Source organism: Salmonella sp. SA15303 (assembly GCF_029962125.1).
Classification (GTDB): Bacteria; Pseudomonadota; Gammaproteobacteria; order Enterobacterales; family Enterobacteriaceae; genus Salmonella; species Salmonella enterica.
This window is the reverse complement of sequence record NZ_CP123924.1, coordinates 3,280,496-3,337,335: the sequence shown is the minus strand read 5'-3', so window position 1 is coordinate 3,337,335 and position 56,840 is coordinate 3,280,496. Positions and strand designations below refer to the sequence as shown.

General features: G+C 52.3%; 57 protein-coding genes (2 of these 57 running past the window's edge). 25 read left to right on the top strand and 32 right to left on the bottom strand.

Annotation, left to right across the window (positions count from 1 at the left end; all coding sequences use genetic code 11):
• Positions 1-1,120, top strand: partial view of a pyridoxal phosphate-dependent aminotransferase gene (locus QEN31_RS16465; protein WP_001245592.1) — the 3' portion only. 41 nt of this gene lie to the left of the window's left edge; only the last 1,120 of its 1,161 coding nucleotides appear in the window; its start codon lies off the left edge, out of view; the stop codon is at positions 1,118-1,120.
• Here the strand turns inward: QEN31_RS16465 and QEN31_RS16460 are convergent, their stop codons facing one another.
• From QEN31_RS16460 to dsbG, 4 genes are all read right to left on the bottom strand, one after another.
• A complete protein-coding gene (locus tag QEN31_RS16460) occupies positions 1,121-1,738 on the bottom strand; it encodes an IbrB-like domain-containing protein (RefSeq protein ID WP_001164756.1) in 618 nt (205 codons plus the stop codon).
• Positions 1,711-2,946: a phosphoadenosine phosphosulfate reductase gene (locus tag QEN31_RS16455; protein WP_000118144.1), complete on the bottom strand. Its 1,236-nt coding sequence runs from the start codon at positions 2,944-2,946 to the stop codon at positions 1,711-1,713. Before QEN31_RS16455 ends, QEN31_RS16460 begins: the two co-directional genes overlap by 28 nt.
• Before the next feature lie 165 nt (positions 2,947-3,111).
• On the bottom strand, positions 3,112-4,014 hold the full coding sequence (gene citR / locus QEN31_RS16450; RefSeq protein WP_000002497.1) for a DNA-binding transcriptional repressor CitR: 903 nt from the start codon (positions 4,012-4,014) through the stop codon (positions 3,112-3,114).
• 316 nt (positions 4,015-4,330) lie between these two features.
• Positions 4,331-5,077, bottom strand: a complete 747-nt coding sequence (gene dsbG, locus QEN31_RS16445) for a thiol:disulfide interchange protein DsbG (RefSeq protein WP_000597122.1) — start codon at positions 5,075-5,077, stop codon at positions 4,331-4,333.
• Positions 5,078-5,517: 440 nt separating this feature from the next.
• Between dsbG and ahpC the strand changes: the two genes are divergently transcribed.
• The 6 genes from ahpC to QEN31_RS16415 all read left to right on the top strand — a co-directional run bounded on the left by ahpC (position 5,518) and on the right by QEN31_RS16415 (position 12,373).
• On the top strand, positions 5,518-6,081 hold the full coding sequence (ahpC, locus tag QEN31_RS16440) for an alkyl hydroperoxide reductase subunit C (protein WP_000052802.1): 564 nt from the start codon (positions 5,518-5,520) through the stop codon (positions 6,079-6,081).
• Between the two features lie 241 nt (positions 6,082-6,322).
• Positions 6,323-7,888: an alkyl hydroperoxide reductase subunit F gene (gene ahpF / locus QEN31_RS16435; protein ID WP_000887644.1), complete on the top strand. Its 1,566-nt coding sequence runs from the start codon at positions 6,323-6,325 to the stop codon at positions 7,886-7,888.
• Positions 7,889-8,219: 331 nt separating this feature from the next.
• Positions 8,220-8,780 (top strand): TorD/DmsD family molecular chaperone, encoded by a 561-nt coding sequence (locus tag QEN31_RS16430; RefSeq protein ID WP_000377438.1) that lies wholly within the window; start codon positions 8,220-8,222, stop codon positions 8,778-8,780.
• Positions 8,773-11,052 carry a molybdopterin-dependent oxidoreductase gene (locus tag QEN31_RS16425; protein ID WP_000064328.1) on the top strand — a complete coding sequence of 760 codons (2,280 nt, stop codon included), beginning with the start codon at positions 8,773-8,775 and terminating at the stop codon, positions 11,050-11,052. The genes QEN31_RS16430 and QEN31_RS16425 overlap by 8 nt, the downstream gene beginning before the upstream one ends.
• Positions 11,049-11,606 carry a 4Fe-4S dicluster domain-containing protein gene (locus QEN31_RS16420; RefSeq protein WP_001250381.1) on the top strand — a complete coding sequence of 186 codons (558 nt, stop codon included), beginning with the start codon at positions 11,049-11,051 and terminating at the stop codon, positions 11,604-11,606. The genes QEN31_RS16425 and QEN31_RS16420 overlap by 4 nt, the downstream gene beginning before the upstream one ends.
• Positions 11,606-12,373 (top strand): dimethyl sulfoxide reductase anchor subunit family protein, encoded by a 768-nt coding sequence (locus QEN31_RS16415; RefSeq protein WP_000417097.1) that lies wholly within the window; start codon positions 11,606-11,608, stop codon positions 12,371-12,373. Before QEN31_RS16420 ends, QEN31_RS16415 begins: the two co-directional genes overlap by 1 nt.
• A gap of 67 nt (positions 12,374-12,440) precedes the next feature.
• On the opposite strand, the gene uspG is transcribed toward QEN31_RS16415, so the two are convergent.
• Positions 12,441-12,869 (bottom strand): universal stress protein UspG, encoded by a 429-nt coding sequence (uspG, locus tag QEN31_RS16410; protein WP_000278499.1) that lies wholly within the window; start codon positions 12,867-12,869, stop codon positions 12,441-12,443.
• A 222-nt stretch (positions 12,870-13,091) separates the two neighbouring features.
• Between uspG and QEN31_RS16405 the strand changes: the two genes are divergently transcribed.
• Positions 13,092-14,330 carry a zinc-dependent alcohol dehydrogenase gene (locus QEN31_RS16405; RefSeq protein ID WP_000646113.1) on the top strand — a complete coding sequence of 413 codons (1,239 nt, stop codon included), beginning with the start codon at positions 13,092-13,094 and terminating at the stop codon, positions 14,328-14,330.
• 82 nt (positions 14,331-14,412) lie between these two features.
• Here the strand turns inward: QEN31_RS16405 and rnk are convergent, their stop codons facing one another.
• From rnk to citC, 9 genes are all read right to left on the bottom strand, one after another.
• Positions 14,413-14,823: a nucleoside diphosphate kinase regulator gene (gene rnk, locus QEN31_RS16400; RefSeq protein WP_000089748.1), complete on the bottom strand. Its 411-nt coding sequence runs from the start codon at positions 14,821-14,823 to the stop codon at positions 14,413-14,415.
• A 234-nt stretch (positions 14,824-15,057) separates the two neighbouring features.
• A complete protein-coding gene (gene rna, locus QEN31_RS16395; RefSeq protein ID WP_001092580.1) occupies positions 15,058-15,864 on the bottom strand; it encodes a ribonuclease I in 807 nt (268 codons plus the stop codon).
• Between the two features lie 109 nt (positions 15,865-15,973).
• Positions 15,974-17,437: a citrate/succinate antiporter CitT gene (citT, locus tag QEN31_RS16390; RefSeq protein ID WP_000059029.1), complete on the bottom strand. Its 1,464-nt coding sequence runs from the start codon at positions 17,435-17,437 to the stop codon at positions 15,974-15,976.
• A 37-nt stretch (positions 17,438-17,474) separates the two neighbouring features.
• Entirely contained in the window at positions 17,475-18,371 is an 897-nt protein-coding gene (gene citG, locus QEN31_RS16385; protein WP_000982663.1) for a triphosphoribosyl-dephospho-CoA synthase CitG, read from the bottom strand.
• Complete coding sequence (gene citX / locus QEN31_RS16380) at positions 18,343-18,894, bottom strand: citrate lyase holo-[acyl-carrier protein] synthase (protein ID WP_001236063.1); 552 nt, start codon at positions 18,892-18,894, stop codon at positions 18,343-18,345. Before citX ends, citG begins: the two co-directional genes overlap by 29 nt.
• A 3-nt stretch (positions 18,895-18,897) precedes the next feature.
• Positions 18,898-20,427, bottom strand: a complete 1,530-nt coding sequence (gene citF, locus QEN31_RS16375; RefSeq protein ID WP_099949697.1) for a citrate lyase subunit alpha — start codon at positions 20,425-20,427, stop codon at positions 18,898-18,900.
• Positions 20,428-20,436: 9 nt separating this feature from the next.
• On the bottom strand, positions 20,437-21,345 hold the full coding sequence (gene citE / locus QEN31_RS16370) for a citrate (pro-3S)-lyase subunit beta (RefSeq protein ID WP_023209530.1): 909 nt from the start codon (positions 21,343-21,345) through the stop codon (positions 20,437-20,439).
• On the bottom strand, positions 21,342-21,638 hold the full coding sequence (gene citD, locus QEN31_RS16365; RefSeq protein ID WP_000700679.1) for a citrate lyase acyl carrier protein: 297 nt from the start codon (positions 21,636-21,638) through the stop codon (positions 21,342-21,344). The genes citE and citD overlap by 4 nt, the downstream gene beginning before the upstream one ends.
• Positions 21,635-22,711, bottom strand: a complete 1,077-nt coding sequence (gene citC / locus QEN31_RS16360) for a [citrate (pro-3S)-lyase] ligase (RefSeq protein WP_099949696.1) — start codon at positions 22,709-22,711, stop codon at positions 21,635-21,637. Before citC ends, citD begins: the two co-directional genes overlap by 4 nt.
• Before the next feature lie 384 nt (positions 22,712-23,095).
• Between citC and dpiB the strand changes: the two genes are divergently transcribed.
• Both dpiB and dpiA read left to right on the top strand, forming a co-directional pair.
• Positions 23,096-24,757: a sensor histidine kinase DpiB gene (gene dpiB, locus QEN31_RS16355; RefSeq protein ID WP_001277836.1), complete on the top strand. Its 1,662-nt coding sequence runs from the start codon at positions 23,096-23,098 to the stop codon at positions 24,755-24,757.
• Complete coding sequence (gene dpiA / locus QEN31_RS16350) at positions 24,726-25,406, top strand: two-component response regulator DpiA (RefSeq protein WP_000138788.1); 681 nt, start codon at positions 24,726-24,728, stop codon at positions 25,404-25,406. Before dpiB ends, dpiA begins: the two co-directional genes overlap by 32 nt.
• 53 nt (positions 25,407-25,459) lie before the next feature.
• On the opposite strand, the gene dcuC is transcribed toward dpiA, so the two are convergent.
• Positions 25,460-26,845 carry an anaerobic C4-dicarboxylate transporter DcuC gene (gene dcuC, locus QEN31_RS16345; protein WP_000958610.1) on the bottom strand — a complete coding sequence of 462 codons (1,386 nt, stop codon included), beginning with the start codon at positions 26,843-26,845 and terminating at the stop codon, positions 25,460-25,462.
• A gap of 378 nt (positions 26,846-27,223) precedes the next feature.
• Here dcuC and pagP point away from each other — a divergent pair, with 378 nt between their 5' ends.
• The 3 genes from pagP (at position 27,224) to tnpA (ending at position 28,848) form a co-directional block, all read left to right on the top strand.
• Positions 27,224-27,796, top strand: a complete 573-nt coding sequence (gene pagP / locus QEN31_RS16340; protein WP_001637197.1) for a lipid IV(A) palmitoyltransferase PagP — start codon at positions 27,224-27,226, stop codon at positions 27,794-27,796.
• A gap of 187 nt (positions 27,797-27,983) precedes the next feature.
• Positions 27,984-28,193, top strand: a complete 210-nt coding sequence (gene cspE / locus QEN31_RS16335; RefSeq protein WP_000034826.1) for a transcription antiterminator/RNA stability regulator CspE — start codon at positions 27,984-27,986, stop codon at positions 28,191-28,193.
• Positions 28,194-28,389: 196 nt separating this feature from the next.
• The gene (gene tnpA / locus QEN31_RS16330; protein WP_000502119.1) at positions 28,390-28,848 is read left to right on the top strand and encodes an IS200/IS605-like element IS200F family transposase; all 459 of its coding nucleotides are present in this window, start codon (positions 28,390-28,392) and stop codon (positions 28,846-28,848) included.
• Positions 28,849-28,962: 114 nt separating this feature from the next.
• On the opposite strand, the gene crcB is transcribed toward tnpA, so the two are convergent.
• Complete coding sequence (crcB, locus tag QEN31_RS16325) at positions 28,963-29,346, bottom strand: fluoride efflux transporter CrcB (RefSeq protein ID WP_000939753.1); 384 nt, start codon at positions 29,344-29,346, stop codon at positions 28,963-28,965.
• Between the two features lie 90 nt (positions 29,347-29,436).
• On the opposite strand from crcB, the gene QEN31_RS16320 reads away from it, so the two are divergent.
• Positions 29,437-30,225 (top strand): deaminated glutathione amidase, encoded by a 789-nt coding sequence (locus tag QEN31_RS16320; protein ID WP_000495780.1) that lies wholly within the window; start codon positions 29,437-29,439, stop codon positions 30,223-30,225.
• A gap of 128 nt (positions 30,226-30,353) precedes the next feature.
• On the top strand, positions 30,354-30,557 hold the full coding sequence (tatE, locus tag QEN31_RS16315; RefSeq protein ID WP_000503938.1) for a twin-arginine translocase subunit TatE: 204 nt from the start codon (positions 30,354-30,356) through the stop codon (positions 30,555-30,557).
• Positions 30,558-30,642: 85 nt separating this feature from the next.
• On the opposite strand, the gene lipA is transcribed toward tatE, so the two are convergent.
• From lipA to QEN31_RS16260, 11 genes are all read right to left on the bottom strand, one after another.
• Positions 30,643-31,608 (bottom strand): lipoyl synthase, encoded by a 966-nt coding sequence (gene lipA, locus QEN31_RS16310; protein ID WP_000042640.1) that lies wholly within the window; start codon positions 31,606-31,608, stop codon positions 30,643-30,645.
• A 205-nt stretch (positions 31,609-31,813) separates the two neighbouring features.
• Complete coding sequence (locus QEN31_RS16305; protein WP_001282817.1) at positions 31,814-32,767, bottom strand: YbeF family transcriptional regulator; 954 nt, start codon at positions 32,765-32,767, stop codon at positions 31,814-31,816.
• 301 nt (positions 32,768-33,068) lie between these two features.
• Positions 33,069-33,710 (bottom strand): lipoyl(octanoyl) transferase LipB, encoded by a 642-nt coding sequence (gene lipB, locus QEN31_RS16300; protein ID WP_000284009.1) that lies wholly within the window; start codon positions 33,708-33,710, stop codon positions 33,069-33,071.
• Positions 33,711-33,809: 99 nt separating this feature from the next.
• A complete protein-coding gene (gene ybeD, locus QEN31_RS16295) occupies positions 33,810-34,073 on the bottom strand; it encodes a DUF493 family protein YbeD (RefSeq protein WP_000850547.1) in 264 nt (87 codons plus the stop codon).
• Positions 34,074-34,181: 108 nt separating this feature from the next.
• The gene (gene dacA, locus QEN31_RS16290) at positions 34,182-35,393 is read right to left on the bottom strand and encodes a D-alanyl-D-alanine carboxypeptidase DacA (protein WP_000858711.1); all 1,212 of its coding nucleotides are present in this window, start codon (positions 35,391-35,393) and stop codon (positions 34,182-34,184) included.
• Positions 35,394-35,532: 139 nt separating this feature from the next.
• A complete protein-coding gene (gene rlpA, locus QEN31_RS16285; protein WP_001231300.1) occupies positions 35,533-36,678 on the bottom strand; it encodes an endolytic peptidoglycan transglycosylase RlpA in 1,146 nt (381 codons plus the stop codon).
• 10 nt (positions 36,679-36,688) lie between these two features.
• On the bottom strand, positions 36,689-37,801 hold the full coding sequence (gene mrdB / locus QEN31_RS16280) for a peptidoglycan glycosyltransferase MrdB (RefSeq protein WP_000131713.1): 1,113 nt from the start codon (positions 37,799-37,801) through the stop codon (positions 36,689-36,691).
• Between the two features lie 2 nt (positions 37,802-37,803).
• Complete coding sequence (gene mrdA / locus QEN31_RS16275; protein ID WP_000828700.1) at positions 37,804-39,705, bottom strand: peptidoglycan DD-transpeptidase MrdA; 1,902 nt, start codon at positions 39,703-39,705, stop codon at positions 37,804-37,806.
• A gap of 30 nt (positions 39,706-39,735) precedes the next feature.
• A complete protein-coding gene (gene rlmH / locus QEN31_RS16270) occupies positions 39,736-40,203 on the bottom strand; it encodes a 23S rRNA (pseudouridine(1915)-N(3))-methyltransferase RlmH (RefSeq protein ID WP_000776107.1) in 468 nt (155 codons plus the stop codon).
• Positions 40,204-40,206: 3 nt separating this feature from the next.
• Entirely contained in the window at positions 40,207-40,524 is a 318-nt protein-coding gene (gene rsfS / locus QEN31_RS16265) for a ribosome silencing factor (RefSeq protein ID WP_001161670.1), read from the bottom strand.
• Positions 40,525-40,852: 328 nt separating this feature from the next.
• Positions 40,853-41,461, bottom strand: a complete 609-nt coding sequence (locus QEN31_RS16260) for an adenosylcobalamin/alpha-ribazole phosphatase (RefSeq protein ID WP_001241924.1) — start codon at positions 41,459-41,461, stop codon at positions 40,853-40,855.
• A 96-nt stretch (positions 41,462-41,557) separates the two neighbouring features.
• Between QEN31_RS16260 and cobD the strand changes: the two genes are divergently transcribed.
• A complete protein-coding gene (gene cobD, locus QEN31_RS16255) occupies positions 41,558-42,652 on the top strand; it encodes a threonine-phosphate decarboxylase CobD (protein ID WP_001173255.1) in 1,095 nt (364 codons plus the stop codon).
• Here cobD and nadD read toward each other — a convergent pair.
• The 4 genes from nadD to leuS are packed head-to-tail and all read right to left on the bottom strand — an operon-like array spanning position 42,627 to position 47,488.
• A complete protein-coding gene (nadD, locus tag QEN31_RS16250) occupies positions 42,627-43,268 on the bottom strand; it encodes a nicotinate-nucleotide adenylyltransferase (RefSeq protein WP_001518902.1) in 642 nt (213 codons plus the stop codon). The genes cobD and nadD overlap by 26 nt on opposite strands.
• A gap of 1 nt (position 43,269) precedes the next feature.
• Positions 43,270-44,301, bottom strand: a complete 1,032-nt coding sequence (holA, locus tag QEN31_RS16245; protein WP_000620491.1) for a DNA polymerase III subunit delta — start codon at positions 44,299-44,301, stop codon at positions 43,270-43,272.
• Entirely contained in the window at positions 44,301-44,891 is a 591-nt protein-coding gene (lptE, locus tag QEN31_RS16240) for an LPS assembly lipoprotein LptE (protein WP_001269947.1), read from the bottom strand. The genes holA and lptE overlap by 1 nt, the downstream gene beginning before the upstream one ends.
• 14 nt (positions 44,892-44,905) lie before the next feature.
• Positions 44,906-47,488 (bottom strand): leucine--tRNA ligase, encoded by a 2,583-nt coding sequence (gene leuS, locus QEN31_RS16235; protein ID WP_001157918.1) that lies wholly within the window; start codon positions 47,486-47,488, stop codon positions 44,906-44,908.
• 236 nt (positions 47,489-47,724) lie between these two features.
• On the opposite strand from leuS, the gene QEN31_RS16230 reads away from it, so the two are divergent.
• The 5 genes from QEN31_RS16230 to QEN31_RS16210 all read left to right on the top strand — a co-directional run bounded on the left by QEN31_RS16230 (position 47,725) and on the right by QEN31_RS16210 (position 52,820).
• Positions 47,725-48,066: a UxaA family hydrolase gene (locus QEN31_RS16230; RefSeq protein WP_001574029.1), complete on the top strand. Its 342-nt coding sequence runs from the start codon at positions 47,725-47,727 to the stop codon at positions 48,064-48,066.
• A 16-nt stretch (positions 48,067-48,082) separates the two neighbouring features.
• Complete coding sequence (locus tag QEN31_RS16225) at positions 48,083-49,255, top strand: UxaA family hydrolase (RefSeq protein WP_001670689.1); 1,173 nt, start codon at positions 48,083-48,085, stop codon at positions 49,253-49,255.
• A gap of 49 nt (positions 49,256-49,304) precedes the next feature.
• Positions 49,305-50,258, top strand: a complete 954-nt coding sequence (locus QEN31_RS16220) for a 2-keto-3-deoxygluconate permease (protein WP_000694477.1) — start codon at positions 49,305-49,307, stop codon at positions 50,256-50,258.
• A gap of 67 nt (positions 50,259-50,325) precedes the next feature.
• Complete coding sequence (locus tag QEN31_RS16215; protein ID WP_001044182.1) at positions 50,326-52,254, top strand: sigma-54 interaction domain-containing protein; 1,929 nt, start codon at positions 50,326-50,328, stop codon at positions 52,252-52,254.
• 92 nt (positions 52,255-52,346) lie between these two features.
• A complete protein-coding gene (locus QEN31_RS16210) occupies positions 52,347-52,820 on the top strand; it encodes a zinc ribbon-containing protein (protein WP_001044884.1) in 474 nt (157 codons plus the stop codon).
• 38 nt (positions 52,821-52,858) lie between these two features.
• Here QEN31_RS16210 and QEN31_RS16205 read toward each other — a convergent pair whose 3' ends face one another.
• Complete coding sequence (locus tag QEN31_RS16205; RefSeq protein WP_099949695.1) at positions 52,859-53,854, bottom strand: tetratricopeptide repeat protein; 996 nt, start codon at positions 53,852-53,854, stop codon at positions 52,859-52,861.
• Between the two features lie 124 nt (positions 53,855-53,978).
• On the opposite strand from QEN31_RS16205, the gene QEN31_RS16200 reads away from it, so the two are divergent.
• The 4 genes in view from QEN31_RS16200 to QEN31_RS16185 are tightly spaced (at most 11 nt apart) and all read left to right on the top strand, a layout consistent with a single transcriptional unit that may run on beyond the window.
• The gene (locus tag QEN31_RS16200; RefSeq protein WP_001669181.1) at positions 53,979-54,686 is read left to right on the top strand and encodes a DUF1266 domain-containing protein; all 708 of its coding nucleotides are present in this window, start codon (positions 53,979-53,981) and stop codon (positions 54,684-54,686) included.
• Positions 54,683-56,116 (top strand): J domain-containing protein, encoded by a 1,434-nt coding sequence (locus QEN31_RS16195; RefSeq protein ID WP_000845203.1) that lies wholly within the window; start codon positions 54,683-54,685, stop codon positions 56,114-56,116. Before QEN31_RS16200 ends, QEN31_RS16195 begins: the two co-directional genes overlap by 4 nt.
• 11 nt (positions 56,117-56,127) lie before the next feature.
• Entirely contained in the window at positions 56,128-56,823 is a 696-nt protein-coding gene (locus QEN31_RS16190; protein ID WP_099949694.1) for a DUF1266 domain-containing protein, read from the top strand.
• Positions 56,820-56,840, top strand: the beginning of a protein-coding gene (locus tag QEN31_RS16185) for a J domain-containing protein (RefSeq protein ID WP_001017750.1). Its footprint extends 1,452 nt past the window's final position; the window shows 21 of its 1,473 coding nt (coding positions 1-21); the start codon lies at positions 56,820-56,822; its stop codon lies beyond the right edge, outside the window. The genes QEN31_RS16190 and QEN31_RS16185 overlap by 4 nt, the downstream gene beginning before the upstream one ends.

Sequence of the window (56,840 nt, the reverse complement as noted above, 5' to 3'; positions counted from 1 at the left end):
TCTTGGTACCACGATTTTTACGCAAATGAGCGCGCTGGCGCAGAAACATCAGGCAATAAATTTATCGCAAGGCTTCCCTGATTTTGATGGTCCTCGTTATTTGCACGAGCGGTTGGCTTATCATGTCGCGCAGGGCGCGAATCAATATGCGCCGATGACGGGGGCGCAGGCGCTGCGGGAGGCCATTGCCGATAAAACGGCGGAAATATATGGTTATCGACCCGATGACGTCAGTGATATCACCGTCACAGCGGGCGCGACAGAAGCGCTGTATGCGGCGATTACCGCGCTGGTGCGGGCAGGGGATGAGGTTATCTGTTTCGATCCCAGTTACGACAGCTATGCCCCAGCCGTGGCGCTCTCCGGCGGCGTGTTAAAACGCATAGCGCTTACGCCGCCGCATTTTCGCGTCGACTGGCAGGCGTTTTCGGCGTTGCTTAGCGAGCGCACGCGACTGGTGATCCTCAATACGCCGCATAATCCCACCGCTACCGTCTGGCGTCAGGCGGATATCGAGGCGCTGTGGCAGGCTATCGGCGAGCGGGAAATTTATGTGTTAAGCGATGAAGTGTACGAACATATTTGTTTTGCCGCCGAAGGTCATGCCAGCGTATTGGCGCACCCTCAGTTACGAGAGCGGGCGGTTGCCGTTTCATCGTTTGGTAAAACCTTTCATATGACAGGATGGAAGATTGGTTACTGCGTTGCGCCTGCGGCCATTAGCGCCGAAATACGCAAAGTTCATCAGTACCTGACGTTTTGCGTCAATACGCCGGCGCAACTGGCGCTGGCGGATATGCTGCGCGCCGCGCCGGAACACTATCGCGCGTTACCCGATTTTTACCGGAAAAAACGCGATGTGCTGGTTAACGCGCTGGCGCAAAGCCGATTAAAAGTGCTGCCCTGTGAAGGTACCTATTTTCTGTTAATCGATTACAGCGCAGTGTCGACGCTAAATGACGTTGAGTTTTGTCAGTGGCTAACCGAAGAAGTCGGTGTCGCCGCTATTCCGCTCTCTGTCTTTTGCGCCGCCCCTTTCCCGCATCAGCTTATACGTTTATGTTTCGCTAAACAGGAATCAACGCTGCTGGCCGCCGCAGAGCGCCTGTGTAAACTGTAGTTATTTAACCGTCCACGCTCTGGAGAATCGACGGTCTGCAAAAAGCTCCTGCAGGCCGTTGATCTGTTTCAGGCGCAGGACTTCATCGGCGTCCATACCTAACTCCTGGCCGATTTTGCTCTCGTCCCAGCCTAGCAGAGAAAGTTCGCGCACGATTTCTGACATGGCGTGGATCTGGTGGCGCCCGCGCGCGCGGTTATGCCGAATGGTTGCCGCCATGCGTTCGTGACGTTCTCTGTCCAGACACGTTATCGGCAGGTAGCCTTTCAGACGCCTTTTCAGGGCCGCTTTTCCTTTGCCCAGCTCATGACGGTGAAAACCGTCTACAATCTCGTACTCCTCCGTATTGGCCTTTACCACCACGATCGGCTGAGTAAACCCATCTTGTTCAATCGATTTAAGCAGCAGTTTTTTCTCCGGCGGCGCAACGTTATTCGGGTTGTAGTCATTAGGTGAAATATGATCGTTTTTCACCCACAGGACACAATCGACAGGCTCATCGCGAAAAGGACTAACGCTATGTATCGCCATTCTAAATTCATTAATGGCGGCGATCCTCTCCTCTTCAGGCAGTTCAGAGAGAAAGTGAGTTATTTCGGTTGTGAGTCGGTGTTGCATAAGATCCCCCATTCCTGGCGTTTAGCTTTCATACGTTCGTTATAACGCTGGTAATTCTTAGGTTTTGTCGGACTGAATGACAGCGCCCGGCACCAGTAATCATTGTTCAGTAATACTTTGCAGATCCGTCGCCACGACGGAATATCGCGCGATCCGATATCGCCATGCTGCGTTTGTGGAATGGTGTGCATGCCTTTTTTCTTATACCACTGCAAATAAACGGCGATTTTATTACGGTAATGTTCGGCAGTGACTTCAGGCATACTGTGTAGCAGGAGCAGCGCGTACTCTTCCCAGTTAAGGTGATCGGGTTTTAAAATTTTCCGGTGGCCGTAAAAATGGCTGTCTTGTCCGGCGTATATTCCTCCGCTGAGTGCGCCGCTGACTCTGGCGCACATGGCCGCCCAGCGCTCAGGTTCGATAACATGATACAGCCATAACCCCTGTCGTTGTTCCGGGCCGAACGGTTCGCAAATACGCATGTAACGGGGCGGTACTCCAGCCTGATACATCAAATTATACAAAGGGTTACATGGTTTACCTGTTTTGGCGAACCAGGTCCAGATATCTGCGGTTTTCCAGTCATAGATGGGATAGATATACCAGGTGTGCCCCTTAGGGGCTAACGTGGTCCAGGGCTTATCGTCGGCAAAGCGCAGCTTATGCGAGTTAGCGATAGCGGCAAATCGGTTATAGGATTCGTCGGAACGAATACCGACCAGCATAGCGGCAGGACGTTTTTCTGAAAACCAGTCGGCAAAATCGCGAACGAACTGTTCAAAGGTCATGCCGTGTTGATAAAAGGAAAAAAAGGCCGGATCGGTAATCGCATCTTCTGGCGGTTGTCGTACCCAGTCGGTACCCGGCTGCCAACACTGCCACTCCGGCTGGTATTGTGAAAGGGAATTTTGTGTGGTTAAGGGTAATGCGACCCAATAAAAACGCTCAATAACGTCCGCGTAGTATTCACGTAACGATTCAATATAGGTGATGGTACAGGAGAATTGCGCTTCCCAGTCAATGAAGAGAACATGGATCTTTTTATTCATTTTGCGCGCCAACGTTGCCGTCAGGTGCAACATAAGTCCTGAATCTTTACCACCAGAAAATGAGACGCAGACCCGGGGTAAGGTTTCCAGGGTCCACATTATACGCTCTTGAGCCGCTTCCAGAACATTTTGCTCGAGCGGAACTTTATAAACCGACATCTCTGGATAGTCTCCGATGTGTTAACTACAGTATATTCGAAATAATTAACATAAAGGATAAGCAGATTAGATGAACTTGCAATGCTTTATTATATTTGTAAAATAAATATATTCCATAAACATATACATTAAATTTATATTAATATCCGTTATCTGACCTTCTTATTAATGTTTTTTTGTGATGTGCTCAATGAGCTCAGCAAATCCGCTATTATTCAGCGAAGCCCTATTATACATAAGATAGAATTGTATGGGAGCAATGGTAAAAGGTATGGTGACTTTTTTAAGTTTGATAGAGGAAGAGTAATAGTCAAAAAATGTTTGTGGTAAAAAACCAATAAGCTCCGTGGAGCTGATAGAGTTGGCGATGGTCATCAGCGATTTGCTTCTGAAACCAATTATTCTTTCCCCCAGCACATCATCCATAAGTGAATGATATTCTTTCATACCGGTTGCCCGGGAGACGAGTTGCGTAAATGACTCTTGTAGAATTTCGTCGATAGTGGCGGTGTCGCCTAGTCGGGGATGGTTTTCACTGCAAACCAGGATGCATTCTAGCCTATTAAAGTGAGTACAAACAATAGAACGATTATTCAGTGGGGCCATTGAAACCACAATATCTGCTTTGCGGTAGGCAAGCAGATCTTCAGGCAGTTCGTCAGTGGTCAAAATGTCGTGATGTTCAATTTCAACCTGTGGATCTTTGCGGATATATTTAACTAATTTCATCACATATTGGGTGATCAACAGCTGTGGGCTGTAGATAATAAATTTTTTCTTCAGGCTGGACTGATTCATTATATTAATAGTTTGTTCCAGGCTGTTAAGATTATTTTCTAAATGATAATGTAAATTAATGCCTGTTACGGTAGGCGTAATTCCTTTGCCTGAACGAATAAATAGAGGGTCGTTGAATTGCGTGCGCAGGCGTTGCAATGACTGGCTTACGGCAGAAGGTGTAATATAGAGTGTTTCTGCTGCTTTGCTAATGCTTAAATGTTGATAGATACATTCAAATATAACCAACAGGTTAAGATCAAATTTTTTAAGGTCGTAAAGGTTAGCCATAGTATGTTCCCGGCATTATCATGGTATCTTCCATGATTATGACTTAATCTCAATAATTTACCAGAGTTATGTTTATTAAACTTAATGTAGAGTTTATTTAAACTAAAATACCACAGTTATGAATATTTTAGCGAGTAAATAATTACAGTAAAGGCGGACATAACGTACACTTTTATAACCACGCCGTTAGTCTAAAAAGGCTGTGTCGGATGACATGCTGGTCTGGCGTCGCGTTAATGCCAGTCAGAGGTTGGCCCGACAAACGTAGCGCTATCGGGCGTGGTACGGTTAAGCTCCAGCTTTGCTAATTTCTGCGTTAAGGCTGCCCCATCATGGCGTCCAGTTGCGCTTTTTCCGGTAAACCCACAACCTGTTGCAAAATCTTATCTTTATTCATGTAATAAATTGCTGGCGTCGCGTTAGCGCCAAGATCGTCCATTAGCTGCTGATTCTGATTAATGACTTTCATCTGCGCCGGGGGGATGGACGCCGGAACTTCCAGCTTCATCTTTCCTGCGGAGGCTTCATAGTCATGCCAGGTTTTCGCCGGGTCTTTCGCGGCTAAAATCGCTGCGGCTGTGGCCGGGCTTTCCGGTTTAATCACGCCGACCAGTAATGTGCGTAATTGTACCTTGCCGGATTCGACCCACGGACGAGCTTGTTGCCAAAACTGCTTACAATAGGGGCAGAAAGGGTCGGCGAAGACATACAGCACCACCGGCGCGTCTTTTTTACCGTCGAGTATCCATGACGCTTTTTCCATTTTCTGCCACATTTCACGTCCGGCCGGTGCATAGATCTCTTTTTCTATCAGGGCGTTGCTAAGATTTTCGCCTTTTTCATTATACATATAGCCGGAAATCGCGTGTTTACCGTCCGGCGTCAGGTAAATCGTGACGCCCATATCCTGATACTTTCCGAGATAGCCCTTCATGCCCCCCGGCGCCTCGAAGGATTTCAGGATAGTTATACCCTGTTTTTCAATGGCTTTAACCGGCGCAGGCAGTTCTTCCGCGTGGGCGAGAATGGGCAGCATAGCAAGCAGCAATGTACGTTTAATCATATTTTTTCCTTTTAATATCAAAGCGAAAAGAGTATTAATGATGATGCCTATCACAGACATAGGTAAGAGCTGGCGTGCCAGGATTGCCCTTTCTGTGCTGGGGTGATGTAATCCTTTTCGCTGTTACAGCCTTTGTTAAGGTAATGTAGAGCGCAACACTTAGCCAGCATATACGCTATGGATTTCGAGTTGCAGACAATACGTCTGTAATTTGCAAGACGAGTCGTACTGGCTCTGAAGTTACCTACGGGTAGTTCAGGTAATGGGGCCGCCTGTCAGGCGGCCTTTTTACTTTAGATGGCTGACAGGGCGCAGTGTTCACAATGTCGCCCGAATCGGGTTGTTAGTTAACGCTTATTGATTTGATAATGGAAACGCATTAGCCGAATCAGCAAAATTTCGTTAACTTACTCCTCAACGAAAACACGGAGGAAGTATAGATGTCCTTAATTAACACCAAAATCAAACCTTTCAAAAACCAGGCGTTCAAAAACGGTGAATTCATTGAAGTCACCGAGAAAGATACCGAAGGCCGCTGGAGCGTCTTCTTCTTCTACCCGGCCGATTTTACCTTTGTTTGCCCGACTGAACTGGGTGACGTTGCCGACCATTACGAAGAACTGCAGAAGCTGGGCGTAGACGTTTATTCCGTCTCAACCGATACTCACTTCACGCACAAAGCATGGCACAGCAGCTCTGAAACTATCGCAAAAATCAAATATGCGATGATCGGCGACCCGACTGGCGCCCTGACCCGTAACTTCGACAACATGCGTGAAGATGAAGGTCTGGCAGACCGTGCGACCTTTGTTGTTGACCCGCAGGGTATCATCCAGGCGATCGAAGTTACCGCTGAAGGTATCGGCCGTGACGCGTCTGACCTGCTGCGTAAAATTAAAGCAGCACAGTACGTTGCCGCTCACCCAGGCGAAGTATGCCCGGCGAAATGGAAAGAAGGCGAAGCGACTCTGGCTCCATCCTTAGACCTGGTCGGTAAAATCTAAATTTCCGTCGTCTTTCACGCCATAGCTGCGTTGGCGTCGCCTGCTCACCCCGGTCACTTACTTCAGTAAGCTCCCGGGGATTCTCAGGCTAGCCGCCTTACTCTGACGTGAAATACTTTGGAAATTGTTTCAGTCATGGGCGCACCCGCGCCCATTTCATTTCAGCACCATGACGCAAGTTGCATTAATGCAGTCCCGCGAAGTCGGCTTGCATGATGATGTTTTCAGAGAGGGAAGAAGAATGCTCGACACAAATATGAAAACCCAGCTCAGGGCTTACCTTGAGAAACTGACCAAACCTGTTGAGCTGATTGCCACGCTGGATGACAGCGCTAAATCGGCGGAAATCAAGGAACTGCTGGCTGAAATCGCCGAGCTGTCCGACAAAGTCACGTTTAAAGAAGACAATACTCTGCCGGTGCGCAAGCCGTCTTTCCTGATTACGAATCCAGGTTCTCAGCAAGGGCCGCGCTTTGCCGGTTCTCCGCTGGGCCACGAATTTACCTCGCTGGTTTTGGCGCTGCTGTGGACCGGCGGTCATCCGTCAAAAGAAGCGCAGTCGCTGCTGGAGCAGATTCGCGATATTGACGGCGATTTTGAATTCGAAACTTATTATTCACTCTCCTGCCATAACTGCCCGGACGTAGTGCAGGCGCTGAACCTGATGGCGGTGCTGAACCCGCGTATTAAACATACGGCAATTGATGGCGGCACCTTCCAGAACGAAATCACCGAACGTAACGTGATGGGCGTTCCGGCGGTATTTGTTAACGGTAAAGAGTTCGGCCAGGGACGTATGACTCTGACCGAGATTGTCGCTAAAGTGGATACTGGCGCAGAAAAACGCGCGGCGGAAGCGCTGAACAAACGCGATGCGTATGACGTACTGATTGTCGGCTCCGGCCCGGCGGGCGCGGCGGCGGCGGTCTACTCGGCGCGCAAAGGCATCCGTACCGGTCTGATGGGCGAGCGCTTCGGCGGTCAGGTGCTGGATACCGTGGATATCGAAAACTATATCTCGGTGCCGAAAACCGAAGGCCAGAAACTGGCGGGCGCGCTGAAAGCGCATGTCAGCGATTACGACGTTGACGTTATCGACAGCCAGAGCGCAAGTAAACTGGTTCCGGCCGCAACAGAAGGCGGCTTGCATCAGATTGAAACGGCGTCCGGCGCAGTATTGAAAGCGCGTAGTATCATCATCGCCACCGGCGCGAAATGGCGCAATATGAATGTGCCGGGCGAGGATCAGTATCGCACCAAAGGCGTCACCTATTGTCCGCACTGCGACGGTCCGTTATTTAAAGGGAAGCGTGTGGCGGTCATCGGCGGCGGCAACTCTGGCGTTGAAGCGGCTATCGATCTGGCAGGTATTGTAGAACATGTTACGTTGCTGGAGTTCGCGCCGGAGATGAAGGCGGATCAGGTGCTACAGGACAAAGTGCGTAGTCTGAAAAATGTCGATATCATTTTGAATGCGCAAACGACAGAAGTGAAGGGCGACGGTTCGAAAGTGGTGGGACTGGAGTATCGTGACCGTGTCAGCGGCGATATTCATAGCGTCGCGCTGGCAGGGATTTTTGTGCAGATTGGTCTGTTGCCGAATACCCACTGGCTGGAAGGCGCGCTTGAGCGTAACCGCATGGGCGAGATCATTATTGACGCCAAATGTGAAACCAGCGTTAAGGGCGTCTTCGCCGCAGGCGATTGCACCACCGTTCCTTACAAACAGATTATCATCGCCACGGGCGAAGGGGCGAAAGCCTCGTTGAGCGCCTTTGATTATCTGATTCGCACCAAAATCGCATAAAAAGAAGTAAGCACACCTGCAAGGCCAGTTAACTGGCCATCGTAAATGGCCCGATAGTGTAAGCTATTCGGGCCTGCGGTGTTTATGCCTGGGGAACGCACCGGGTAAAACACCTTCTTCATTATCAATACTCTGAAACCGTCTGTTAATAACAGACGGTTTTTTATTTCAACGGTATTCTGTTTTTAAACTTTGAAACAATAAAAAAGCCTTCTACGGATTTAACTGGAATTTTTCTGTTTTTTTATCAAAGAAAGATTAAGCGCTTCCGTTAACATGCCCATTCTTTTTTCTTGATTTATATTGCATTTGTATGTGAGGTTATTTATTCATGGATTCAATCTATGAATCACTGACGGAATTAGAAAAAACAGGGCTTACATTGCGTGATTTTTTTAATTCTCATGATAGTCGTTCACTGAAATCTGCCTACGTGAGATTAAATCCCACTGCTGCGGTAAACCTTACCGATCGGGCGTGGCTGGAGGCGGAGTATGACTTTAATGCGCTATTCGTCGGTCCTGGCAAGCTGCTGGCTGCGCCTTTCGCTTCAGTGTATCTGGAAGATGATGCGCTGGTGATGGGAAAGGCGACGCTGGAGATACGGGATTTTATGGCAGCGTTGGGATTATCGGTTAATCAGGAGAGCAATATCCCTGACGATCATATTTCCTGCGTGCTGGAATTGACCACACTATTACTGGCTAATACCCGGCAAACGTCACCATACCGCTCTACTCTCACTCAATATATCAATAACTATTTAACAAAGTGGGTGCCATTATATATCGAAAAAATAAAAACTCATGCACAAACGACCACGTTATATACGGTGGCGGACATCTTATTTTATTGGCTTGCTGAATTAAAACGAGAATATCAATATGAGTAATGAGACGGGACATCTGAACAGACGTTCTTTTTTAAAGGGGATAGTGGCACTGGGCGCCGTTGCGGCTTTACCCGGAGGATTACTGACCTCCCGATGCGCGCTTGCGCAGCCGCCTGTTCCCTTTAACCCTAAAACGTACAAAATTTATCGTAACGCGTGTCCGCGTAACTGCTATGACACCTGTAGCCTCAAGACATGGGTAAAGGACGGGGTCATTACTTTCGTGGAAGGTGCGCCGGAATCAACATTTACTCACGGTACCCCTTGCGTCAAAGGGTTAAGCTATCCGCGCCGGGTTTATAGCCCCGATCGTATTAAATATCCCATGACGCAGGACGTTCGCGGTAGCGGCAACTGGCGTCGCATCTCATGGGAAGAGGCGATGCAGCGCATTGCCGCCAAAATGCTGGAGATTAAGAAAAAAGACGGTTCTATGCTCGGTCTGGCGCTGACCAAATATTCCGGTAAGTTTGGCGTGCTGAACTATGCCGTTGAAGGGATGATGTCCTCGCTTGGCTATACCACCCGTTTTGCCGGTACGCCGTGCTGGCCTGCCGGTATCGACGCGCAAAACTACGACATGGGCGACATGTGGTGTAACGACCCGGAAGATATGGTGAAAGCGAAATACATCATTATCTGGGGCGCCAACCCGGCCTGGTGCTCAATGCACAGCATGAAGTACATCTATCAGGCGCGCGAGAAAGGGGCGAAGGTCGTGGTTATCGACCCGCTGCTGTCGCAGACTGCTGCCAAAGCCGATCTCTACCTGCGCGTACGGCCTGGCTCAGACGGTGCGCTGGCGCTGGGAATGGCGCGTCATCTGGTGGATAAAGGCCTGGTGGATCAGGATTTTGTTAACAACGATGCTCACGGCTATCCGGAATTTGAAGCCTATCTGCGTAACCATGTAACCGTGGAGTGGGCGGCAGAAATCTGCGGCCTGTCTGCGGATGTCATTCGCCAGCTGGCGGAAGAGTTTACGGCGGTTAAGCCGGCCACGGTCTGGATTGGTTACGGGATGCAGCGTCATGTCAACGGCGGCGCCAACGTTCGCGCTATCGATGCCTTTGTCGCTATGTCCGGCAACATCGGTGTCGAAGGCGGCGGCGCGCGTTATGGCCATCTGCATACCTGGGGCTTTAACTATAACGCCATGCTGCAGAAGCCGCCGGTGGGCGCTATTGGCATACCGGGAGCGGCGGGCACCACCAGTGAATTCGGGGCTGCCGCTGGCAGCGACGCCGTGCAGTACTCCGATCGCTCTCTGAATATCAACCAGACGGCGCAGGGGATTCTGGAGGCCAACGATCCGCCGGTTCGTATGCTGTGGGTCGCCTGTAAAAACCCGTTTGCCCAGGATTTCGATCGCAGCAAGATGAAAAAAGCGTTTGAAAAACTGGAAATGGTGGTCTGCGCCGATCAGTTCTTCAACGAAACGGTGCAACACGCTGATATCGTGCTGCCCGTTACCACCGCGTTTGAAGAGTGGAACGTGGATGCTTCTTACTGGCACTACTGGCTTTCCATTAATCAGCCGGCGATTAAGCCGATGTATGAAGCAAAATGCGACCTTGAAATCGCTACCATGCTGTCGCGCACCATTAATAAGATGGCGCCGGGTTCCTGTACCTTCCCGCAAGAGTTCGATCACAAGCGTTGGCTGGATCAGGAGTTCAACGACGGTATGGCGAAAATGTTCGGCATCTCTTCCTGGGACGATCTGCTGGACGGGCCGAAAAAAGCGATTCTGCCAAGTTCAGCCGCCTGGTACGATCGCAAGTTCAAAACGCCGTCAGGCAAGTATGAATTTAAATCTGAACTGGCGGAGAAAAACGGCCACACCGCGCTGCCGGAATACAAACCGGAAGCCGAGAGCAAACTGCCGTTCCATCTGTTTACGCCGCACGTGCAGTTTGGCCTGCACTCGCAGTTTATCAACCTGGACTGGATGCAGGTGTTCTACCCGGAACCGTTCGTTTATATCCATCCTTCTTCCGCGAAGAAAAAGGGCATCAGCGAGAACGATCTGGTCAAAGTTTTCAATGGCACCGGTGAAGTTGAGCTGCGGGCAAAAGTCACCACCAACGTGCCGGAAGATTTTCTGGTGATGTATGAAGCGTGGTTCCCGAAACGGCAGTACAACGTGCAAAACGTCGTGGCCGATACGCCTGCTGATATGGGGCTGATGAAAACTGGCGCGCCGGGCGCCGCTATCCACAGTCAGTTTGCTGACGTTGTATTGATCGGTAAAGGGGAATCCGTAGCATGAGACGTGCGTTTTTAGTGAATAGCGATAAGTGCATCGGCTGCCGCGGCTGTGCTATGGCGTGTAAAAGCTTTAACCAACTGGAGCCGGATCGCTTCTGGCGCTACGTTTATCCGTTGGATAAAGACATCTATCCACATGAAGAGCGGGCGTTTTACTCGCTGGCCTGTAACCACTGCGAACATCCGGCCTGCGTCGCCGCCTGTCCGGTCGAAGCCTATACCAAACGTGAAGATGGCGTGGTGGTGCATAACCCTGAGCGCTGCATCGGCTGTAAAAACTGTATTCGTAACTGTCCTTATGGCGCGCCGCGTTTTAATGAAGAGACGCGTAAAGCGGAAAAATGCAGTATGTGCTACGAGCGTCTTGATATCGGTATGAATCCGGCGTGCGTAAACGCCTGTCCGGTGGGCGCCTTGTCGATTATCGATTTGGATGCCGATCCTGTGCCCGATAATGCGGTGCAGTATCCGCCAGGGTTCCCGCATATGCCACAGCTTAATCCAGGAACGCGCTTTATTCTGGCGCGCCAGCCTAAGCAGCCGGAGGACAAGTAATGGAAAAATATGAACTGCCGCTGGTGTTTTTTACGGTATTAAGCCAGATGTCTGTCGGGATGGCTTTGGTACTGACATGGCGTACGCTGCGTGGTGAAGTGGAAGGCCAGCGTTTCTATTGGTTGGCCACCGGGCTGGTGCTGGCATTGGCGTCTATTGCCGCGATTCTGCATCTGGCGCATCCCGATCGCGCTTATGATGCGCTGATTAACCTGCGACATGCCTGGTTAAGTCGGGAAATCCTGGGCGCCACGTTGTTTGGCGCAGCGGTCGGCGTAACGTTCCTGGCAAAGGGACATAAAGCGATGGCTCTTATCGCCTCCGTGTTCGGCGTGTTACTGGTGGCGGTGCAGGGGATGACCTACGCCGCGCCAGCGATGGTGGCTATCGCTAATGGATTTACCATGCTGTTATTTTTTATTACGGTATGGGTCATGGGTTGCGCGGCGATTCCGCTGTTAAAACTCAGGCCTGCCGTTCCTGCGTTACGCCAGGGGATTGTGGTGTGTATCGCGGTACTTATCGCGGCGCCGCTGGTGTGGTTAAGCGGGGGAACGGTAATGCAGATGACGGCGCGTTCATGGCTGGCTTCACCGTTTTATCTGGCAAGCCTGGTCTGCCTTGCGCTCGCTTTTGTCGCCAGCCGTCACGGTGATTCGCGCCCGAAACGCCTGTTCGTCTTGTTATTCGTCGGCGTATTTCTGAGTCGGCTGGTCTTTTTTGGCGACACGGTGAGTACTATTGTGAATATCGGGCATTTGTACTAACGATGATGCAGTAAAAAGCCCTGCCAGGCGTGACCTGGCAGGGCGTGTAAGTTTTTAGCCACCAGAGTTAACGCACAACCAATACGGGCAGCGTCGCATGGCGCACCACGCTTGAGGCGTTAGACCCCAACAGGTGTGTCGTGATGGACGGATTACGCGAACCGATTACCACGACATCCGCATCCAGTTCTTCGCCCATCTCATTGACGACATCGCGCACGCTACCAAAGCGAACATGCGTTTTAATTCGTGAAGGATCGATACTGAAGTGTCCCACCATCGTTTGCAGACGCGTTTCCGCCTCATGCTGTAAATGTTCTTCAAAGCGACGCACGTCGGCGGCAAAGCGGTGCAGACTCATGCTCGCGGACCCAGGCAGTACATGCAACAGATGAATGACGCCATCCTGTTGCGCCAGAAACTCAGCGTGGCGAATGGCTTTATCGCTAAGTTCCATTTCAAAAACATCAACCGGCATAATGATTGTCTTATACATACCCGTTACTCCCTGTTAATCAATACTGAATTTATTCAAGCATATAATAATGTTTCTTTCTGCTATTTGTCTGGCAATTTTAAATATTACGGCAACCTGATGTTAAAAAAGTTGTGTATTTTCCAGGAAAAATCCTAAAGCCGCCTGTTTTGCCGGCAGTCTCTCCGGGATAGCTACCCTTTTATAGTCGAACGTGACATTCACCGTTACCCCGGAGGCTGCATGAAAGCATTGACGTATCACGGTCCACATCACGTAAAGGTTGAAAACGTACCCGATCCCGGCATTGAGCAGCCTGACGATATCATTTTGCGTGTTACCGCCACCGCGATTTGCGGATCTGATTTGCATCTCTATCGCGGCAAGATCCCACAGGTAAAACATGGTGATATTTTCGGCCATGAATTTATGGGCGAGGTGGTGGAAACCGGACATGATGTGAAGAATATTCGGAAAGGGGATCGGGTCGTTATCCCGTTTGTCATTGCCTGTGGTGACTGTTTTTTCTGTCGGCTACAGCAATATTCAGCGTGTGAAAACACTAACGACGGACACGGCGCGGCGATGAATAAAAAACAGATCCCGCCACCGGCGGCGCTGTTTGGGTATAGCCATCTGTATGGCGGCGTTCCCGGCGGACAGGCCGAATATGTTCGCGTGCCAAAAGGTAATGTCGGTCCATTTAAGGTGCCGCCGCTGTTATCTGACGATAAAGCGCTGTTTCTTTCTGATATTTTGCCTACCGCCTGGCAGGCGGCAAAAAATGCCCAGATTCAGCAAGGTTTCAGCGTGGCGGTTTTTGGCGCAGGGCCGGTAGGATTACTGACTATCGCCTGTGCGCGACTGCTGGGCGCGGAGCAGATCTTCGTCGTTGATCACCACGCCTGGCGCCTGCGTTTCGCCGAAGAACGTTACGGCGCGATACCGATCAACTTCGATGATGAGAACGATCCGGCGGAAAAAATCATCGAGCAGACGGCAGGACACCGCGGCGTGGACGCGGTAATTGATGCCGTAGGCTTTGAAGCGAAAGGCAGCTTGACGGAGACGGTGCTGACGAACCTTAAACTGGAAGGCAGCAGCGGCAAAGCGCTGCGACAATGTATCGCGGCGGTCAGACGCGGCGGCGTGGTCAGCGTGCCCGGCGTGTATGCCGGTTTTATTCACGGCTTTTTATTCGGCGACGCCTTTGATAAGGGGCTAACTTTTAAAATGGGTCAAACCCATGTTCACGCGTGGCTGGGGGAATTATTACCGCTTATTGAAAAAGGGTTGCTGAAGCCGGAGGAGATTGTCACGCACTATATGCCGTTTGAAGAGGCGGCGCGCGGCTACGAAATTTTCGAAAAACGCGAAGAAGAGTGCCGGAAGGTTATCCTGGTGCCGGGAGCGACGTCGGCACAAGCGGCGCAGAAACAGGCGACGGGAGTAGTCAACCCGATGCCAGGCGGCGTTGTCTGAAGCAGGCAGAAATGAAAGGGCTAACGGAAAGAGGATGCGCAGGCATCCTCTGTGTAAACGCATTAACGCTTATGCAGATGATTTAACGCAGGAAGTCGCCCGCGGCTTCAGGCTGATATTCGAGTTCCAGCACTTCGAGATGGGTGGAGGCGCCGCCCGGCAGTTCCCAGTGAATGGTGTCGCCGACGCGCAGTCCCAGCAACGCCGCGCCGACGGGCGCCATTACCGAAAGCTGGGTACTGCTGTCCGTCATATTGGCGGGGTACACCAGCGTCCGCACGCGTGTTTCACCATCGCTCAAATTGCGGAATTTAACGCGGCTGTTCATGGTGACGACATCGTTCGGCATCTCTTGTGGCGAACACATTTGCGCGCGATCCAGTTCGGCGTTGAGCGCGTCGGCAATCGGCAGATCCGCATACGCAGGCTGTTCCAGAAGACGATCAATACGTTCGGCGTCAAGGTCGTTAATGATAATAGTGGGTCTGGACATTTCTTACTCCATGTCATCGATACTGCGAGTAGTGCAGGTAAATGGTCCCAAAAGAAAACCCTCACCGTCTGGCGGCGAGGGTTTAACTCTCATGATGATACTGAGACTTACCCCGTCTTTGAAGTGATTTAGTTCACATTCGGGTAAATCCTCAAACGTCATAGCCCTGAGTGAATTTTAGTCTACATTCGGGCGTGTTCTCAAATGTGGCTACGGTTTTAAACCTCTGCTTCGTCAATAACCGGCTTTATCGATAATAAACTGTTTCCCGCAGTTGCCGGGATGCGGCTGCGGCAGGAATGAGGCAGAGGAGAGCGGGGCGTTAATCATCGACGCCTTTAATGAAAACTGAATCTCTGTTAAATAGGCGGGATTGCCATGGCAGTTTACTTTAACGGCTTTGACATTATCCTGGCCCCACATTTGTGCGACGACGCTATCAAACTCAGCGCGGCTAACGGTTTTGCCGTAATTATCCGTCAGAAACTGCCCCAGTGCGCTGTCTTTTATCGCCTTATCCAGCCGTATCATGGTGCCGAAATAGGCATTGGGATCAAACCCGAAACAGGCGCCATGTTTGGCATATTCGTAGCGCTCCAGACAGGAATTCCCCCCCGCGCCGGGCATCACTTCCTTAAGCGCTGCCGCGATGTCAGGCGAAAGTCCGGGGGCGGAGGCTGAGCATTTCCGGCTGGCCTTGACTTCAGGCAGATTCGGGATTGGCCGCGTCGCACAACCAAAGCGCTGCCAGCGTCTCTGGTCAACACCGCGTGCGGCGATAGATTTGGGTAATCCTGGCCACAGGCCGTGGACGGTCAGAAAGTCTGCTTTGTTGGCTGGCTCTTTTTGCAGACGGCACTCATCGGGCTCCCGATGGCGGCGTTCATGCTGGCTTTGACAAAAACCGGTTTGCCAGGAAAGCGCCAGCACATAGTCAGTGAAATCACCGTACTGTTGCGCCTGAAGTTCGTCGGCGTTGGCGGCAAAAATCGGGGTTAAGAGGGCAGCCAGCAGCGGACTGTAATGCCATATTGTGTTCATGATGAATTCGATAATTTATACACATTATGAATGTTACCCATTTAATCATAAAAAATGCCGCTCAGGTGAACCTGAACGGCATCATTTTTAACCTGCGTTGGCGTAATGTTTAATTCCACATTGCCAAAATCGGCCAGCCCACCAGCAACAGCATCGCGATATAGATAACGCCAAAGATTGCGCCAAGCCGCCAGTAGTCTCTGGATTTCACGTAACCGCAGCCGTAGATAATCACACCAGGGCCGGTGGCATACGGCGTCAGACAGCCCATGATACCGATAGACAGCACCAGCAGAATACACAGTTGTTCCATCGGAACGCCCGGAATGCCTTTACCCACCGCCAGAATGACCGGCAGCATGGTCGCGGTGTGAGCGGAAAGACTGGCGAACAGATAGTGCGCGAAATAGAACACCAGTACCAGTACAATCACGGTTGCATCCGGAGAGAAACCTTCCAGATGCGTACTCATGGTATTGGCGAACCAGTCAATAAAGCCGGAGCGGGTTAAGCCATTGGCCATGACCACCAGCGTAGCGAGGTTCACCAGGGTGTTCCAGGCGCTGTTGTAGCGCGTAATATCTTTCCACGGCACAACATGCAACGCCAGCATCAGCGAGACGGCCAGCAGACCCACGGCAGTGGCGTTGATGATTTTTCCACCAAAAACCCACAATCCTAAGCTAAGCAGCACCAGGCCAATCAGCGTCCACTCTTTGCGGGACAGACGCCCCATGTTTTTTAACTCGCCGCCAGCCCAGGCCGCGACTTCCGCACTGTGGGTCACTTCAGGTTTATAAAGTACATAGGAGAGCCACGGCGCAACGATCAGTAAAATAATCCCTACCGGCAGAAAGCTGAGAAACCACTGCAGCCAGCTAATCTGGACGCCAGCGATCTTGCTGACGAACTCCAGACCTAATACGTTCGGGGCCGCGCCAGTGACAAACATCGAAGAGCTCAGGCTGGTACTGATCACCATCATCCACATCAAATAACCGCCGATGCGGCGTGCGGAAGGATCGTTTGGAAACGATTTAAACAGCGGCGGCAGGTTCTTGATGACCGGGAAGACAGTCCCGCCGGTACGAGCCGTATTGGAGGGAGTAAACGGCGCCAGCAAAATATCGATAATGACAATCGCATAGCCGAGCGTCAGCGTGCGTTTACCCATGAATTTTACCAAAAACAGCGCAATGCGGCGCCCCAGCCCGGTCACTTCGTAGCCCAGCGCGAAAATAAACGCGCCGAAAACCAGCCAGACCGTGGTGCTGGAGAAACCGGCAAGCCCCCATTTCAGCGCCTGTTTACTGGCTTTAAACGCCGGATCGGCCAGTTCTGAAGCGTCAAATAGCAGGTAATTGCTGCCGATAACGCAAATGGTTACGGCGATAAAACTGATCGCTGTCGCCGGGATCGGCTCCAGGATCATACCGACAATCATCGCGACGAAAACCGCAAAATAGTGCCAGGCCTGCGGCGGCATACCATCTGGAACAGGAATTAACAACATGACGCCCATCACCACTAATGGGGCCAACAACTTCCATATATTATCTTTGGATAAAGACATAAATGACTCTCCGGAAAGGATATTTTCTATAATTGTGTTAATGATTAACTTGCGAAATTTGCGCTAAAAACCAGGTCACGATCAGCAGATCGGCGCTACCGCCTGGGCTGAGATTGCGTTCAATGCATTGCTGATCGAACCGGTGGAGATAAACGAGATCGTCAGGCGTCCGTATGCCGCCCTGCTGTAATAAGACCGCAGCCTGCTGCTGTAACCAGCGCAGACCGTCCGCCCCGCCGCGCGACGCGACGTTGGTATCGCCGTTAAGCGACATCAGCAGCAGTAAGGTATCAAGCAGCGCCAGTTCGGGATCGCGCCCCTGCGCCAGCAATGCGCGGTAGTGCGGCAACGCGTGGCGGATGACCAGCGGATAGCCCGCTTCCGCTTCACCGCGCGCGCCGGTTAATCCCAGTTGCTGATACAGCCGCTGGCCTGCGGTGAGCTGTAGGTTGTTCTGGCGCAGTTCGCGCGTTGTCAGGCCGCGGCAAAAATCGGCGGCGGTAGCGCAGAGTGTTTCTGCGGCGATCGGCTGGCGTAGCTGATACAGGCGGCCAATGGCGGCGCACAGTAACCCCAGCGAGAAAATGCTGCCTTTATGGGTATTGACGCCCGCCGTTGCGCGAAACATCGCTGCTTCACAGGCCATCCCCAATGGACGCAGGCCCGCCAGAACTGACTCTGGCGGCAGGCGCGTGCAGCTGGCGCCATATTCCATAAAGCGCGGCAGCCAGTGTCGAATCGCCTCCGCGCTGCGGTGAAAATCCGCCAGCGCCATATCTTTGTGCGCGCCGCAGTTTAGTCGGTCTACCAGACCGGGTTTTGGCGATAAATTTACCTCGGTCAGCATGGCGCGCCAGGCCAAATCGGCCCAGACGTCATACAGCGACTGAGGCTGAATGGAGGCGTTAGTCGGGTTGGCGGGAATCGGCATCATGCAGCAGCGCCTCCATATGAATCAGTAAATCAGTCAGCGCGTGGGTTTTACCCCGCGCGCATTCAGCCGCGCTTTGCCCGCACAGCAGACAGCGGCGAGCGGGAAGCGCGAAATGGCGGCGGGAGAGTATTTCGCCTTCCGCCGTCAGGACATCGATATCCCACAGGCGCCCCAGTGGATAACGCTGTTCAAGCGCGATGGTCGCCTGTTTGAGCGCCTGAGCGGGCGCGTCAATCGCCAGCAGCCCTTCCGGCCCGCTGGCGGAAGCCAGTGCAGCCTGCTCCCGGATAGTCCAGCCATACTCTTCTGCCAGCGTGTGCAGGGCAGTCACGCCGTGATTAAAGATCCGGCGGGTTAACGCGCTGTCTTTTATCGGGCCTGGCGCCACCACGGTAAAGGAGACCAGTGGAGTGGCGTGGCGCGTTAGCCAGGCGCGCTGTCTTGCTTGTCTCTCATCCCGGCTGGCGAGCAGCTCAGGAATAGAAACGTCGTGACAGGTGGCGAGTTCAGGAAACAGGCGCATGGCTTATTCCTTCACCTGATGCACCACATCGATCACTGAACCGTCGCGATAACGCACGACAGTAATCACGCGGTCGGTGAATTCGATAGGGCGGGGCTGACCGGTAAGCAGTTGCGCGCGTTCGCGCAGCCACTCAATCGATACCACTTTCATTCCCGCTGCTTTCAGGCGTTCAGCCAGCTCCGGACGCGCCGGATTGACGGCGATACCGTGATCGGTGACCAGAATGTCGACGCTGGAGCCCGGTGTGACGCAGGTGGTGACGTTATCAACCAGCGTTGGGATGCGACCGCGTACCAGCGGCGCGACGATGATGGACAGCGCCGCCGCGACGGCGGTATCGCAGTGACCGCCGGACGCGCCGCGTAGAACGCCGTCGGAGCCGGTCAGCACGTTAACATTGAAGTGGGTGTCTACTTCCAGCGCGCTCAGTACCACCACGTCCAGACGGTCGACGGAAGCGCCTTTAGAGCCCCAGTTGGCGTACTGGTTAGCGCTGATTTCGATATGGTTCGGGTTGCGAGCCAAAGATTGCGCAGCGTTACGATCGAAGCTCTGAACGTCAAGCAGTTTGCGGATTAAGCCCTTTTCATGCAGGTCGACCATGGTGGCGGTGATACCGCCCAGCGCGAAATTAGCCACAATGTTGCGGCTACGCATTTTGTCTTCCAGGAAGCGGGTGACCGCCAGCGATGCACCGCCGGTGCCAGTTTGTAGGGAGAAACCTTCGTTGAAGTAGCCGGAGTGAGCAATGACTTCCGCCGCGCTGCGGGCGATCAGCAGTTCACGCGGATTAGTGGTCATGCGGGTCGCGCCAGCGCCGATTTTGTTTGCATCACCGACTTCTTCGATTTGCACGATCAGATCAACCTGATCCTGAGCGATGCTTGCCGGGTTATGCGGATACGGCAGCAGTTGCTCCGTCAGCATCACGACCTGCTTCGCGCTGTCGGCATCCACCATCGCGTAGCCCAGTGAACCGCAACAGGCTTTGCCGGTATAACCGTTAGCATTACCGAATTCATCGCAGGAGGGCACGCCAAGAAATGCAACATCAATATTGAGTTCGCCGCTTTGTACCAGATGTACACGACCGCCGTGGGAGTGAATCTGAACCGGCTCAGCCAGCAAGCCGCGAGAAATTTCTTCCGCCAGCGGGCCGCGCAGGCCTGACGTGTAGATGCGGCTGACCACCCCGTTACGAATGTGTTCAACCAGCGGCGCATGGCAGTCGCTCAGCGAACTGGAGGCCAGCGTCAGGTTTTTGAAGCCCATCTTCGCGATGGTTTCCATCACCAGGTTAATCGTCAGATCGCCGCCGCGAAACGCGTGGTGAAAGGAGACCGTCATGCCGTCGCGTAAACCGGAACGGCGGATGGCCTCTTCCAGGCTGGCGCACAGTTTGTGGTCGCGCGGTTTTTGCGCTTGTAGATCCAATTTTGCCGCACTTTGGTAAGCGCTCAGTTCGCTTTCAGCGTGACGGCTCCAGGCTGCTACGCGATCCTGGCGTTGAGATTCATTTTTCTGCGTCATTTTTTTGCCTTATTCTTCGCGAATACCGGAAAGTTCTGCACGGGAGAGCACCAGACGGGCGCGTTCAATCACCGGGCTGTCGACCATCTTGCCGTTAAGGGAAACGACGCCGAGACCTTCGCGGGCGGCGGCTTCTGCGGCTTCAACGACCAGACGCGCATGGGCGACCTCTTTACGCGTTGGCGCATAAAGGTTGTGCAGCAGTTCGATCTGGCGGGGGTTGATCAGTGACTTACCGTCAAAGCCCAACTGTTTAATGTGGGCGGCTTCTTGCAGGAAACCGGCTTCGTTGTTGGCGTCGGAATAGACGGTATCGAAGGCCTGAATGCCGGCGGAACGCGCGGCCTGCAAAATGGCGCAGCGGGCGAACAGCAGTTCGGTGCCTTCCGGAGAGCGTTCGGTGCGCAGGTTGCGAACATAGTCTTCCGCGCCCAGCGCAATCCCGATCAACCGTTCAGAGGCGTGGGCGATTTCTACCGCGCGGGTAATACCCAGCGGCGATTCCACGGCGGCTAACAGGCCGGTACTGCCCGGTTCGCGACCGCAGGCGTTTTCAATGCGCAGAATTTCGTTTTCGATATCAATGACGTCCTGCGCGGTGTCGGTTTTCGGTAAACGCACCACGTCCGCGCCGCCGCGCACGACCGCTTCCAGATCGTTGACGCCCCATTCGGAATCCAGCGCATTCACGCGGACAATGGTTTCGACGTCACGGTAAAGCGGGTGTTGCAGCGCGTGATATACCAGACGGCGCGCCGCGTCTTTTTCGCGTAATGCAACGGAGTCTTCCAGGTCGAACATCAGCGCGTCGGCCGGGTAGATAAACGAATTGCTCACCATCGCCGCGTTGGCGCCCGGTACGAATAACATACTGCGGCGGGTGCGGGTTTTACGTTGTTGCAGAGAGGTGGAAATCATTGGCGATCCTCCCAGGGCAGAGCGGCAATACCGCTGGCGCGCGCCAGTAGCGTTTCCAGTCGGGCGCGCAAAATGCAGTCCAGAGCGCCTTTATCATCAACGTTCAGTTGTACGCCGCGCACGTCGTAGCGAGAAAGCACCTCCAGGATGGTGGCGCGAATGGCCTCGCCAAACTGTTTTTCAACGCTACTGTTGATTTGCAGGTCAATATCCTGCGTATCGAGCGGCGCAATGCGTATCATCACATCGCCGGACTCAAGCGTGCCTGCGACGGCTAGCTGGTTTATTTTCATTTTTCACCTGTTGCTAATACGGGGGACTTTTGACGGGCTGCCGCGCTGCCCGGATGGCGTTCGACCATGCCCTGCAAATAGCGCAGGGTGGCGTCGGGAACCAGCGGCGCGATAGCCGTGAGATCGTGTTTAACCAGCAGCTTGCGTACCCAGGAGGAGGATATCGGCGTCTCCTGGAAGCAAAGCCGCTCTATTTCCACCAGCGTAATGGGTGGGGCGGGAAGCGTTGGCGTCTCCAGCCAGAAACGCATATCAAGGTTGTACTGGGCGGTAACGGTGCAAAACGGCTCCGTACCGACAAAGCGGTGTGTGATGCCAAGCGCGGGCGCCAGATACTGGCGGAAAATCTTCAGGTCGATTGCGGTATAACAGTGATTAATAACGCTCTGCTCTTTAATGAAATAGCAGGGGAACGTCGCACGAGAAATAATGTATTCGGAGCCGCGGTGAACGGTTAAGCGCGGGATATCGGTGGTCCCTTTAAGGACCAGATCGAGTCGGTCTTCATAGGGAAAGCGTGATGTATCTTCTTTGACCAGGAACAGATGCAGCCAGTCGCACTGTGCCGCCGCCTGTTGGATCAGATAGCGATGGCCGTTCGTGAAAGGATTGGCGTTCATCACAATACAGCCAATTTTCTTTCCCTCATGACGCAATGTCGCCAGCGATTCCGCATACCGTTTCAACCGGGTCGCGCTATTTTCCATTAAGACCATTACGCCAGGGACGCTGGCTATCGTCGAAAAGCTGCACTGTTTAAACAGCGCTTCGTATTCCGTTTTGGTATAAATAAAAAGATGGGTGCAGTGCCGCTCCCAGGCGAGATTAATCAATTCCGTCGCCAGCGTTAACGCTAAGCCTTCGCCGCGTACTGATTCGCTAATGGCCACGCATTTAATGATATTTCCGGCAATACCGCCGCAGGCAATAAGACGGTCATCACGGCTGACGGTAATAAACACTTCTACAGTGGTATCGACGCTTAAATCATTCTCTTTGAGAAAGTGAGCGATCTCCGCCATTTTTTTATTTTCAGAGCGTTTTACCCGAGTGAATACATTATTGCCAAACATAGTAAGAAATATCCTGGTGATATGCTTGTTGCCACTTTTCTGTATATGTTGCGCTGTGTTGCAACTTGATAACTTTTTCTTTTCAGTCAGAGTAGGAGTTTTTTTATGACGAGTTATTTATTTTTCTCTCTGACGTATACATCGTAAGGAGTATTTTGGTGGTAAATTTTGATTTATTTCACAAAGCGTTAGATGGTTTTTAAGTGTTTTATGGTTTTAAGTTTTTTAATTAATTTAATCGCCATTCCGGCGGTGGGTTTTAGTTGTTTAATTGATTTAATGTGGGGAATCTGTAACGATTGGTTTTTATATGCTTCAAGATGCTCAAAACATTTTTATTACATTTGCGATAAATCTGAAGAGAAATGCCCATAAGGAACCTTAATGTCCTGTCAGAAAAATAAAAAGCTGTTTCCTTTTTTTCGGCAACTCGCGTTTCCGTTACGTATTTTTCTGCTCATTCTGGTGGTTTCTGTTTTCATCGTGGCAGCGTTAGCACAATATTTGTCTGCCAGTTTCGAAGATTATCTGGCGTCCCATGTTCGTGATATGGCGATGAATCAGGCAAAAATTATTGCTTCTAACGACAGCATTATCGCTGCCGTAAAAAACCGGGACTATAAACGCCTGGCGATAATTGCGAATAAACTGCAGCGCGGGACGGATTTTGACTATGTGGTGATAGGCGATCGCCACTCGATCCGGCTTTACCATCCGAATCCGGAAAAAATCGGCTATCCCATGCAGTTTACGAAACCCGGCGCGCTGGAAAGAGGAGAAAGTTATTTCATTACCGGTAAGGGCTCAATAGGGATGGCGATGCGCGCCAAAACGCCTATCTTTGACAACGAAGGCAACGTGATCGGCGTTGTTTCAATTGGCTATCTGGTCAGTAAAATCGACTCCTGGCGGCTGGACTTCTTATTACCGATGGCGGGGGTTTTTGTCCTGTTGCTGGTGGTATTAATGCTGCTTTCCTGGTTTTTCGCCGCGCATATCCGCCGACAAATGCTGGGCATGGAGCCGAAACAGATTGCGCGCGTGGTACGCCAGCAGGAGGCGTTATTTAGCTCGGTTTATGAAGGGCTGATCGCCGTTGATCCGGAGGGACATATCACCGCGATTAACCGCAATGCGAGAAAAATGTTGGGGCTGCCGTCGCCGGGGCGTCAGTGGCTGGGCAAGCTGATAGCGGAAGTCGTCAATCCGGCAGACTTTTTTACCTGCCAGATCGCAGAAAGACGCCAGGACGTGATGGCCAACTTCAATGGCCTGAGCGTCATCGCCAATCGTGAGGCTATCCGTTCCGGCGAGGAGCTGCTGGGCGCTATTATTAGTTTTCGCAGCAAAGATGAAATCGCGACGTTGAACGCGCAGCTAACCCAGATTAAACAGTATGTTGAGAGCCTGCGCACGCTACGCCATGAGCACCTGAACTGGATGTCGACTCTGAACGGCCTGCTGCAAATGAAAGAGTATGATCGGGTCAGAGAGATGGTGCAGGGTGAGTCGCAGGCGCAGCAGCAACTTATTGATAGTTTACGCGGCGCCTTCGCCGATCGTCAGGTGGCCGGTTTGCTGTTTGGCAAAGTTCAGCGCGCGCGTGAACTGGGGCTCAAGATGGTGATTGTTCCCGGCAGCCAGCTACATCAACTGCCGGAGGGGCTGGATAGCACGGAGTTCGCCGCCATCGTCGGGAATCTGCTGGATAACGCGTTTGAGGCGAGTTTACGTACACAGGAAGGCGACAAGACCATCGAACTTTTCCTGAGCGACGAGGGCGACGAGGTGGTAATAGAGGTCGCCGACCAGGGCTGCGGCGTTCCTGAAGCGCTGCGGGAAAAAATTTTTGAACAGGGCGTAAGTACCCGAACCGACGAACCCGGTGAGCATGGTATCGGGTTATATCTGATTGCAAGTTATGTGGGGCGCTGTGGCGGGGTCATTACGCTGGAAGACAATGATCCTTGTGGCACCTTATTTTCTTTATTCCTTCCGAAAGTGAAAAAAAACGATGACAGAACCATTAACCCTATTGATCGTTGAGGATGAAACGCTGCTGGCGGAGATGCACGCAGAATATATCCGCCATATTCCTAGCTTTAACCAGATATGGCTGGCGGGCAATCTGGCGCAGGCGAGAATGATGATTGACCGGTTCAAACCTGGATTAATTCTGTTGGATAATTATCTGCCGGATGGGAAGGGGATTACGCTGCTGCATGAATTAATGCAGTCGCGCTATCCCGGCGGCGTCGTGTTTACGACCGCCGCCAGTGACATGGAGACGGTAGCGGAAGCGGTACGCAGCGGCGCGTTTGATTATCTGGTCAAACCTATTGCTTATGAGCGTTTGGGGCAGACGCTGACCCGCTATCAACAGCGCAGACGTATGCTGGCGAGCGCGGATAGCGCAAGCCAGAAGCAGATAGATGAAATGTTCAACGCCTATGCGCGCGGCGAACCGAAAGGGGATTTGCCGACCGGTATTGATGCCTTAACCCTTAATGCGGTGATGAGGCTGTTTGCCGATCCAACCGTACGCCATACGGCTGAAACGGTCGCGCAGGCCTTAACGATAAGCCGCACCACATCCCGACGCTACCTGGAATATTGCGCGAGTCAGCATCTGATTGTCGCAGAGATTATTCATGGCAAAGTGGGCAGGCCGCAGCGTATTTACCACGGCGGCTAAGCCTGGTTTAAGATGCCGGGGCGATGTTTTCCCTCGCCCCGGCTTACCGGCTATCAGCCGCCAGTAACGCTGGAAGAGGCGCCTGGCACCATAATTTCCGTGGCGATAATGACGATCAACAGACCGACGATAACCGGAACGGACGTGCGCTTCACCACTTCAAACGGTGATATTTTAGCCATCCCGGCGACAGCGACCACGACGCCGGAGACCGGCGAAATCGTGCGCCCCAGGTTTGAGGCTTGCAGCATTGGGATGGATAAATAGGCTGGGTTGATACCGGAGGAGTGCGCCAGTTTAGGGATCATCTCAACAAAGGCGTAAAAAGGCGCATTGCCTGAACCGGTGGTCATCGCGGCCAGCATGGTTAAAATCACTAAGACCAGCATCAGAATAATGCTGGCGGAGCCAAAAGAAGTGGCAATCGAGATCAGACTTTGGATAAAGCCAATGGTGCTCAGCCCCTGGGCGAAAACGCCCGCCGCGACCAACAGCATCACAACGCCGGCAAACGCATCCGCCATGCCGCGATAAGCCACTTCCAGGCCGGAAAACACATTTTGCGTGTTGAAACCGCGCACGAATTCCAGCACGGCGGCCAGCAGCATACAGATCACCAGAATGGTAATAATGTGCAACTGCGGCCCCCATTTACCGTCAAAAATCAGTACGCCGATAATGGGCGTGAACGGCAAAAGGGCATAAAACGCCGGGGCCGTGGTGGTAATCTCCGCCACGTCCAGCATCTCATGTGAAATGTTCTCTTTTTTATCCAGATAGCGTTGCCAGAAAAAGTGCGCAATCGCCATACCGATAATGGCGGCGATGGAAATTGGCAGCGTAGTTTTGAACGCGAAATCGATTAACGGCATCTCCGCCGCTTTTGCGGCTAAAACCACATCGCCAGACGTTGGCGAGAGGATGATGGCGGCCGGAGAGGCGCAAATAGCCGCCGCCGCGCCGCGGCTAATGCCGACGTTGACCATCACCGGGAAGAGAGTAGCCATGAGCAGTACGCCAAGCCCCGTCGCGGAAGAGACGGCCAGCGACATCAGGCAGGCGACAAAATAGGCGGCAATCATCAACAGGTAGGGCGAGTTTATGTACTGTAAAGGTTTCGACGCCAGCTTCACGACCATATCATTCGCGCCGATATGCGTCATATAGGCGGCAAAGCCGCACAGCATCATGATCATCATGCCAAGATCGCCGCCGCGACTCATAAGCAAAATTTTGATGTATTCAACAATATCTGTTGCGGTATAGCCGGTACTGGTTTCGCTGGCAGGTAATACCTTATGCCCCATCAGCGCGCTGATAATAAGCAGAGCCAGACCGCCGACAAATAAAACGCCAGTGGCGGAATATCCCTTAATGATGTAGCGCGCTACACCCACAATAACGACGACTCCGATAAGGAGCTCTATAACTGTTAGCATTGTTTCCCCTGTCTTATCGACACCCAGAGTAAAAATAAGAACCACAAAAGTGGTATAAAAATGTACCGAATAAAGGATGGCGCCTTACTGATTAAAATCACGGCGCGGTTATTTTTTCATGTCATTGCTAAAGATGAAATATACTTATACGAATTTTCTGTAGCACTATAAGTATTAATTTATTGTTATTTTATTGTTTTATTTGTTGTGCTTTGTTTTGTGTTTTTTGTGAAAGCTTATTAAGGAGCGCGTGACGGTTCTGAGTGCTAAATCAAACGCCGTTAACCCGATACTCTCTCAGATTATTCTCTGTTTATAGTTTGTTAAGATTTTATTCAGGTTAATGTTGTTATTATCACAGTCGAATTTTTGAACGGTATGTATGTTGCGATGATCATCAGAAAGTATTTTCTTATTATTGCTCTCCTTTTGATGCCATGGCTGGCTATTCCTTCAGTCTCTGCGGCGGATAAAGGGTGGTTTAACACGTTTACCGATAACGTCGCAGAAACGTGGCGACAGCCTGAGCATTATGATTTGTATGTCCCCGCCATTACCTGGCATGCGCGCTTTGCCTACGATAAAGAGAAAACGGATCGCTATAACGAGCGGCCGTGGGGCGTTGGTTTTGGTCAGTCCCGCTGGGACGACAAAGGCAACTGGCATGGCCTCTATATGATGGCCTTTAAAGATTCATTTAACAAATGGGAACCCATAGGCGGTTATGGCTGGGAAAAAACCTGGCGACCGCTGGAAGACGATAATTTTCGCCTTGGACTGGGCTTTACCGCAGGCGTTACCGCGCGCGACAACTGGAATTATATTCCCATCCCTGTGCTGTTGCCTTTAGCGTCGATAGGCTATGGTCCCGCTACCTTTCAGATGACCTACATTCCGGGTTCGTATAACAACGGAAACGTCTATTTCGCCTGGATGCGTTTCCAGTTTTGATGGGGAAGGGTATGCTTCAGTTGTGAATTAAAAAGTCTTAAAAAACAATAAGTAGATAGAGTTAGCTAAAAATTAACGCGATATTTATCACTTTTTCGCAAAGTTCGACTGGACAAAATGCATCACAATTGTTGTACTGGTATCCGACACAGCATTTGTGTCTATTTTTCATGTAAAGGTAATTTTGATGTCTAAGATTAAAGGTAACGTTAAGTGGTTTAATGAATCCAAAGGATTCGGTTTCATTACTCCGGAAGATGGCAGCAAAGACGTGTTTGTACACTTCTCTGCAATCCAGACCAATGGTTTTAAAACTCTGGCTGAAGGTCAGCGCGTAGAGTTCGAAATCACTAACGGTGCCAAAGGCCCTTCCGCTGCAAACGTAACTGCTCTGTAAGCATACGTCCGACAGCAAGATTTCAAAACCCGCCCTTTCGGCGGGTTTTTTTTGTCTATGGAAAACCCCCAGCTAGGCTGGGGGTTCCGGAAAGCTTTCAGCTTTAAGCCAGTTATTAAAACCCCTTTTGATTTGTTAAAACATCTTGCGGTCTGGCAACTGCAAAAGTTCAACAAGAAATCAAAAGGGGGTCCCAATGGGGGACGAAAAGAGCTTAGCGCACACCCGATGGAACTGTAAATATCACATAGTTTTCGCGCCCAAATACCGAAGACAAGCGTTCTATGGAGAGAAGCGTAGGGCAGTAGGCAGCATATTAAGAAAATTGTGTGAATGGAAAAACGTACGAATTCTGGAAGCAGAATGTTGTGCAGATCATATTCACATGCTTCTGGAGATCCCGCCGAAGATGAGTGTGTCGAGTTTCATGGGATATCTGAAGGGTAAAAGTAGTCTGATGCTTTACGAGCAGTTTGGGGATCTAAAATTCAAATACAGGAACAGGGAGTTCTGGTGCAGAGGGTACTATGTCGATACGGTGGGTAAGAACACGGCGAAGATACAGGACTACATAAAGCACCAGCTTGAAGAGGATAAAATGGGTGAGCAATTATCGATCCCGTATCCGGGCAGCCCGTTTACGGGCCGTAAGTAACGAAGTTTGATGCAAATGTCAGATCGTATGCGCCTGTTAGGGCGCGGCTGGTAAGAGAGCCTTATAGGCGCATCTGAAAAACCTCCGGCTATGCCGGAGGATATTTATTTGCGCTTAACGCGCCGCTGCGGCGGAAAATAGCCAGAATGCCAGCGCCGTCATGGCAAACGAACCTAACAGGTTAATCAGCACATTCAGCAGCGCCCAGCCAAAGCGCCCCTCTTGCAGCAAGAATACCACTTCGGCAGAAAAAGTAGAAAAGGTCGTCAGGCCGCCGCAAAAGCCGGTTGTGATGAGCACTTTCCACATCGGATCGATATGTGTCATGCGGTTAAACCAGGCGAACCCCATGCCGATAATAAACGCGCCAAGCAAATTTGCTGTTAGCGTACCGATGGGAATCGCCTGATGAAGCGGATTAAAACGCATACTGAGCATCCACCGGGCTACGCTCCCCGTTCCACCGCCGATAAAAACTGCTAAAAGAAGCTGTAACACTGCCGAATCCTTTATTTAATTGCTATACAAGAGGAGTGTAACGCCGAACACGCATAATTGGCGAGTCCTGACAGAGGTGTGGGAGGGGATATGTTCGTTGCAGCCGGGCAGTTTGTGGTGAGTTCTGTATGGGAAGAGAATGCGCAAGTTTGCGTTTCGTTAATGGCTCAGGCGGCGGGCCGCGGCGTATCGCTTCTGGTGTTGCCTGAGGGGATATTAGCGCGAGATGACATCGACCTTGACCTGCCGATTCGCGCCGCGCAGCCGCTGGATGGCGCGTTTATGACGCGGCTTCTGGAAGAAAGCGCTCATAATAATATGACGACGATATTCACTATCCTTGTCCCGTCAACGCCTGGACGGGCGGTTAATATGCTGGTGGCGCTACGGGCGGGTCACATTGTCGCGCGTTACGCGAAGCTGCATCTCTATGATGCGTTTTCGATGCAAGAATCCCAAAGTATTGATGCCGGAACCGTTATCGCGCCTGTGCTGGACGTGGAGGGGGTTAAGGTGGGGCTTATGACCTGTTATGACCTGCGCTTTCCGGACATGGCGCTAGCGCTGGCTTTACAGGGGGCTGACGTATTGGCGCTGCCGACGGGCTGGGTTCGCGGCCCGTTGAAAGAGCAGCAGTGGTCGACGCTGCTGGCGGCGAGAGCGCTGGATACCACCAGCTATATGATTGCGGCCGGGGAGTGTGGTAATCGTAATATTGGTCAAAGTCGTATTATCGATCCGTTGGGGGTAACGATAGCCGCGGCAGCCGATCGTCCGGCGCTGATCGTCGCGGAAATATTCAGAGAACGAATAGACCAGGTGCGGGAGCAACTTCCTCTTTTGCAGCAACGACGATTTGCGCCACCGCAATTATTATGATGTTTTTTTACGCAAAGCTTGATTCACCTTGTTACAGATTGCTATTGTGTGCGCGCGTCGAAAGACCGTTAATATTCTCAGGTTAATCCGGCGCGTTACGCAGCCTGTTTTTAGTGAAGAAGGTATCTATGGGTGAGATTAGTATTACCAAACTGCTGGTGGTTGCCGCACTGGTTGTTCTGCTGTTTGGTACCAAGAAGTTACGTACGCTGGGCGGAGACCTGGGCACGGCGATTAAAGGATTCAAGAAAGCAATGAACGATGAAGACGCGGGCGTTAAGAAAGACGTCGACGGTAGCGTTCAGGCTGAAAAACTCTCGCACAAAGAGTAATTGCGCGATGCGCTTGCTCCGCAGAGTAAAAAAACCGGCGAGTTGCCGGTTTTTTTTGCCTGAAATGTAAGCGTCTATTACACGATCATTTCACTTCCATGCCTTTGGCCTGGAGATCAGCATGGTACGAAGAACGTACAAAGGGGCCACAGGCGGCATGGGTAAAGCCCATCGCCAGGGCTTCCGCTTTCATCTCGTCAAACTCTTCCGGGCTGACATAACGCTGTACCGGCAGGTGATGGCGGCTTGGCTGTAGATACTGACCAAGCGTCAGCATGGTAACGCCGTGACGGCGTAAGTCGCGCATAACCTCAATGATTTCCGCATTGGTTTCGCCTAAGCCCACCATCAGACCCGATTTTGTCGGAATTTCCGGGTGCGCTTCTTTGAAGCGTTCCAGTAATTTCAGCGACCAGTTGTAATCGGCGCCCGGACGAACCTGGCGGTAAATACGCGGCACGTTTTCCAGGTTGTGGTTAAACACATCCGGCGGCGTCGCGTTAAGGATATCCAGCGCGCGATCCATACGTCCACGGAAGTCTGGCACCAGGGTCTCTATTTTTATCTCCGGGCTTTTGGCACGGATGGCGGTGATGCAGTCAGCAAAATGCTGGGCGCCGCCGTCACGCAGATCGTCACGGTCGACAGAGGTGATGACCACATAGCGTAGCGCCATGTCGGCGATCGTTTGCGCCAGTTTCTGCGGCTCTTCCGCATCCGGCGCAACGGGGCGGCCATGGGCGACATCACAGAACGGACAGCGGCGAGTGCAAATGGCCCCAAGGATCATAAACGTAGCGGTACCGTGGTTGAAACATTCAGCCAGGTTTGGGCAAGATGCTTCCTCGCAGACAGAATGCAGGCCATTTTTGCGCATTGCGGCTTTGATGCCCTGGATACGGGTAGAATCCGCCGGAAGTTTTATTTTCATCCATTCCGGTTTACGTAGTAGAGCGTCGCGCTCTGTGACCACATTTTTAACCGGGATAAGAGCCATCTTATCGGCATCGCGGTATTTTACACCGCGTTCCATCACAATGGGTTTACTCATAGCGTGCGTGTTCCAGTTGCGAATAACGAAGGAAAGCGTTTCAATTCAAGGGAAAGTTGTATTTATCAACTATTTTTGAATTTGTGACACGCAGTATATCATTGATAAGGGCCATAAAGCAGCCTGACAGCCCGGCAAAATGTAAAATAGTTGTTGTTTTGTGCTGTTTGCCCATATCTTCCGTGACCTGAATGCAACATTTTTGTCAGAACGCCTCACGGATGATATCAATGACGTTCTCCAGCACCGGATCGCGCAGACTCAGTTTATTGTAATGCAGCGAGAACTCGACCTGTTCACTATTCACCGGCGCGTAGGGAAGGCGCTCAAGCGGCCAGCAGCGGCTAAATAAGTCGTAGAAGCGGGTGGGCATCAGTCCCAGCAGATCGCTGCTGGCGATCAGCGAGGCAATGGTAAAAATATTGTAGCTGCTAAAACTGATTTGCTGATCGGGAAATGTCTCCTGCAGTCGCTGGCGCAGCAGGGAAAGATGTTGTCCCTCCAGCATCAGAAAGGTGTGATCCGCGCTGTTCAGTCTCTCTTCAGTAATGGCGTTCGCCAGACACGGGTGATGCTGGCGGCAGACAATCTCAAGCGTATCGCTAAACAGGACGTGATGCTGGATGCTCCGGTTGTTATAGCTATGGGTATTGATAATGAGATCGGTCTGAAACTGACTAAGCTGGCTTTCGGCATCGTCTACCGGAATGTTGCGCAGCAAAAGCTGAGGATAACGCGGCCTGATGGCCTGGTAAATAATCGGCATCACTAGCGCGCCGACCGAAGGCGTCGTGCCAATTGTAATGGTGCGTTGCTTATCATAGCTGCCCGTAAGATCCAGGGCGCCAAGAATAGATTCCAGCCCCTGGCTGATGTATTCGTGCAGATGCGTAGCATACGTCGTGGGCGTTACGCCCTGGCCTTTGCGAATAAACAGCGGATCGGGAAATATAGTCCGTAATTTTTGAATGGACTGGCTAATGGCTGACGGCGTCAGGTTAAGAATTTTCGCTGCATTGACGATCCCTTTATGGACATATACGGCCTCGAAAATCGTCAACAGATTGAGGTCAATATTTCTCAGTGTTCTGAAAATTTGCGGTTTGTCCTGTAGGTGTTGATCGGCCGGTTGTCTTTCTGCCTGATTATTATCACTCACGCTCTGGCTCCGAATTCATTCGTATTATGAATAATAGATGAAATAGTATATTTTGCATTTATGGGTTGGTTTTAAAATTACTCTTATGAATGTATTTTTAGTCATTTCAATAAGATAAGTAACAGCAAGGCCGGGATTTTGTTCACGGAAAATTCCTCATCATGAGGACTGAAGAGGCCATGCCGCCTGGCGGCTACAGCAGGGATATAACGAAAATATAGAAAGCGGGGGGAGAAGTAAAGCATTCAAATCATATATGATTAATGACCCATAAATTTCTTGGGCCATTATATTTTACGCATTAAGCAGCAATATATTCATACGGTGGATTATTTAGCAGAGCTAAAATATTCGCCAGCAAGCGGGGCGCAATATTATCCGTGGTAGCATCTTCCTTCCACTGCGTTATTTTGGCCATTTCCATGCCGGCATAACCACACGGGTTGATACGCAGGAAAGGAGAAAGATCCATGTTAACGTTTAGCGCTAAACCGTGGAATGAGCAGCCGCGACGGATACGTAAACCCAGCGAGCAGATTTTCTTTTCACCCACGTAGACGCCCGGCGCATCGGCGCGCGGATGCGCCTCAATACCAATTTCAGCCAGCGTATTCACCACGGTCTGTTCAAGTAGGGTGACTAAATCACGCACGCCCAGTTTACGTCGTTTCAGGTTAAGTAAAACGTACATTACCTGTTGGCCCGGACCATGATAGGTCACCTGTCCTCCACGATCGCTCTGCACAACGGGAATATCGCCAGGCATCAATATATGTTCCGCTTTACCGGCCTGGCCCTGGGTAAACACCGGGTAATGCTCAACCAACCAGATTTCATCATGGCTGTTTTCATCGCGCATATCGGTAAAGTTATGCATGGCCTGAGAGATAGCTTCATAGGGCTGAAGGCCGAGCTGGCGGACAAGGATTTTATCCTGATACAAAACGGCATCTCCGTAGAGAATGAAAAAAGAGAGGAAAGTATATCACAGCGGGGGAGGCGGGGAGTTACCCGGATAAGACCGGGTAACCGTCTGGATGTATTACAATACCATTCGCACGATATCAATATTGCCCAGTTCTTCGTACAGCGTTTCAACCTGTTCAATATGGGTGGCATTAATGGTGATAGAGACCGAGTGGTAGTTGCCTTTGCTGCTCGGTTTTACCGTCGGAGAGTAATCACCAGGCGCATGGCGCTGTACCACTTCAACCACCTGATCAACCAGCTCAGGTAACGCCTGCCCCATTACTTTGTAAGTAAATGGCGTAGGGAATTCAAGCAGTTCGTTAAGTTTGGTTTTCATGTCAGCTCCGGCATTACGTAAAAAAAATAACAACTCCCGCCACAGGGCGGGAGTTTTACTGAAGCATAGTATATGGGGACGAAAATCACACTTTCAAGCGTTCAATTTTTATCCAAACCAGTGATGGAACATTAATTTAATGTAATCAATGATTTTACCGAAGAAGTTCCCTTCCGGGATCTCTTGCAGTACGACCAGCGGACGCTGCTCGATGGTTTTACCGTCCAGCTGGAAGTTGATGGTGCCGACCACCTGGTTTTTCTGCAGCGGCGCGTGCAGTTCTGCGGTATTCAGTACATAGCTCGCTTTCAAATCTTTCATGCGACCGCGAGGGATCGTCAGGTAAACGTCTTTATCGACGCCCAGCGAGGCGCGATCGGTATTACCAAACCAGGCGGGTTCAGAGGCGAACTCTTTACCAGCCTTCAGCGGATTAACGGTTTCAAAGAAACGGAAGCCCCACGTCAGCAGTTTTTTGCTTTCTGTTTCACGGCCTTTATAGGTCCGTCCGCCCATCACGGCGGAAATCAATCGCATCTGGCCTTCGGTTGCGGAAGCGACCAGATTATAGCCCGCTTTGCTGGTATGGCCGGTTTTGATGCCGTCCACATTCAGGCTGTTATCCCACAGCAGACCGTTACGGTTTAACTGGCGAATGCCGTTAAAGGTGAACTCTTTTTCTTTATAAACGGCATATTCGTTCGGCACATCGCGAATTAACGCCTGACCAATCAGCGCCATATCGCGAGCTGAACTGTATTGTCCGTCGGCGTCCAGGCCGTGTACGGTCTGGAAGTGGGTATTTTTCAGCCCCAACGCGTTCACATAGCTGTTCATCAGCCCGACGAAAGCATCCTGGCTACCGGCGGCGAAATCAGCCATCGCCACACAGGCGTCATTGCCGGATTGCAGATTGATGCCGCGTATCAACTGAGAGACCGGTACCTGCATTCCCGGCTTGAGGAACATCAGCGAGGAGCCTTTAAATACCGGATTGCCGGTGGCCCAGGCGTCATTACCGACGGTAACCAGGTCGGTTTCTTTAAATTTACCCGCTTTCATTGCCTGTCCGATGACGTAACTGGTCATCATCTTCGTCAGACTAGCCGGGTCGCGACGTTCGTCGGCGTTTTGTTCCGCCAGAACTTTGCCGGAGTTGTAGTCGATCAGGATGTAGGATTCCGCATCGATCTGCGGAACGCCCGGGATCATAGTTTTGATATTCAGGTCATCGGCATGTGCGGTTGAGATAAACGCGGCACAAAGCGCCGTGGTGAGCGCCATGCGCTGCATAAAACGAGCGGAAAAAGTGGTCTTCATGGTCTGAACTACGACGTCCGTGATGAAATTAAAAAAAGAGCCCTACTATAGCAAAAGCATAACTGGCAGGCATCTGACTTTCCGCGTGACTTTGTTAATGTCATTTACAGAAATTGACAGTACAGATACCTGCGATCGGTTACTGCGCGCTGGCGATAAAGGACTGTAATTGTGCTTCTGTTTGCAAACGTTGCTGTAACGCGCTGGCTTCGGCTTTACTGGCAAAAGGCCCCAGTTGAATACGCCAGACCGCGCCGTTTTGTATTACGCGTCCTGGTACGCTGAACTGCTGGCTTAAACGCTGTTGGTATTGCTGCGCACGCGTTTGATCGCTGACGGCGCCGACCTGGACGACGAAACGACCGCTCGCCGCGGCGGCTGGCGCACTCACCGGGGCAGATACCGGGGCCGCGGCAGCAGGCGCGCTTACCGGCGTCGCAGTCGCTGGAGCCGTCGCTGGAGCCGCCACCGGCGCGGAAACCGGCGCTGGCTGTGGCGCCGGCGTCGGTTCATTACTCTCCAGCACGCCAGGCGCCAGCGTAGTCGGCGCGCCGAGGAAGCCGCTGCTGCTCACCGGCGCACCGGTGGTATCGTCACTTTTCAACGTGGAATTACTGACCGGAAGAACGTCGCCTTGCGGTTGTGCAGGTGCTGAAGAGGCGCTTCCCATTCCGCCGCTTAAATCAGGGCGCGGGGGCAGAGCGTAGGTCTGTTTCGCCACCGTCGTACAGGCCATCCCCGGGCCGGAGAGCGAACCATCCGGCGCCACGATAATGGGGTCAATCCGTACTTTAGTATTATTCGAGGTATTCAGACGATCCGCCGCTGCGCGGGACAGGGAGATGACCCGATCGGTGCCATAGGGGCCGCGATCGTTAATACGCACGACGATCATGCGACCGTTGGCCAGGTTGGTGATTCGCGCATAGCTGGGGATAGGCAGTGTCGGATGGGCGGCGGTAAGCTGCATCGGATCGAACATCTCCCCGGAGGCGGTTAAATTACTGCCGGGTTCCGCATCATAAATAGCGGCCAGGCCAGCCTGGCTAAAGCGGGACGGGTCCTGAACGATTTTATAACTTTTACCGTCACGCTGATAATCCTGGTTTGCGGTCGGATTCAGAGGTTCATAACGCGGTTCCGCTCCGCTGATTTCCACAGTCGGACCATTACATACCGCAGGTTGCGGCGCGACGGTGGTTTGCTGCTGACCGCCGTCATTAGTACATGCCGCGAGTAGTACTATCCCTGCCGCGACGCAGATTACAGGCAACTGCTTACGCATTGCGCACCCCTTATACGCTTTTCGACAACATTTTTCTGTGGGTGTGGATCGACATCACAATCCCGAACCCGGCCATCAGCACAATCAGTGCGGAGCCCCCGTAGCTGACCAGGGGTAAAGGTACTCCAACCACAGGCAGAATACCGCTCACCATACCAATATTTACGAAGACATAAACGAATAATATTAACATTAATCCGCCAGCCATCACGCGACCAAATGTAGTTTGCGCTCTGGCGGCAATCCACAAGCCGCGCATTATTAGCAAAATATAGAGCGCGAGCAGAATCAGGATGCCCACCAGACCGAGCTCTTCCGCCAGTACCGCGAAGATAAAGTCGGTATGGCGTTCGGGTAAAAACTCCAGCTGCGACTGGGTGCCGTGGAGCCAGCCTTTACCGCGCAGGCCGCCTGAGCCAATGGCGATTTTAGACTGAATAATATGATAGCCCGCGCCCAGCGGATCGGTCTCCGGATCAAGGAGCATCATGACGCGCTGGCGTTGGTAATCGTGCATCAGGAAAAACCACAAAATAGGAATAAATGCAGCGATCAATACAATGGCGACCCCAATTAAGCGCCAGCTCAGACCAGACAAAAATAGGACAAAGAGACCGGAAAGGGCGACCAGAATAGACGTCCCCAGGTCCGGCTGGGCGGCGACCAGCAGGGTAGGCATAAAGATTAATACCAGGGCGATGGCGGTATTTTTCAGCGAGGGCGGGCAGACGTCGCGGTTAATAAAGCGGGCGACCATCAGCGGCACGGCGATTTTGGCTATTTCCGAAGGCTGAAAGCGAACGATTCCCAGATCGAGCCAGCGCTGCGCGCCTTTGGATATTGCGCCGAAGGCATCAACGGCGACCAGCAAAATGATACAAATGATATAGAGATAGGGCGCCCAGCCTTCATACACGCGCGGCGGGATCTGCGCCATCACCACCATGACCACCAGCCCCATCGCAATCTGACCGATTTTACGCTCCATCATGCCGATGTCCTGGCCGCTGGCGCTCCAGATGACCAACGCGCTATAAACCAGTAACGCCAGCAGAATGAGTAGCATCGTGGGATCGATATGAATTTTATCCCAGAAGGTTTTTTTGTTCGGATTATCCGTCATGATTATTGGTCCTCCGCCGCTGCAACCACCGGGTTTTCCGCAGGCAAATGGGTGTTGTTGTCGCCCAGCATGATGTGATCAAGGATTTGGCGCATGATCGTGCCTACTGCCGGGCCTGCGCCGCCGTTTTCAAGGATGATCGCGACGGCGACCTGAGGATTGTTATACGGCGCAAAGGCGGTCATCAATTTATGGTCGCGCAGGCGCTCGGCGATTTTATGCGCATTGTACGTTTCGTTGGCCTTCAGGCCAAAGACCTGCGCGGTGCCCGACTTCGCCGCGATTTTATAGGGCGCGCTGGCAAAATATTTATGCGCCGTGCCGTTAGGGCGGTTGGCGACGCCATACATGCCATCTTTCGCAATTTCCCAGTAGCCGGAGTGAATATCGCCCACCGGCGGCTCATGCGGCTGTACCCACGGCACCTGTTTACCGTTTTCCGCGGTGCTCATTAACAGGTGCGGGACTTTAACTACACCGTCGTTAATAAGGATCATTAGCGCCTTACTCATCTGAATCGGCGTCGCTGTCCAGTAACCCTGGCCGATGCCCACCGGAATCGTATCGCCCTGATACCACGGTTTTTTAAAGCGTTTCTGTTTCCACTCGCGGGTCGGCATATTACCAGAGCGCTCTTCTGCGAGATCAATTCCGGTGTAGTGACCATAGCCGAACTTACCCATCCATTCTGACAGGCGATCGATCCCCATATCATAGGCAACCTGATAGAAGAAGGTATCCGCCGACTCTTCAAGGGATTTGGTGATATTCAGATGCCCGTGGCCCCATTTTTTCCAGTCGCGGTAGCGTTTCTCAGACCCCGGCAACTGCCACCAGCCAGGGTCGAAAAGACTGGTGTTACGGGTGATGACGCCAGCGCTTAACGCCGATACGGCGACGTAAGGCTTAACGGTAGAAGCAGGTGGGTAGACACCCTGAGTCGCGCGGTTCACTAATGGCGTGTTCGGGTCGTTAAGCAGCCCGGAATAATCTTTGCTGGAGATGCCATCCACGAAAAGGTTAGGGTCGTAACTTGGCATGGAGACCAGCGATAGCACGCCGCCGGTACGTGGATCGGTGACAATCACCGCCGCGCGACTGCCTGCCAGCAGCGTTTCAATATACTGCTGGAGCTTGAGATCCAGCGTCAGGTAGATATCGTGTCCGGCCTGCGGCGGCACCTCTTTGAGTTGGCGAATAACGCGACCGCGGTTGTTGACTTCAACCTCTTCATAACCGGTTTGCCCATGCAGAATATCTTCATAGTAGCGCTCAATGCCCAGCTTGCCGATGTCATGGGTGGCGGCGTAGTTCGCCAGTTTGTTTTCTCTGTCGAGACGCTCGACGTCTTTATCATTGATTTTCGATACGTAGCCGATAACGTGGGTCAGCGCCGATCCGTATGGATAATAGCGGCGTTTATAGCCTTTGACTTCGACGCCCGGAAAACGGTACTGGTTGACAGCAAAGCGCGCGACCTGAACTTCCGTCAGGTTTGTTTTCACCGGAATAGAAGTAAAGCGATGGGATCGGGCGCGCTCTTTTTTAAAGGCGGCGATATCGTCGTCGTTTAAATCGACCACACTGCGTAGCGCATCCAGCGTTTGCTGAACGTTATCCACCTTTTCCGGCATCATTTCAATCTGATAGATAGTGCGGTTCAGCGCAAGGGGAATGCCGTTACGGTCGTAGATTATCCCGCGGCTTGGCGCAATTGGCACCAGCTTGATACGGTTTTCGTTCGAGCGGGTCTGGTAATCGGTAAAACGAAGGATTTGCAGATTATACAAATTGGCGATCAGTACGCCGGTCAGCAGCAAAATACCCAAAAAGGCGACCAGCGCCCGACGCACAAACAGTGCGGACTCAGCCGTATAGTCACGAAAAGAATTTTGTCGTTTCATCCGCTGCTTAATCTTCTCAAGACTTCACGATCACTCACGGTGATAAGGGTGGTTGGTTGTGATGCTCCACGCCCGGTACAAACTCTCCGCAACCAGAACCCGAACCAGCGGGTGAGGGAGCGTTAACGCCGAGAGCGACCAGCTCTGTTCCGCTGCCGCTTTGCAGGCGGGAGATAATCCTTCCGGGCCGCCAATCAGCAAACTGACGTCGCGCCCGTCCTGTTTCCAGCGCTCCAGCTCATTGGCTAACTGCGGCGTATCCCACGGCTTGCCTGGAATATCCAGGGTAACAATGCGATTCTTACCGGCGGCGGCCAGCATCTGCTCGCCCTCTTTGTCGAGAATGCGTTTGATATCCGCGTTCTTGCCGCGTTTGCCCGCAGGGATTTCGATCAGCTCAAAGGGCATATCTTTCGGAAAACGACGCAGATATTCCGTAAATCCCGTTTGAACCCAGTCGGGCATCTTCGTGCCGACAGCGACAAGTTGCAGCTTCACGCATTAACTCCAGAGTTTTTCCAGTTCATACAGGCGGCGACTTTCTTCCTGCATGACATGCACAATCACATCGCCCAGATCGACGACAATCCAGTCAGCCGCATTTTCGCCTTCGACGCCCAATGGCAGCATACCGGCCGCGCGCGACGACTGCACCACGTGGTCGGCAATAGACATAACGTGACGGCTGGAGGTGCCGGTACAAATAATCATACAGTCGGTGATACTGGATTTACCCTGAACATCTAAGGCGATGATGTCCTGACCTTTCAGGTCATCAATTTTGTCGATAACAAAATCCTGGAGTGCTTTACCCTGCAAGTTTTCCCCCTGGGTGAATAATTGCGTTATAACGATAGAAAAAAGGCCAACAGGCTGGACCGGTAAGGCGTTGCGAGTTAACGCTAACCTTCCGGCGGGACGCCGTGTAGTATACCTGAATCAGCGGCGATACCGGGACTTATGTCGCCGGATCGGCGTTTAAAACCAGATTATCATCCCATCCCACGTCACAGAAAGCATCGCCATTTTTGTAAAACAATTTCTGCAAAGCTCTGCAAGGTGAAAAAAGCCTGGCTGCGGAGAATAACAGCCTGTCGGGGGCTGTCAATGGGCGAAACCGCTGCGGCGAGAAAAAACGGAAAATTCATCACTCAGGCCGCCAGACGGCACGACTATTTAATACTTTCAGGGTGGCGAACCCTTCGCATATGTCGATTGCGCTCCAGCATCCCTGTTCTACCCGGAAATGCCATAGCGAGGCGGCGGGCATTGTGAGCAGACGGGCAATCAACAGGCTGAGTACGCCCTGATGGCTGACGATCAGCAGGTTCTGGCAATCGCTAAACGCGTCGAGTCGCGAGATAAAGCGCTCTACGCGCCGGGTAAAAGCCTGAAAACCCTCGCCATTGGTCGGAACCGCATTCTGCCAGTCCGTACACCAGGCGGCATAGCTTTCGGCATCTTCATGGGTGAGGTCGCGGTGATGGCGCATTTCCCAGTCGCCAAAGTACATCTCATTAAGCTCAGGTAAGATGTGTTGCGGCACATCCCGGCCCTCCAGTACGAGCCGGGCGGTATGGCGCGCGCGCTCCAGCTCGCTGCATAACACCCGGTCAAATGGCGCGTGGCGCAATAAAGTATGTAGCGTTTTCGCCTGGCCAATCCCTTTTTCCGTTAACGGCGTGGGAGCATGTCCGCTATACAACCCGGCGACATTGGCCTCGGTTTCGCCATGACGCACCAGCCACAATCGCATGGTATTCCTCATGAGGTTAAATGCGCAAAACATGATAATGCCCCTGATTGCGCAACGTTTTTTTCACTAAAATAGCGTTTTTTGGCTGGAGGCATAATGGCGTTATTCAACAGCGCGCATGGCGGTAATATTCGGGAAGCCGCGACGGTGTTGGGCATCTCGCCTGACCAGTTACTGGATTTTAGCGCAAACATTAATCCGCTGGGTATGCCTGTCAGCGTGAAACGCGCGCTTATCGACAATCTGGACTGCATTGAGCGCTACCCGGACGCCGATTATTTTCATTTGCACCAGGCGCTGGCGCGTCATCATCAGGTGCCGGCATCGTGGATACTGGCGGGAAATGGCGAGACGGAGTCAATCTTTACCGTGGCGAGCGGTCTTAAACCGCGTCGTGCAATGATTGTCACGCCAGGTTTCGCGGAGTATGGCCGGGCGCTGGCGCAAAGTGGCTGTGAAATTCGTCGCTGGTCTCTACGCGAAGCGGATGGCTGGCAGCTTACCGATGCCATTCTTGAGGCGTTGACGCCCGATCTGGACTGCCTGTTTCTGTGTACGCCTAATAATCCTACCGGCCTGCTGCCGGAGCGGCCGTTATTACAGGCCATTGCCGATCGCTGCAAATCGCTGAACATTAACCTGATCCTGGATGAAGCGTTTATCGATTTTATTCCGCATGAGACGGGCTTTATTCCTGCTCTTAAAGATAATCCGCATATCTGGGTGCTGCGTTCGCTGACCAAATTTTATGCCATTCCCGGCCTGCGGTTGGGATATCTCGTCAATAGCGATGACGCGGCGATGGCGCGGATGCGTCGCCAACAAATGCCGTGGTCGGTTAACGCGCTGGCGGCGCTTGCCGGTGAGGTAGCGTTACAGGATAGCGCCTGGCAACAGGCGACCTGGCATTGGTTACGGGAGGAGGGCGCCCGGTTTTATCAGGCGCTTTGTCAGCTCCCCCTGCTGACGGTTTATCCCGGGCGGGCAAACTATCTGTTGTTACGCTGTGAGCGAGAGGATATTGATCTGCAGCGACGGTTGCTGACGCAGCGGATTTTAATCCGTAGCTGCGCTAACTACCCGGGGCTGGACAGCCGCTATTATCGTGTGGCGATACGCAGCGCTGCGCAAAACGAGCGTCTGCTGGCGGCGCTGCGCAATGTGCTTACCGGTATAGCCCCTGCTGATTGATGTAGTTCAGCACGTTTTCCGGCAACAGATCGTCGCAGGATTCGCCTTTTTCCAGCCGTTCGCGGATGAGGGTTGCGGAGATATTAAGCCAGGGCGTTTCCGCCAGGTAAATTTTACCGGCTGGCAACTGGTGCAGATCGTCCGGCGTATGGGTCAGATGCTGTTCCAGCCACTGCTGGTGTTGCGCCTGCGTCATTTCAAGGGGGTAGCCGGGACGACGACAAACGATCAGGTGAGTGTTATCAAGGATGGTGTCGTAATCATGCCAGGTGGGGAAGTTAAGCAGCGAGTCCTGGCCGATAATAAACGCCAGCGGCGCTTCGGGGCCCTGTTCTTCGCGCCATGCTTTCAGCGTTTGCGCAGTGTAAGAGGGCGCGTTTCGCTGTAGCTCGCGTTCATCCAGCGTAAAAAGCGGCTTATCGGCGATAGCCAGCTCCAGCATATATTTACGCTGCGCGCTGGAGGCTTCCGGCTGGGGGCGATGCGGCGGCACATTGTTAGGCATAATAATCACCCGCGATAAGCCGATCAGATTCGCCAGCGTTTCAACAGGTTTAAGATGTCCATAATGCACCGGATCAAAGGTGCCGCCGAATAAAGCCTGTAACGATTTCATATCACCCATCAATAAATACGTCTGCCAGCGCCTTATGGCAGAGCAGGAGCGACAGCCCTTCAAGATCTGCCCATACCGACTGACCATAATCCTGTTTGAGCGTAATTTCTGTACGCGTCAGTAACTGCACGGCCTGGCGAAGCTGCGCAGGATGGAGACGCTGCAACGCGTCGCCGATCATGGGGCGACGGTTTTGCCAGACCCGGTGTTTATCAAACAGCGCGCGTAACGGCGTATGCGCGGACTGACGTTTGAGATTTACCAGTAGCAGCAGCTCTCGCTGGAGGGTGCGCAGCAGAATAACCGGTTCGCTGCCTTCAAGGCGTAGCTGTTGCAGAATGTGCAGCGCGCGTTTGCTTTTCCCCATCAGTAACGCATCCACCCAGTGGAAAGGGGTAAAGTGGGCGGCGTCATTGACGGCCTGCTCCACGCGAGGAAGCGTTAACTTACCGTCAGGCCAAAGCAGCGACAGTCGTTCCAGCGCCTGCGCCAGCGCCAACAGATTGCCCTCATAGCAATAGCACAGCAGTTGGTTCGCGGCGTCATCCAGTTGCAAATTCTGTGCTTTCGCTCTGGCGGCCACCCAGCGGGGAAGCTGCGCCTGCTCCGGCGTCTGACAACTGACCTGAACGCTACGGTCTGCCAGCGCGGTATACCAGGCGGCGTTTTCCTGCGCTTTGGTGAGCTTGTTTCCGCGTACTATTAATAACAGGTCGTCATGCAGCAGCTCGCTCAGGGTGGCGAGTTGCTCATTCATTGCCGCGTTAGGCCCGTTTTCCGGCAGTTGCAGCACCAGCGTTTGACGGCTGGCGAACAGACTCATCGCCTGGCAGAGTGAGAAAAGCGATCCCCAGTCGGTACTGGGATCGAGAGTAAAAGCGTGGTGCTCTTCGAAGCCTTGCGACGCAGCCGCCAGACGAATAGCGTCCTGACTTTCCTGCAGCAGCAGCGGATCGTTGCCCAATAGCAGATATGCCGCACGCAGCCCTTCATTGAGCTGCGCGCGGAGTTGTTCAGGATACAACCTGATCATTAGTTACTCAGCGTAGTGGAGACGCGTGCTGGCGTAGAGGCGGGCGCCGCCGTCTCATTGTCGGCGGTAGCCTCCTCTTTCGTCGCCTGAATATCCGCCGCGCGGACGCTGGTCAGCTTACGAATCAGCTGTTCAGCGGCTTTGTCGTACATCTCCTGAACGATCATGGCCTGCTCGTTATCCTTCGCCAACGCCATCTGCGGGTTATCGAAGAACGAACGGTACACTTTCGTGCTGATAGGATAGATGTCATGGCCCGGAATCAATACCGAGGCATTGACGGTCATCACCATCTGATATTCCGCCGTCTGGCCGTCCTGGAACACTGACGCCGTATCCTGCAAAATAGTCACCGTTCCAAGCCGCAGAGACGGAACGTCTTTGCGCGTTGTGTCTTTATCAAGCAGGTTTACGTTATTCAGCCGTAACTGATTACGTACCGCACGACTTAGCGGACCGTTCGGATCGCCGGAATCGAGGATCATCGTTTTCATTGAAGCCGGAACCTGCGTAGTGCTACGCAGATGCCAGCCGCATCCGGCGGTGACCAGCACCGCCAGAGATAACAACAGTGTTACCAGATATCGCACGCTTCCTCCCGCGCTTAGCCAACAACCAGATTGAGGAGTTTACCCGGAACGTAAATCACTTTACGCACGGTAACGCCATCAAGATATTTTGCCACCAGATGTTCCTGGCCTGCACGTTCACGCACCTGTTCTTCGGTAGCATCCACCGGTACGGTGATTTTCCCGCGAACTTTACCGTTAACCTGCACGACAACCAGCGTGGTGTTTTCCACCATTGCCTGCTCGTCGGCTACCGGCCACGGCGCGTTGTCGATATCACCTTCGCCGCCCAGCTCCTGCCACAAGGTAAAGCAGACGTGCGGCGTGAACGGGTTAAGCATACGCACGACGGCCTGCAGCGCTTCCTGAAGCAGTGCGCGGTCTTGTTCGCCTTCCTGCGGGGCTTTCGCCAGTTTGTTCATCAACTCCATGATCGCCGCAATGGCGGTGTTGAACGTCTGACGGCGGCCGATATCATCGGTCACTTTGGCAATGGTTTTATGCACATCGCGACGCAGCGCTTTTTGATCTTCGCTCAGCGCATCGACGTTCAGCGCCGCGACAGGACCTTTAGCGGTGTGTTCGTAAACCAGCTTCCAGACGCGTTTAATAAAGCGGTTTGCGCCTTCTACGCCGGACTCCTGCCATTCCAGAGTCATATCCGCCGGAGAAGCGAACATCATAAACAGGCGTACCGTGTCCGCGCCATAACGTTCAACCATTACCTGCGGGTCGATACCGTTATTTTTCGACTTGGACATTTTACTCATGCCAGTGTAGACCAGCTCATGACCCGCTGCGTCTTTTGCTTTGACAATGCGGCCTTTTTCATCGCGCTCGACGATAGCGTCAACTGGCGAAACCCAGTTACGTTCGCCGTTCTCGCCGACATAATAGAACGCATCCGCCAGTACCATGCCCTGGCACAGCAACTGTTTAGCCGGCTCGTCAGAGGTGACCATGCCCGCATCGCGCATCAGCTTATGGAAGAAGCGGAAGTAGAGCAGGTGCATGATGGCATGTTCAATACCGCCGATGTAGATGTCGACCGGCAGCCAGTAGTTTGCCGCTTTCGAATCCAGCATTCCTTCCTGATACTGCGGGCAGGTGTAACGCGCGTAGTACCATGACGATTCCATAAAGGTGTCGAAGGTGTCGGTTTCACGCAGCGCCGGCATACCGTTAACGGTGGTTTTCGCCCACTCAGGATCGGCTTTAATCGGGCTGGTGATGCCGTCCATGACGACATCTTCCGGCAGAATAACCGGCAGTTGATCTTCCGGCGTCGGCAGCACGGTGCCGTCTTCCAGGGTGACCATCGGGATCGGCGCGCCCCAGTAACGCTGACGGGAAACGCCCCAGTCACGCAGACGATAGTTCACTTTACGTTCGCCGACGCCTTTTTCCGCCAGTTTATCGGCAATGGCGTTAAACGCCGCTTCAAAGGCCAGGCCGTCGAACTCGCCGGAGTTAAACAGCACGCCTTTTTCGGTCAGCGCCTGTTCGGAAAGATCCGGCTCGGAACCGTCGGCGGCCAGAATCACCGGCTTGATGGTCAAACCGTATTTGGAGGCAAATTCGTAGTCGCGCTGATCGTGACCCGGAACGGCCATCACCGCGCCAGTGCCGTACTCCATCAGGACAAAGTTTGCCGCCCAGACCGGGATCTCTTCGCCAGTTAACGGATGAATCGCTTTATAGCCGGTGTCGACGCCTTTTTTCTCCATGGTCGCCATTTCGGCTTCGGCCACTTTGGTGTTACGGCATTCGTCGATGAACGCCGCCAGTTCGGCGTTGTTCGCCGCCGCTTTTTGCGCCAGCGGATGACCGGCGGCCACCGCCAGGTAAGTGGCGCCCATAAAGGTATCTGGACGGGTGGTATAGACGGTCAGGGTGTTATCGTAACCCTTCACATCGAAGGTGATTTCCACGCCTTCAGAGCGGCCAATCCAGTTGCGCTGCATCGTTTTTACGGTATCAGGCCAGTGGTCCAGCTTATCCAGATCGCGCAACAGCTCGTCTGCGTAAGCGGTGATTTTGATAAACCACTGTGGGATCTCTTTACGCTCAACTTTGGTGTCGCAGCGCCAGCAGCAGCCGTCGATCACCTGTTCGTTGGCGAGAACGGTCTGATCGTTCGGGCACCAGTTAACGGCAGAAGTCTTCTTGTACACCAGGCCTTTTTTATACAGCTCGGTGAAGAACTTCTGTTCCCAACGGTAGTATTCCGGGGTGCAGGTCGCGATTTCACGGCTCCAGTCATAGCCAAAACCCAGCGTTTTTAGCTGGTTTTTCATATACGCGATGTTGTCGTACGTCCACGGCGCCGGCGCGGTGTTGTTCTTCACCGCCGCGCCTTCCGCCGGCAGGCCGAAGGCGTCCCAGCCGATTGGCTGCAGCACGTTTTTGCCCAGCATACGCTGGTAGCGGGCAACCACGTCGCCGATGGTGTAGTTACGTACGTGGCCCATGTGTAGTCGGCCAGAAGGATAGGGAAGCATCGACAGGCAGTAATACTTCTCTTTGCTCTCGTCTTCGGTCACTTCAAATGTGCGCTTCTCATCCCAGTGAAGCTGTACTTTGGATTCTATCTCTTCCGGGCGGTATTGCTCTTGCATGGCAGCCAGTAGTCCTGTTTTCGATACAGCTACAAATGTAGCTTTAGAGGTGGTGTTTAGATCCGCATAGCATAGCCCAAACACGCACGTCAAAACAGGGGGTAGAACATTTGTCGCGCCAGGCGTCCGTGAGGAGGTGACGCAAAATGCGACACGACTGAGGCAAATTACCGCAGTTCCTGTCACCGCCAGATCGGCCCATAAAAATAAAGTCATATAAACCATGTAGTTAAAAAATGGCACGCCTTTTGATTAGGGAAGACAGGACTAAAGCAAAGGAGTTAATCGTGAAAAAAAATGCAGTGGTGATTCACCCTCAGGATTGCGTCGCGACGGCTATTACGGCGCTCAAGGCTGGCGAAACCGCCACAATGTTCATTGGCGAACGCGAGATAAGCGTTGTGTTACATCAGGATGTGCCATTTGGCCACAAATTCGCCATCTGCGATGTGCCTTTTCATGGCGAAGTTTATAAATATGGCGAATCCATTGGCCGCGCCACTCAGGAAATAAAAAGTGGCGACTATGTGCACGTCCACAATGTGGAAAGTGAACGCGGACGTGGTGACTGGAAATAATATAAAACAAGGGAAAATGATTATGAGCAATGAGACTTTTTTGGGTTTCCGCCGCCCTGACGGCCGTTTTGGCATCCGTAATTATGTACTGATTTTACCTACCAGCGTTTGTGCGAATAAAGTCGCCCAGGATATTGCCCGGCAGGTAAAAGGCGCGACATGGGTGAATAACGATTTTGGCTGCTGCCAGGTGGCAGGAGATGCGCGTCTGACGGAAAAGACATTGATTAATGTGGCGAATAATCCCAACGTCGGCGCTATTGTGGTTGTGGGCTTAGGCTGTGAAGGCGCGGAGCCGCTGCGCATCGCAGAAGAGATTACCGCATTTGGCAAACCGACCTCCTGCATTACCATTCAGGAAGAGGGCGGCACGCTTAAATGTCAGGCTCGGGGGATTTCGCTGGCCCGCGATTATGCGCAACAACTCTCCATGCAAAAACCGCAGCAAGCACCGGTTAGCGAGCTGCTGCTGGCGATGGAGTGCGGCGGGTCAGATACGACATCGGGGCTGGCGTCTAACCCTTCCTGCGGGGTCGCCTCGGATAAGCTGATACGCTGCGGCGGAAGCTCAATTCTTTCTGAAACGACGGAATTTATTGGCGCCGAGCATGTGATGGCGAAACGCGCGGTGACGCCGGAGGTTGGTCAACAGCTTATTGATTTAGTGGTCGGCTGCGAGGCGCGAGCAAAAGCGCTGGGCGAGGATATTCGCGGGGGACAGCCGACGCCGGGCAATATTAAAGGCGGGTTGACTACCATTGAAGAAAAATCGTTAGGCTGTATGCATAAAGCGGGTCATGCGCCGTTACAGGGCGTACTGGAATATGCCGATAGCCCAACGCATCCGGGCCTGTGGATTATGGATACCCCGGGGCAGGATATTGAATCTATTTCCGGCATGGTGGCGGGGGGAGCGCAGATCGTTATTTTTACTACCGGTCGCGGAACGCCTGCCGGTAACCCAATAGCGCCGGTAATAAAAATTACGGGTAATAAAGCAACGTGGGAAATGATGCAGGACAATATTGATATTGATGTGTCCGCCATTATGTCTGGCGAGGCTTCTATTACGCAAATGGGCGAGGAAATTTATCAGGAAATTTTACGCGTCGCGAATGGGAAAACGACTAAATCAGAAGATTTAGGTCATAACGAATTCTCTATTTATAAGATCGCGCCGACGTTCTGATACCAAATCGGGCAGCACAAGCTGTCCGGTTATCTCCTGGGAATAAGCTATGAAAATTAAAAAAACACTGGAACGTTTTCCTGGTGGTATGATGGTTGTACCGCTAATCATCGGCGCATTGTTTAAAACTTTTGCGCCGGAGGCGCTGGAAATAGGCGGTTTTGTCACTTCTATTTCGCATGGCGCAATGGCGATTTTAGGCATGTTTTTAGTCTGTATGGGCGCGGATATCCAGTTTAAAGCCGCGCCGAAAGCGCTGAAAAAAGGCGCTGCGATCACCTTTGCGAAATTTGCCAGCGGCGTGATTATTGGCATTCTGGTCGGAAAATTTTGCGGCCCGGATGGGTTATTAGGTCTGTCGGCTTTAGCGATTATTTCGGCGATGACCAACTCGAACAGTGGGTTATATGCCGCGTTGGTGGGGGAGTACGGCGATGAAACCGACGGCGGCGCGATTGCGGTAATATCGTTGAACGATGGTCCCTTTTTCACCATGCTGGCGTTAGGATCGGCAGGCATGGTGTCGATACCCTTTATGAATCTGGTGGCGGTTATTATTCCCATTATCATTGGCATGATTTTGGGTAATCTGGATGAGGACATGCGCAAGTTTCTTAAACAGGGCAGCGTGGTAACGATTCCCTTTTTTGCCTTTGGGTTAGGATACGGTATTGATTTCGCAAGACTTATCACGGCAGGTTCTTCAGGCATTTTACTGGGACTCATGACGGTGGCGATTGGCGGATTTTTTAATATTTTCGCCGATCGTCTGACGGGAGGCAGCGGCGTGGCAGGCGCGGCGGTCTCCACCACCTCTGGCAACGCCGTCGCGACGCCAGCGGCAATCGCGCTGCTCGATCCGCATTTTACCGACCTGGCGTCGACGGCGGCGGCGCAGGTGGCGGCCTCGACGATTATTACCGCTCTGTGCGCCCCCTTCCTGACCGTATGGATAAAAAAACGCTACGATCGTAAACTGAACCCAGCCGCCGCAGGCGGTTAGCGTTTCGGCGGAAAATAAATCACGACGGGCGGTCTCGCCCGTTCATAAACCAACAGGATGGTGAGTGATGAATAAGACGAAAGATATAGCCGCATCTCCTCTCTGTTTTGTCTCTCCTTACCCTCAACTGGCAAAGGCTGCCGAGGCGCTGGTCGCGCAGTTGGATTACGCCGTCACTATTCATCAAACGACGCTTAATCGTATCCTGGATGAGCTACCTTTATTAGAGTCCCGTGGGCACCAGGTACTGATTAGTCGTGGCGGATGTGCGGAAATATTAAAAAAGCACAGTAAATTACCGGTAGTCGAAATTAAAATGTCCGGCTACGACATTCTTGATGCGCTTATCCCTTTTAAAGGACAAAAAGGCACTGTCGGTATTGTCGGCTTTTCCAGTGTGATCAAAGGATGCGCGCGCGTAGCGGAACAGTTAAATATTAACTATAAAATTTTTACCTTACAGGGAAATGATAAAGAAACGATTTCTTGCCTGAAGCGGCAATTAGCGTCCACGCCATTAGATTGCATTGTTGGCGATACCGTTTGTCAGGATTATTTTTCACCGCTGGGCTCGCAATTCCGTTTACTTGATTCCAGCCCCGCCTCAATAACCGAAGCTCTGGAAGAAGCCCGCTCATTATATCTGGCTTTTCGCAGCCAATTACTCGAGCGTCATCATCTGCAGCTGATTCTCGATCAGTTTGATAAAGCTGTTATCACGCTTGATGATACCGGCGCGTTACTGCATTACAATAAATATGCGAGCCAACTTTTTAAAATTAACGCCTCCGGTGAGATTTATGACGCATCTTTCCTGAAACAGGTATTGCACCAGGAGCGGCATACATTACGTGAGGGAAAAACCGTCAGCGCGAAAGTCGTCGATACGCCGCAAGGCGCGATGGTAGTTAATCTGTATCCGGTATTTGCGGCCAGACAGTTAAGCCGGGTAGTGTTGACGATGCAAACCGTCTCCAGTTTACAGGGGGCGGAACATCATGTTCGCCGCCAGGAACTGTCTCGCCGCGGCTTGAGCGCCCGCTATCATTTCGACGATCTGCTTACCGAAAACCCGGAAATGCTGCGTCGTCTGGCGATCATTAAAAATTATGCCGGTACGGACGCGACTATCTTAATTAATGGCGAAAGCGGGACGGGAAAAGAGGTGCTGGCGCAAAGTATTCATAATGCCAGCCAACGCGTCAACGGCCCGTTTGTCGCCATTAACTGCGGCGCGATGGCCCCTCAGATTCTGGAGAGCGAACTCTTTGGCTATGTCGCCGGCGCATTTACCGGCGCGTCGCCGAAAGGCAAAATAGGCCTGTTTGAATTAGCGCACCACGGTACCATTTTTCTGGATGAGATTAGCGAGCTGGATAAACCGCTACAGACGCGCTTATTACGGGTATTGCAGGAGCGGCAGATTATGCGGCTGGGCTCAGACCAGATGATACCTGTTGATATTCGCGTGATTGCGGCGACCAATCAGACGTTAACGAAGCTCATTGCGGACGGGACATTTCGCGAAGATCTTTACTATCGGCTTAACGTATTAAAAGTGACCACCATCCCGCTACGCAAACGTCCGGAGGATATCAAAGCCATCGGCCTGTCGCTGCTTACTAGTTTCAGCCAGCATTATAAACGCCCGGCACTAACGTTAACCCCGGCGCTGTGGCAAGAGCTTCAGCGCTTCGCCTGGCCCGGAAACGTCAGGCAGTTAAGCAATATTATCGAACGGCTGGTACTCTCTATTGATCACTCCCCGGCAACGCTGGATGAGGGTCGCCTCTTGCTGGACGATCTGGAAGAGGGGAGCCGACGCGAGCCAACTACCTGCCACGACTGCCAGATGCTGGCTGGCGATTATAAAACGATTCGCCTGCGTATTTTGAGAAAATTATTAGAGGCGGAAAGGGATAATAAATCGTTAGTGGCGAAACGGTTAAATGTCGATCGTACCTCGCTGACGCGCTGGATACGCGAGTCGGCCTGACAAGAATTTACAGACTCTGTGGGCAGCCTTGCAAAGCGTAACGCAAATAACGTCTATTATTATAGGCAGTTAACGATCCAAGAGGTGAAGTGATGAACAAGGTTGCTCAATATTACCGTGAACTGGTGGCCTCATTAAGCGAGCGTTTACGCAATGGCGAGCGCGACATTGATGCGCTGGTGGAGCAGGCGCGCCAGCGCGTGATGCAAACAGGGGAGTTAACGCGAACCGAGGTGGACGAACTGACGCGCGCTGTCAGACGCGATCTGGAAGAGTTCGCCATGAGCTACGAAGAGAGCCAGGACGATAGCGTCTTCTTACGGGTGATTAAAGAGAGTCTCTGGCAGGAATTGGCGGACATTACCGACAAAACCCAGCTGGAATGGCGTGAAGTCTTCCAGGATTTGAATCACCACGGCGTGTATCACAGTGGCGAAGTGGTGGGATTGGGGAATCTGGTGTGCGAGAAATGCCACTATCATCTGGCGGTTTACACGCCGGATGTGTTGCCGCTCTGCCCGAAGTGTGGCCACGATCAGTTCCAGCGCAGGCCGTTTGAGCCGTAAGGTTCATTATCGTGAGCGGACGGTTGCCGTCCGCCATGTTAAGCGTGCAGTTGGGCTTCCAGTTTGCGGATCTCTTCATCGACGTTCCATTTGCCCGTGGGCTGTGCTTTTTTGAACCAGTAGAGCGCTTGTTGTAGGTCTTGTGCGGTACCGTGTCCATCTCTGTACATGCATCCGAGGTTGTACCAGCCCGATGAATTGTTACATTCTGCTGATTTGTGGAACCATTCCAGTGCTAGCGAATAATTTTGCTCGACGCCATGACCGCATTTGTACATCCAGCCGATACTGTTATAGGCATCATCGTCACCCTGGTCTGCCGCTTTTCGAAACCAGTATATTGCCTGCTGGTTATCTTGTTTGATACCTTTTCCGATGTAATAACAATAGCCCATCTGATATTGCGAGTAGCTGCTCTCTTGTAGCGCGCTCTTCTTGTACCAAAGGGCGGCAAGGGATAAATTTTTCCGACATCCTTTCCCATTGCCATACATATACGCCAGTCTTTCCTGGCTGGCGCAATGGCCTTGTAATGCTGCCTGTTTAAACCAGTAGAGTGCCTGTGTATCATTTTGCTCTACGCCAGTTCCTGAATGATACATTCTCCCGAGATTATATTGCGCAAGGTTGTGGCTCTGTTCTGCTCCTTTGCGATACCAGGCAACGGCCTGGGCATAATCTGGCGCCATCCCGGTTTCTCCTTCCTGAACCCAGCCTAATGTGTTGAAAGCGTGGCGGTGTCCTTGCTGTGCGGCTTTTTCTGACCAGAATAAAGCCAGCGTATTATCTTTCATGTCGGTAGGCGTGTCTTTGTATCGTAAGCCGAGCCAATATTGTGCCTCGCAGTGTCCTTGTTCAGCTGCCTGCTGCAACCAATAAAAAGAGAGCTTATCCTCTTCGCTGCCATCTATACGTTCGTCATTATATAAACGGCCTAATATATATTGAGCTTCACTATTTCCTGACTGCGCCAGTTCGGTTAATTGTGCTAAAGATACGTTGTCGCAGGGATGACTGGTTATGGAATGATTCATTTTTTAATTTATCCCGCCATTGTTTTTTAGATTAATAATATATTGCGATTTGGCTTTGTTGTACTCTATTTTAGTTTTCAATTGCGTTTTTATTTGTGGTGTGAATATATTTTGGCGATTTATTATGGATAAAGAATCACAATATTTACTCTTTGCACTTTCCTCGCCGATGGAAGTATTGAACGAGGACTGTTTACCTTCACATTCGTCACCGAAAATGTATTTAGGTGTAAAACGTTTCGATCTTGAATCGTCGTGGGGTATTGAAAATCGCGATGAACTGCTTCAGACCATTTCCCGCAGGACGGATGACGGTCATGCCACACAACTGGAATGGCTATATCGCCGCTGGTTTAGGTATGCGCCGCAGGAGTGGCAGGAGTATACCGACGCGCTGGACGAGGGAGATCGCATTTATGCCCGATTCGTCGCTGATACCGCCGTGTGTTGCGGCGAAGGTGGTATTCGCAGTTGGGATTATGTGCGGATGGGATTTCTCTGCCGCATGGGCGTGCTCAATGAATGGCTGACGGAAGAGGAGAGCCTGTGGCTGCAGTCGCGGATACAGCTTCGCGCGCTCAGCTATTATTCCGGCTGGTTGCCGTACTTCAGCGCTTATTACACCGGGCGTTTGTACTGGCAGTTACGGAATGGCGATAACCTACCGCTGCTACGCGAGACATTCGCCCGTAAGGAGTTTGATGACGCGGGGCGACGTATGATGAATAAACTGATCGCCGGGAAGGACAGTTTTTACGCCACGCTGCCGTGGCGCTACCTGCCCCATTACCCTGAATGCCCGGACACGCTTCAGGAGGTGAGCGATCTATGAAAACCTGTTGGCAAGTCCTTGGCATTGAGGCCACCACGGATACCGACGCCATTCGTCAGGCTTATCTGGCGCTGCTGCCGTCATTTCATCCGGAAACCGATCCGCAGGGTTTTAAGCAATTGCGAGAAGCCTATGAGAATGCATTGCAGGGGACAACATCGCCCGCCATTACGGTGGTTGATGAGGATCCCGATACCCCGTGGGTGAATTATCTCAGGGAGATATTCGGTGATTTGCTGGCGGATGGCGAACGGCGCTTTCAGCCGCAGGCATGGCAGGAGTTTATCCAACAGATCAATAAATTATCGATTTCACAGGTCGAAAAATCGCGCTGGTGGCTGTGCGCTATCGCGATGAAGACCTTTCCTATTTCGTACTCGTGTCTGAAACTGCTGTCAGATCGCCTGGCCTGGGAACAGGGGAGTGATAATCGAGATGTCGATGCCGAGGAGGTGGAGGATCTTTTGTTTGAAATCCGCCGTGGCGACCTGTTTGATTATTCGCTATTGCTGCATTTGCCAGTGGCGGTACAAAACCAGACCATTGCTTTTTATGATGCCCTGGACAACACCTTTTTCGAGCATCCTCTCTATTTCGCCCAACTTATGGCCCAGCACGGCCCGTGGATTATCCCGGACAATCTACGCTTTCAACGACGTCTGTTACGCTGGTTCAGCACCTTGCACTGGGGTATTGCGGAGCTGCTGCCTGTCGCCCTGGCATGGCAGGAAGCCGAACCCGATAACGCAACGCCGGGTTATTACTACTTAGCCCAGCGCGTATTTTGCGGTGAAGGCGATAGCCTGCTGCCAGAACTTTACGCGCAGTGGTGGGCGCATCCTTCTACCCAGCTTGACGATCTGTTGCTGCGCTGGTGCCGTCAGCATCGACCGGACTTTTTCCCGCTGCTGGTGATGGCGGTTGAGGGGCGTGAGCAGGTGGATATTAACGCTGAACAGCTGCTGTATATTCCCGGCTCAAGCGCTCGTTCCTGCTTGCTGTGGGCCGAGGCGCTGCACAGCGGCGCATTATCGCCGCTAAGCGAAAGTTTTATTGCGCGGCGTTTGAATTATGGCGCGCCAGCGGTGAGTGAGGCGCATAGCCAGCATCCATACTGGCTGTTGTATCAGGTGGCGGATAGCCTGGCGTGCGCCGAGGAGCCGTCAGCGGCATTGTTACAGAGTCTGGTAACGAAGCTTGATGCGCCGGATATCTGCCCGTTGGAAGCGCTGGTTATTCGCGGGTTGCTGGGGCGGGCTGCGGCTGTCGCCACACCGTGTGAAGCTGTAGTCGCAGATGAAGAACCGGTGACGACGGTGACTTCGCCGAGTACGGAGGAATCTGGCGGCGGCTTTGGCCTCTGGCAGGTGATTAAAATCATTTTATTTATTGGCGTTGTCGGCCATGTATTACGCCAGTTTATGCATTAGGGATATCGAATATGGACAAGGAAGAACAATATTTACTTTTTGCGCTCTCCACGCCGATGGAGGTGCTATATATCGGCAATGAGCCTTCGCATACCTCTCCAGCAATGTATACCGGAATTCCTGCTGTCGATCTCTCCGATTCATGGGGGATTGATAACCGTGAAGATCTTATTCAAACCATCTATCGGATGACGGACGATGGTCATGCGGCAGATTTGGCTCCCTTTTATATCCGCTGGTTTACGCTATCTCCTCGTCAATGGCGCGAATTTACCGCGCAGTTTGGCGAGCAGGGCCAGATTTATGCGCGATTTGTTGCCGAAACCGCACTATGCTGCGGGCGCGGAGGCATTAAAGCCTGGGACTATGTGCGTATGGGGTTTTTATGCCGGATGGGGGTGTTGAATCAATGGCTGACGGAAGAGGAAAGCCTGTGGCTGCAATCGCGTATCTATGCGCGGGCGTACTATTTTTACGACGGTTGGACGCAATATTTTGCCGCCTATTCGTTGGGTCGGCTGTACTGGCAGGCTAAAGAGGACACCATACAGGCATATTTCGCTCACCTAAAGTACGACGCTTCAGGCGCGCGGATGTTTAATGAACTGGCCTCTACGACAGAGAGTTATTATGCGCAGCTACCGTGGCGTCCGCTCAACGAACAACCGACATGCCCGGAAACGCTTAAAGGAGTGAGCGATTTATGAATATCTGTTGGGAAATC

Coding starts and splice junctions, on each gene's coding strand:
- QEN31_RS16460 (WP_001164756.1), bottom strand. CDS start 1,738: ATGCAACACCGACTCACAACCGAAATAACTCACTTTCTCTCTGAACTG.
- QEN31_RS16455 (WP_000118144.1), bottom strand. CDS start 2,946: ATGTCGGTTTATAAAGTTCCGCTCGAGCAAAATGTTCTGGAAGCGGCT.
- citR (WP_000002497.1), bottom strand. CDS start 4,014: ATGGCTAACCTTTACGACCTTAAAAAATTTGATCTTAACCTGTTGGTT.
- dsbG (WP_000597122.1), bottom strand. CDS start 5,077: ATGATTAAACGTACATTGCTGCTTGCTATGCTGCCCATTCTCGCCCAC.
- ahpC (WP_000052802.1), top strand. CDS start 5,518: ATGTCCTTAATTAACACCAAAATCAAACCTTTCAAAAACCAGGCGTTC.
- ahpF (WP_000887644.1), top strand. CDS start 6,323: ATGCTCGACACAAATATGAAAACCCAGCTCAGGGCTTACCTTGAGAAA.
- QEN31_RS16430 (WP_000377438.1), top strand. CDS start 8,220: ATGGATTCAATCTATGAATCACTGACGGAATTAGAAAAAACAGGGCTT.
- QEN31_RS16425 (WP_000064328.1), top strand. CDS start 8,773: ATGAGTAATGAGACGGGACATCTGAACAGACGTTCTTTTTTAAAGGGG.
- QEN31_RS16420 (WP_001250381.1), top strand. CDS start 11,049: ATGAGACGTGCGTTTTTAGTGAATAGCGATAAGTGCATCGGCTGCCGC.
- QEN31_RS16415 (WP_000417097.1), top strand. CDS start 11,606: ATGGAAAAATATGAACTGCCGCTGGTGTTTTTTACGGTATTAAGCCAG.
- uspG (WP_000278499.1), bottom strand. CDS start 12,869: ATGTATAAGACAATCATTATGCCGGTTGATGTTTTTGAAATGGAACTT.
- QEN31_RS16405 (WP_000646113.1), top strand. CDS start 13,092: ATGAAAGCATTGACGTATCACGGTCCACATCACGTAAAGGTTGAAAAC.
- rnk (WP_000089748.1), bottom strand. CDS start 14,823: ATGTCCAGACCCACTATTATCATTAACGACCTTGACGCCGAACGTATT.
- rna (WP_001092580.1), bottom strand. CDS start 15,864: ATGAACACAATATGGCATTACAGTCCGCTGCTGGCTGCCCTCTTAACC.
- citT (WP_000059029.1), bottom strand. CDS start 17,437: ATGTCTTTATCCAAAGATAATATATGGAAGTTGTTGGCCCCATTAGTG.
- citG (WP_000982663.1), bottom strand. CDS start 18,371: ATGATGCCGATTCCCGCCAACCCGACTAACGCCTCCATTCAGCCTCAG.
- citX (WP_001236063.1), bottom strand. CDS start 18,894: ATGCGCCTGTTTCCTGAACTCGCCACCTGTCACGACGTTTCTATTCCT.
- citF (WP_099949697.1), bottom strand. CDS start 20,427: ATGACGCAGAAAAATGAATCTCAACGCCAGGATCGCGTAGCAGCCTGG.
- citE (WP_023209530.1), bottom strand. CDS start 21,345: ATGATTTCCACCTCTCTGCAACAACGTAAAACCCGCACCCGCCGCAGT.
- citD (WP_000700679.1), bottom strand. CDS start 21,638: ATGAAAATAAACCAGCTAGCCGTCGCAGGCACGCTTGAGTCCGGCGAT.
- citC (WP_099949696.1), bottom strand. CDS start 22,711: ATGTTTGGCAATAATGTATTCACTCGGGTAAAACGCTCTGAAAATAAA.
- dpiB (WP_001277836.1), top strand. CDS start 23,096: ATGTCCTGTCAGAAAAATAAAAAGCTGTTTCCTTTTTTTCGGCAACTC.
- dpiA (WP_000138788.1), top strand. CDS start 24,726: ATGACAGAACCATTAACCCTATTGATCGTTGAGGATGAAACGCTGCTG.
- dcuC (WP_000958610.1), bottom strand. CDS start 26,845: ATGCTAACAGTTATAGAGCTCCTTATCGGAGTCGTCGTTATTGTGGGT.
- pagP (WP_001637197.1), top strand. CDS start 27,224: ATGTATGTTGCGATGATCATCAGAAAGTATTTTCTTATTATTGCTCTC.
- cspE (WP_000034826.1), top strand. CDS start 27,984: ATGTCTAAGATTAAAGGTAACGTTAAGTGGTTTAATGAATCCAAAGGA.
- tnpA (WP_000502119.1), top strand. CDS start 28,390: ATGGGGGACGAAAAGAGCTTAGCGCACACCCGATGGAACTGTAAATAT.
- QEN31_RS16320 (WP_000495780.1), top strand. CDS start 29,437: ATGTTCGTTGCAGCCGGGCAGTTTGTGGTGAGTTCTGTATGGGAAGAG.
- tatE (WP_000503938.1), top strand. CDS start 30,354: ATGGGTGAGATTAGTATTACCAAACTGCTGGTGGTTGCCGCACTGGTT.
- lipA (WP_000042640.1), bottom strand. CDS start 31,608: ATGAGTAAACCCATTGTGATGGAACGCGGTGTAAAATACCGCGATGCC.
- ybeD (WP_000850547.1), bottom strand. CDS start 34,073: ATGAAAACCAAACTTAACGAACTGCTTGAATTCCCTACGCCATTTACT.
- dacA (WP_000858711.1), bottom strand. CDS start 35,393: ATGAAGACCACTTTTTCCGCTCGTTTTATGCAGCGCATGGCGCTCACC.
- rlpA (WP_001231300.1), bottom strand. CDS start 36,678: ATGCGTAAGCAGTTGCCTGTAATCTGCGTCGCGGCAGGGATAGTACTA.
- mrdB (WP_000131713.1), bottom strand. CDS start 37,801: ATGACGGATAATCCGAACAAAAAAACCTTCTGGGATAAAATTCATATC.
- mrdA (WP_000828700.1), bottom strand. CDS start 39,705: ATGAAACGACAAAATTCTTTTCGTGACTATACGGCTGAGTCCGCACTG.
- QEN31_RS16260 (WP_001241924.1), bottom strand. CDS start 41,461: ATGCGATTGTGGCTGGTGCGTCATGGCGAAACCGAGGCCAATGTCGCC.
- cobD (WP_001173255.1), top strand. CDS start 41,558: ATGGCGTTATTCAACAGCGCGCATGGCGGTAATATTCGGGAAGCCGCG.
- nadD (WP_001518902.1), bottom strand. CDS start 43,268: ATGAAATCGTTACAGGCTTTATTCGGCGGCACCTTTGATCCGGTGCAT.
- holA (WP_000620491.1), bottom strand. CDS start 44,301: ATGATCAGGTTGTATCCTGAACAACTCCGCGCGCAGCTCAATGAAGGG.
- leuS (WP_001157918.1), bottom strand. CDS start 47,488: ATGCAAGAGCAATACCGCCCGGAAGAGATAGAATCCAAAGTACAGCTT.
- QEN31_RS16230 (WP_001574029.1), top strand. CDS start 47,725: ATGGCACGCCTTTTGATTAGGGAAGACAGGACTAAAGCAAAGGAGTTA.
- QEN31_RS16225 (WP_001670689.1), top strand. CDS start 48,083: ATGATTATGAGCAATGAGACTTTTTTGGGTTTCCGCCGCCCTGACGGC.
- QEN31_RS16220 (WP_000694477.1), top strand. CDS start 49,305: ATGAAAATTAAAAAAACACTGGAACGTTTTCCTGGTGGTATGATGGTT.
- QEN31_RS16215 (WP_001044182.1), top strand. CDS start 50,326: ATGAATAAGACGAAAGATATAGCCGCATCTCCTCTCTGTTTTGTCTCT.
- QEN31_RS16210 (WP_001044884.1), top strand. CDS start 52,347: ATGAACAAGGTTGCTCAATATTACCGTGAACTGGTGGCCTCATTAAGC.
- QEN31_RS16205 (WP_099949695.1), bottom strand. CDS start 53,854: ATGAATCATTCCATAACCAGTCATCCCTGCGACAACGTATCTTTAGCA.
- QEN31_RS16200 (WP_001669181.1), top strand. CDS start 53,979: ATGGATAAAGAATCACAATATTTACTCTTTGCACTTTCCTCGCCGATG.
- QEN31_RS16195 (WP_000845203.1), top strand. CDS start 54,683: ATGAAAACCTGTTGGCAAGTCCTTGGCATTGAGGCCACCACGGATACC.
- QEN31_RS16190 (WP_099949694.1), top strand. CDS start 56,128: ATGGACAAGGAAGAACAATATTTACTTTTTGCGCTCTCCACGCCGATG.